General features: G+C 35.1%; 51 protein-coding genes (2 of these 51 running past the window's edge). 18 read left to right on the top strand and 33 right to left on the bottom strand.

Annotated features, from left to right (window positions below):
• Positions 1–622: the 3' portion of a thiamine-phosphate kinase gene (thiL, locus tag B0A67_RS08210; RefSeq protein WP_072957015.1), read on the top strand. 425 nt of this gene lie to the left of the window's left edge; 622 of the gene's 1,047 nt are visible here — the last part of the coding sequence; its start codon lies beyond the left edge, outside the window; it ends in the stop codon at positions 620–622.
• A gap of 88 nt (positions 623–710) precedes the next feature.
• Here the strand turns inward: thiL and B0A67_RS08205 are convergent, their stop codons facing one another.
• The 5 genes from B0A67_RS08205 to B0A67_RS08180 form a co-directional block, all read right to left on the bottom strand.
• Positions 711–1,409 (bottom strand): response regulator, encoded by a 699-nt coding sequence (locus tag B0A67_RS08205; protein ID WP_072957018.1) that lies wholly within the window; start codon positions 1,407–1,409, stop codon positions 711–713.
• Positions 1,406–3,457: a tetratricopeptide repeat-containing sensor histidine kinase gene (locus B0A67_RS08200; RefSeq protein ID WP_084074488.1), complete on the bottom strand. Its 2,052-nt coding sequence runs from the start codon at positions 3,455–3,457 to the stop codon at positions 1,406–1,408. The genes B0A67_RS08205 and B0A67_RS08200 overlap by 4 nt, the downstream gene beginning before the upstream one ends.
• 97 nt (positions 3,458–3,554) lie before the next feature.
• Entirely contained in the window at positions 3,555–3,842 is a 288-nt protein-coding gene (locus B0A67_RS08195; RefSeq protein WP_072957021.1) for a hypothetical protein, read from the bottom strand.
• A gap of 174 nt (positions 3,843–4,016) precedes the next feature.
• Entirely contained in the window at positions 4,017–4,850 is an 834-nt protein-coding gene (locus B0A67_RS08190; protein WP_242670943.1) for a LytR/AlgR family response regulator transcription factor, read from the bottom strand.
• A 246-nt stretch (positions 4,851–5,096) separates the two neighbouring features.
• Positions 5,097–6,635: a glycine--tRNA ligase gene (locus B0A67_RS08180; RefSeq protein ID WP_072957029.1), complete on the bottom strand. Its 1,539-nt coding sequence runs from the start codon at positions 6,633–6,635 to the stop codon at positions 5,097–5,099.
• Positions 6,636–6,733: 98 nt separating this feature from the next.
• Between B0A67_RS08180 and B0A67_RS08175 the strand changes: the two genes are divergently transcribed.
• Positions 6,734–7,417, top strand: coding sequence for a ComF family protein (locus tag B0A67_RS08175; RefSeq protein ID WP_072957032.1), 684 nt, complete (start codon positions 6,734–6,736; stop codon positions 7,415–7,417).
• Positions 7,418–7,504: 87 nt separating this feature from the next.
• Here the strand turns inward: B0A67_RS08175 and B0A67_RS08170 are convergent, their stop codons facing one another.
• Positions 7,505–10,048 (bottom strand): zinc-dependent metalloprotease, encoded by a 2,544-nt coding sequence (locus B0A67_RS08170; protein WP_242670942.1) that lies wholly within the window; start codon positions 10,046–10,048, stop codon positions 7,505–7,507.
• 354 nt (positions 10,049–10,402) lie between these two features.
• Here B0A67_RS08170 and B0A67_RS08165 point away from each other — a divergent pair, with 354 nt between their 5' ends.
• The 5 genes from B0A67_RS08165 to B0A67_RS08145 all read left to right on the top strand — a co-directional run bounded on the left by B0A67_RS08165 (position 10,403) and on the right by B0A67_RS08145 (position 15,112).
• Positions 10,403–11,332 carry a bifunctional riboflavin kinase/FAD synthetase gene (locus B0A67_RS08165; protein ID WP_072957922.1) on the top strand — a complete coding sequence of 310 codons (930 nt, stop codon included), beginning with the start codon at positions 10,403–10,405 and terminating at the stop codon, positions 11,330–11,332.
• Between the two features lie 434 nt (positions 11,333–11,766).
• On the top strand, positions 11,767–12,204 hold the full coding sequence (locus B0A67_RS08160) for a hypothetical protein (protein ID WP_072957039.1): 438 nt from the start codon (positions 11,767–11,769) through the stop codon (positions 12,202–12,204).
• Between the two features lie 171 nt (positions 12,205–12,375).
• Positions 12,376–13,464, top strand: coding sequence for a biotin synthase BioB (gene bioB / locus B0A67_RS08155; protein WP_072957041.1), 1,089 nt, complete (start codon positions 12,376–12,378; stop codon positions 13,462–13,464).
• An 80-nt stretch (positions 13,465–13,544) separates the two neighbouring features.
• On the top strand, positions 13,545–14,411 hold the full coding sequence (locus B0A67_RS08150; RefSeq protein ID WP_072957044.1) for a cupin-like domain-containing protein: 867 nt from the start codon (positions 13,545–13,547) through the stop codon (positions 14,409–14,411).
• Positions 14,412–14,632: 221 nt separating this feature from the next.
• Positions 14,633–15,112 (top strand): regulatory protein RecX, encoded by a 480-nt coding sequence (locus tag B0A67_RS08145; protein WP_072957048.1) that lies wholly within the window; start codon positions 14,633–14,635, stop codon positions 15,110–15,112.
• A 10-nt stretch (positions 15,113–15,122) separates the two neighbouring features.
• Here B0A67_RS08145 and B0A67_RS08140 read toward each other — a convergent pair whose 3' ends face one another.
• From B0A67_RS08140 to B0A67_RS08065, 16 genes are all read right to left on the bottom strand, one after another.
• Positions 15,123–16,289 (bottom strand): beta-ketoacyl synthase N-terminal-like domain-containing protein, encoded by a 1,167-nt coding sequence (locus B0A67_RS08140; protein WP_072957925.1) that lies wholly within the window; start codon positions 16,287–16,289, stop codon positions 15,123–15,125.
• Positions 16,290–16,428: 139 nt separating this feature from the next.
• Positions 16,429–17,700 (bottom strand): adenosylmethionine--8-amino-7-oxononanoate transaminase, encoded by a 1,272-nt coding sequence (bioA, locus tag B0A67_RS08135; protein WP_072957051.1) that lies wholly within the window; start codon positions 17,698–17,700, stop codon positions 16,429–16,431.
• A gap of 99 nt (positions 17,701–17,799) precedes the next feature.
• Positions 17,800–18,417 (bottom strand): dethiobiotin synthase, encoded by a 618-nt coding sequence (bioD, locus tag B0A67_RS08130; protein ID WP_072957055.1) that lies wholly within the window; start codon positions 18,415–18,417, stop codon positions 17,800–17,802.
• A 168-nt stretch (positions 18,418–18,585) separates the two neighbouring features.
• Entirely contained in the window at positions 18,586–19,203 is a 618-nt protein-coding gene (locus B0A67_RS08125; protein ID WP_072957058.1) for a hypothetical protein, read from the bottom strand.
• Positions 19,193–19,696, bottom strand: coding sequence for an RNA polymerase sigma factor (locus B0A67_RS08120; RefSeq protein WP_072957061.1), 504 nt, complete (start codon positions 19,694–19,696; stop codon positions 19,193–19,195). The genes B0A67_RS08125 and B0A67_RS08120 overlap by 11 nt, the downstream gene beginning before the upstream one ends.
• A gap of 5 nt (positions 19,697–19,701) precedes the next feature.
• Entirely contained in the window at positions 19,702–20,565 is an 864-nt protein-coding gene (locus B0A67_RS08115; RefSeq protein ID WP_072957928.1) for a TraB/GumN family protein, read from the bottom strand.
• A gap of 56 nt (positions 20,566–20,621) precedes the next feature.
• A complete protein-coding gene (locus B0A67_RS08110) occupies positions 20,622–20,801 on the bottom strand; it encodes a hypothetical protein (protein WP_072957064.1) in 180 nt (59 codons plus the stop codon).
• 190 nt (positions 20,802–20,991) lie between these two features.
• Positions 20,992–22,128, bottom strand: coding sequence for an aminotransferase class I/II-fold pyridoxal phosphate-dependent enzyme (locus tag B0A67_RS08105; RefSeq protein WP_072957068.1), 1,137 nt, complete (start codon positions 22,126–22,128; stop codon positions 20,992–20,994).
• 78 nt (positions 22,129–22,206) lie between these two features.
• The gene (locus B0A67_RS08100; RefSeq protein ID WP_072957931.1) at positions 22,207–22,845 is read right to left on the bottom strand and encodes an NAD(P)-dependent oxidoreductase; all 639 of its coding nucleotides are present in this window, start codon (positions 22,843–22,845) and stop codon (positions 22,207–22,209) included.
• 201 nt (positions 22,846–23,046) lie between these two features.
• Positions 23,047–23,328, bottom strand: a complete 282-nt coding sequence (locus B0A67_RS08095) for a F0F1 ATP synthase subunit epsilon (protein ID WP_072957072.1) — start codon at positions 23,326–23,328, stop codon at positions 23,047–23,049.
• A gap of 91 nt (positions 23,329–23,419) precedes the next feature.
• The gene (gene atpD, locus B0A67_RS08090) at positions 23,420–24,931 is read right to left on the bottom strand and encodes a F0F1 ATP synthase subunit beta (protein ID WP_072957076.1); all 1,512 of its coding nucleotides are present in this window, start codon (positions 24,929–24,931) and stop codon (positions 23,420–23,422) included.
• A gap of 232 nt (positions 24,932–25,163) precedes the next feature.
• On the bottom strand, positions 25,164–26,633 hold the full coding sequence (locus tag B0A67_RS08085; protein WP_072957079.1) for an SGNH/GDSL hydrolase family protein: 1,470 nt from the start codon (positions 26,631–26,633) through the stop codon (positions 25,164–25,166).
• Between the two features lie 75 nt (positions 26,634–26,708).
• On the bottom strand, positions 26,709–29,501 hold the full coding sequence (locus B0A67_RS08080) for a TonB-dependent receptor (protein ID WP_072957082.1): 2,793 nt from the start codon (positions 29,499–29,501) through the stop codon (positions 26,709–26,711).
• Between the two features lie 303 nt (positions 29,502–29,804).
• Positions 29,805–31,655 carry a glutamine--fructose-6-phosphate transaminase (isomerizing) gene (glmS, locus tag B0A67_RS08075; RefSeq protein ID WP_072957085.1) on the bottom strand — a complete coding sequence of 617 codons (1,851 nt, stop codon included), beginning with the start codon at positions 31,653–31,655 and terminating at the stop codon, positions 29,805–29,807.
• A 10-nt stretch (positions 31,656–31,665) separates the two neighbouring features.
• A complete protein-coding gene (locus B0A67_RS08070) occupies positions 31,666–33,285 on the bottom strand; it encodes a DUF4270 domain-containing protein (protein ID WP_072957088.1) in 1,620 nt (539 codons plus the stop codon).
• 21 nt (positions 33,286–33,306) lie between these two features.
• Entirely contained in the window at positions 33,307–34,113 is an 807-nt protein-coding gene (locus B0A67_RS08065; RefSeq protein ID WP_072957091.1) for a glycogen/starch synthase, read from the bottom strand.
• A 78-nt stretch (positions 34,114–34,191) separates the two neighbouring features.
• Here B0A67_RS08065 and panC point away from each other — a divergent pair, with 78 nt between their 5' ends.
• The 5 genes from panC (at position 34,192) to B0A67_RS08040 (ending at position 40,295) form a co-directional block, all read left to right on the top strand.
• The gene (gene panC / locus B0A67_RS08060) at positions 34,192–35,070 is read left to right on the top strand and encodes a pantoate--beta-alanine ligase (RefSeq protein ID WP_072957094.1); all 879 of its coding nucleotides are present in this window, start codon (positions 34,192–34,194) and stop codon (positions 35,068–35,070) included.
• A 14-nt stretch (positions 35,071–35,084) separates the two neighbouring features.
• Entirely contained in the window at positions 35,085–35,435 is a 351-nt protein-coding gene (panD, locus tag B0A67_RS08055) for an aspartate 1-decarboxylase (protein WP_072957097.1), read from the top strand.
• A 203-nt stretch (positions 35,436–35,638) separates the two neighbouring features.
• Positions 35,639–36,796 (top strand): alpha/beta hydrolase, encoded by a 1,158-nt coding sequence (locus tag B0A67_RS08050; RefSeq protein WP_072957100.1) that lies wholly within the window; start codon positions 35,639–35,641, stop codon positions 36,794–36,796.
• Positions 36,796–38,157, top strand: coding sequence for a DNA repair protein RadA (gene radA / locus B0A67_RS08045; RefSeq protein WP_072957104.1), 1,362 nt, complete (start codon positions 36,796–36,798; stop codon positions 38,155–38,157). Before B0A67_RS08050 ends, radA begins: the two co-directional genes overlap by 1 nt.
• 173 nt (positions 38,158–38,330) lie before the next feature.
• Positions 38,331–40,295, top strand: a complete 1,965-nt coding sequence (locus B0A67_RS08040) for a transglycosylase domain-containing protein (protein ID WP_072957107.1) — start codon at positions 38,331–38,333, stop codon at positions 40,293–40,295.
• 121 nt (positions 40,296–40,416) lie between these two features.
• Here B0A67_RS08040 and B0A67_RS08035 read toward each other — a convergent pair whose 3' ends face one another.
• Positions 40,417–41,166: a LytR/AlgR family response regulator transcription factor gene (locus B0A67_RS08035; RefSeq protein WP_072957110.1), complete on the bottom strand. Its 750-nt coding sequence runs from the start codon at positions 41,164–41,166 to the stop codon at positions 40,417–40,419.
• Entirely contained in the window at positions 41,163–42,983 is a 1,821-nt protein-coding gene (locus tag B0A67_RS08030; RefSeq protein ID WP_072957113.1) for a tetratricopeptide repeat-containing sensor histidine kinase, read from the bottom strand. Before B0A67_RS08030 ends, B0A67_RS08035 begins: the two co-directional genes overlap by 4 nt.
• A 147-nt stretch (positions 42,984–43,130) precedes the next feature.
• On the opposite strand from B0A67_RS08030, the gene B0A67_RS08025 reads away from it, so the two are divergent.
• The 4 genes from B0A67_RS08025 (at position 43,131) to B0A67_RS08010 (ending at position 47,718) form a co-directional block, all read left to right on the top strand.
• Positions 43,131–44,093: an SIMPL domain-containing protein gene (locus B0A67_RS08025; RefSeq protein WP_072957117.1), complete on the top strand. Its 963-nt coding sequence runs from the start codon at positions 43,131–43,133 to the stop codon at positions 44,091–44,093.
• A 112-nt stretch (positions 44,094–44,205) separates the two neighbouring features.
• On the top strand, positions 44,206–45,366 hold the full coding sequence (locus B0A67_RS08020; protein WP_072957120.1) for a vWA domain-containing protein: 1,161 nt from the start codon (positions 44,206–44,208) through the stop codon (positions 45,364–45,366).
• A gap of 14 nt (positions 45,367–45,380) precedes the next feature.
• Positions 45,381–46,004 (top strand): murein L,D-transpeptidase catalytic domain-containing protein, encoded by a 624-nt coding sequence (locus tag B0A67_RS08015; protein WP_072957124.1) that lies wholly within the window; start codon positions 45,381–45,383, stop codon positions 46,002–46,004.
• Positions 46,005–46,071: 67 nt separating this feature from the next.
• On the top strand, positions 46,072–47,718 hold the full coding sequence (locus tag B0A67_RS08010) for a DUF4139 domain-containing protein (protein WP_072957127.1): 1,647 nt from the start codon (positions 46,072–46,074) through the stop codon (positions 47,716–47,718).
• A 197-nt stretch (positions 47,719–47,915) separates the two neighbouring features.
• Here the strand turns inward: B0A67_RS08010 and B0A67_RS08005 are convergent, their stop codons facing one another.
• From B0A67_RS08005 to B0A67_RS07985, 5 genes are all read right to left on the bottom strand, one after another.
• Positions 47,916–48,953, bottom strand: coding sequence for an aldo/keto reductase (locus B0A67_RS08005; protein WP_072957129.1), 1,038 nt, complete (start codon positions 48,951–48,953; stop codon positions 47,916–47,918).
• A 227-nt stretch (positions 48,954–49,180) separates the two neighbouring features.
• On the bottom strand, positions 49,181–49,480 hold the full coding sequence (locus B0A67_RS25400; protein ID WP_072957133.1) for a type II toxin-antitoxin system RelE/ParE family toxin: 300 nt from the start codon (positions 49,478–49,480) through the stop codon (positions 49,181–49,183).
• Positions 49,473–49,724 (bottom strand): hypothetical protein, encoded by a 252-nt coding sequence (locus B0A67_RS07995; RefSeq protein ID WP_072957136.1) that lies wholly within the window; start codon positions 49,722–49,724, stop codon positions 49,473–49,475. The genes B0A67_RS25400 and B0A67_RS07995 overlap by 8 nt, the downstream gene beginning before the upstream one ends.
• A 111-nt stretch (positions 49,725–49,835) precedes the next feature.
• Positions 49,836–50,780: an OmpA/MotB family protein gene (locus tag B0A67_RS07990; RefSeq protein WP_072957139.1), complete on the bottom strand. Its 945-nt coding sequence runs from the start codon at positions 50,778–50,780 to the stop codon at positions 49,836–49,838.
• Positions 50,781–50,900: 120 nt separating this feature from the next.
• Positions 50,901–51,662 (bottom strand): exodeoxyribonuclease III, encoded by a 762-nt coding sequence (locus tag B0A67_RS07985; protein ID WP_072957143.1) that lies wholly within the window; start codon positions 51,660–51,662, stop codon positions 50,901–50,903.
• 118 nt (positions 51,663–51,780) lie between these two features.
• On the opposite strand from B0A67_RS07985, the gene B0A67_RS07980 reads away from it, so the two are divergent.
• On the top strand, positions 51,781–53,583 hold the full coding sequence (locus B0A67_RS07980; RefSeq protein ID WP_072957146.1) for a GNAT family N-acyltransferase: 1,803 nt from the start codon (positions 51,781–51,783) through the stop codon (positions 53,581–53,583).
• A 59-nt stretch (positions 53,584–53,642) separates the two neighbouring features.
• Here B0A67_RS07980 and B0A67_RS07975 read toward each other — a convergent pair whose 3' ends face one another.
• The 4 genes from B0A67_RS07975 to B0A67_RS07960 all read right to left on the bottom strand — a co-directional run bounded on the left by B0A67_RS07975 (position 53,643) and on the right by B0A67_RS07960 (position 57,406).
• Positions 53,643–54,107: a DUF2752 domain-containing protein gene (locus tag B0A67_RS07975; protein WP_072957149.1), complete on the bottom strand. Its 465-nt coding sequence runs from the start codon at positions 54,105–54,107 to the stop codon at positions 53,643–53,645.
• Positions 54,082–54,465 carry a DUF4234 domain-containing protein gene (locus B0A67_RS07970; RefSeq protein WP_072957152.1) on the bottom strand — a complete coding sequence of 128 codons (384 nt, stop codon included), beginning with the start codon at positions 54,463–54,465 and terminating at the stop codon, positions 54,082–54,084. Before B0A67_RS07970 ends, B0A67_RS07975 begins: the two co-directional genes overlap by 26 nt.
• Positions 54,466–54,795: 330 nt before the next feature.
• On the bottom strand, positions 54,796–55,743 hold the full coding sequence (locus B0A67_RS07965) for a 2-hydroxyacid dehydrogenase (protein WP_072957155.1): 948 nt from the start codon (positions 55,741–55,743) through the stop codon (positions 54,796–54,798).
• A 109-nt stretch (positions 55,744–55,852) separates the two neighbouring features.
• On the bottom strand, positions 55,853–57,406 hold the full coding sequence (locus B0A67_RS07960; RefSeq protein WP_072957158.1) for a hypothetical protein: 1,554 nt from the start codon (positions 57,404–57,406) through the stop codon (positions 55,853–55,855).
• Positions 57,407–57,656: 250 nt separating this feature from the next.
• Here B0A67_RS07960 and nhaA point away from each other — a divergent pair, with 250 nt between their 5' ends.
• Positions 57,657–57,671: the start of a Na+/H+ antiporter NhaA gene (gene nhaA / locus B0A67_RS07955; RefSeq protein WP_072957161.1), read on the top strand. The gene runs 1,131 nt beyond the window's last position; only the first 15 of its 1,146 coding nucleotides appear in the window; it begins with the start codon at positions 57,657–57,659; its stop codon lies off the right edge, out of view.

Below are 57,671 nucleotides of genomic sequence, written 5' to 3'. Positions count from 1 at the left end.
ATTAATTATTAGCATTACAGCAATTGGTGAAGCTGATGAAGATGAACTGGTCTATAGAAATGGTGCCAAACAAACAGATTTACTTGTGGTAACCGGTGATATTGGCGCTGCATATATGGGCTTACAAGTCTTAGAACGCGAAAAACAGGTTTTCCAGGTGAACCCAAACAGTCAGCCTGATCTTGATATGTACAGTTATCTTATCGAACGCCAGCTGAAACCTGAAGCACGCAAAGATGTTCGTACTTTATTGCACGCTCTTGAAATCAAGCCCACTTCGATGATCGATATTTCAGACGGTTTATCTTCTGAGATTATTCATTTATGTAAACAGTCAAAAGTAGGCTGTAATTTATATGAAGATAAACTTCCGTTAGATCCACAATTTATTTCGACTTGCGAAGAGTTTAATATCGACAGTACAACCGTTGCGATTAATGGCGGTGAAGATTATGAATTGCTTTTTACAATTGACATTAATGATTTTGACAAGATAAAGGGAAATCCAAATTTCTCTGTAATTGGTCATATGGCAGACGAAAGCGAAGGCATACATTTAGTGACCCGGGCCAACACCCAAATTGCTTTGAAAGCGCGTGGCTGGGATGCTTTGACGGAATAGTCGACTTAAAATTTCAAATAAAAAAAATTCCAAATTCCAATGATCTTGTATTATTGGAATTTGGAATTTTTTGTTTAGAATTTCATTCTTAAAAAAGTCCTTTACTCTTGGCTTCTTTCAGTAATTCTTCATCAGAACCTGATTTTACTTTGAGCAATTCTTTGAGGCTTAATTTACGTTTTTCAATCGCATTCAAAGAAATCGGAATGTATTGCGGCATATCTTCTACTGGCGTTCCTTTTGAGAGATGAAATAAAATTTGTTTATCAAACTCATCAATTTCGATTAAATTATGAGGCGACTGGTTGAGTATTTTCTGAACCGACTGACTGTAATATTTGTCATTTTTCATGACTTTGTCCAGTGCAAAAAGCAATTCATCAAACGTCAGATCATTTTTTATAACCAAACCATTCGGCTGAATGGTTCTGATAATGGTTTTTATTTTTAGCAATTCTGTATACATTGTCAGTAAAATGACTTTACAGCTTGGCATTTTCTTTAAGATTAGCCTTGCAAGATCTTCACCTGAAAAAATATCTTTTTCTTCATAAGAAGGCATACTAATATCTAAAAAAGCAATATCAAACTCCGGACTTTGCCCGTCCTGAATCAAATCATATCCGGATTTACAATCGTGGGCCTGCGAAATTATAAATTCGTACTGATCCGGATGATAACGTGTTATTGCATTTTTATACCCTTCAATAATAAAGGGGTGATCGTCAACAATTAATATGTTTTTTTTAATTAATTTGGGATCGGGGGCATTTAAGTCAATTGTCATGTATTCTGTAGGTTAATTTTCTGATCTATGGGGATTTTAATTTCAAGAAGTGTTCCTTCGCCTTTGGCTGATTTCAAAGAGGCTGTCCCTTTGCATTCCGCCGCTCTGTATTGGATATTATGTAATCCTATGCCATTCTTAATTCTTTTGACATTAAATCCAATTCCGTCATCAGAAATAGACAAAACCAAATGATCTATTTCACTTTTAAATTCAACTGTAATAGTGTCTGCATTTGCATACTTATTACAATTCTGCAATGCTTCCTGAATGATTCTGTATAAATTAATTTTAACGGTATTACTTACCAGTTCCCATTTAATATTAGAATCAAATGAGGTAATTAATTTTGAATCGTAGGTATTTTGCTGGTCTTCGAATAATTTATTTAAAATCGCGATAAAATTATTAATTAATTCGGATTTCTCTCTATTTAAGTCATGTGAAATTTCGCGTATGTCTTCTTCGATATGTTTTAGTTCGGTCAGATATTTTTTTCTTTTGGGAGCGGCTTCTGCCTCATCAATTTTATCCAGACTGTCTAAGCTTATCCTCACGCCAAACATTCTTCCTAAAACGCCATCGTGCAAATCCTGAGCTACTTTTTTCTTTTCTTTAATACGCGTCTGTTCAATATCATTTTGCTGCGAGATCATCAGATTATAAATGTCTTCGTTGGCAATCTGCTGTTGCTGCTTAAAAAGTAACTCCCGGTTTTTAGCCTGCTGCGTTTTGTACACATAAAAGAATAAACCTATCAGGGTACAAATACTAAAAACATATATCAGGGTTTTATTTTTCTCCTGAAGATTTGAGTTTTGATCTTTTATTTCGTTGGTTTCGTATTGTATACGGGAGAATTTTTCGCCCATTTTACGTTCTGCCCTTAACATTTGGTCGTTTAATTTGATATACTCTTTCGTATAATCTGAAGCATTTTTAGGATCAACAACTGCAATTTGTTTCAGAGCTCCTAATGTACTATTTAACTTGCCCAATGTACGGGATAAAATGAGTGCCTGTTTTGAATATTGAACAGCCCTAAAAGTATCTTTGTTATAAGCGTAATACTCTGACAGATGTATTTTACTTGATACTATTGCCGATTTAAGCATGAGACTGTCCCTAATTTTTAAAGACTTATAAAACAAATCCGGCAATTCATTCGGTTCATTTAATTTAAACTTCGAATAAGCCAGGTTATCCAGAAGCATCGCATATAATATTGGTTTTTCCTCAAATAATTTTTTCTCTTCTAACCCTCTTTTATAATAGACAATTGCCTCTTTATAATTGTGCATACTCATATAAATAAAACCTATATTATTTAAAGAAGTAGCTTTAAACTGATATTCTAACGGTATTGATTTATCTTCTAAAACACTTAGAGCTTTCTTTTGATATTCTAATGCCTTAGGATATTCCTCTCTCTCGTTATACAATATTCCGAGAAGATTATAACTTTCATAAAATTGGTCATTGACTTTTTTTTGCTTCTTTAAGCTGCTTAAAGCTTTAAAAACTGCAATTTCACTTTCAAAATAGTCCCCTTGATTATATTGAAGACTTGCCTTACTTAAAAATGTTTTCGCTAAATTATATTCATCGTTGATTCGCAAATAAACTTTTTCGGCCTTAAAATAACTCATAAACGCACTATCTACAACAGATTGAGATACATAATAGTCTCCTAGATAGGTATAGGCTTTGGCCATGTTTACAGAATCTTTAGAGTTTTTTGCCCGCTCTAAAATTAACTTTGTAGTTTTAAGATAAGCTTTCCAGTCGCTCATGTTATAGTAGCGATTAGCAACTTTAAAAAGATTAACTCTATTAATAGAATCATCTTTCTGATTAATAATAATAGCTAATGCTTTTTGATTGTATTTTTGTTTGAAGTGTAAAGGCAAATCAAAATCATTTGCCAATTTAAGATAAACAGGAAGACTGTCTTCTGGAGATATGATGTCGTTATCTGACTTGTTTTTTTTGGAACAACTCAACAAAACAAAGAAAATAAACAATATTATCTGATATTTTTTTTTCAATTGTAGATTTGGATTTCATCAAAAATACTAAATCTATAAACACAAAAAAAGGCCATCAAGAAATTGATGGCCCAAATAAAATCGTAATGAATTAGTTTTAATCTAATTTTATATTTCTTCCTAATGACTGATTAACATTATTTAATTGATCATTACTTGTTCCCTGAAAATCAAGTTTCTTTTTACCTCCTGTCATAGCACCATCATCTATTCCATTTGTTACTTGAAAATCAAGTTTCTTTTTCCCTCCTGTCATAGCGCCATCATCTATTCCACGAAAATTACCATTATCTAAAGTTAATGAAGAATTTGTTTGTGGGGTTGCAAATGAAGTTGCTACCATTACTAAAGAAAATAATCCGAATGTTAAAGCTGCTTTTTTCATGATTTGAGGTATTTAATTTTTGATATATTATTTTTGGAGAATCATCGCTCTGTGCGAATCATGGTGTAAAACTAACTCCGGATTCAAAAAAAATTTATACGAAAAAACAGGTTTATGGTAGAACATACCCAATTGATAGTCAATGGGCATCAAATTGATGTAATCACCTAGTTTTTAGACTTCTAAGTAATTTCCTATAGAAAAATCAGCAATAATTCTATCTACATTTGATTTGTAGGTTTTGGAAAAAGGGATCTTTTTGGGAGAGTTTTTTATGTAACAAACTGAGCTTCCGTTATGAATTCTCGAAATATAATTTCTATTGATTATATAACTGTTGTGAATTCGAACAAAAGGATAGGACAAAATGCCTTCAAAATGCTTTAAAGTTTTAAAAGCTGTTATCATCTCTCCGGAATTCAGATAAATATCTGTCGAATTATTATCTGCCTGAAAATAACAAATATCGAGTGAGTTGATATACCGATAATCTCCATACGATTTAATGCAAATAATAAGGGGTTTCTCAACAATTTGCGGCATTTGTACAACTGGAAGTATTGCTGAAGCAGCTTCACTTCGTATTTCAACTGAATTATTTTCTAAAACATTCTTTTTCAGTTTCAGAACTAGCATTACCAGATCTATTGACTGCACAGGTTTTAATAAATAATCAAAAACACTGTACTGAATGGCATCAAAAGCCAATTCCTTTTTTGTGGTGGTAATAATTATCTTGGGAATAAGGGAGAAAAACCGATAAAGCTCGTTTATAAATGAGAGCGAAAGATTACTGATTGTGTCTTTTGGATCAATTTCTAAAAAAACAATCGAAGGCTGATGTTCTAAAACCAGATACAAACCGTCCTGGTAGTTCACAGCCGAAGCCAAAAAAGTCAACTCCGGAAAACTCGCTGCAACTGTTTTTGTTTTTAGAATACTTTCTGCATCATCGTCAATAATAATATACGAATACTTTTTCAATGTTAGTTTTTGTTGAATTTTCATGAATCCCAGACAACTATTCCTTTAGCCTCATCAATACTTTTGAAAAAATTTATTTTTAGTGGTTTATTCGCAATTAAAAATACAAATTTCAGCTATTCTACTATTTCATTGTTAATACATTGCACACAAATGTTAACACATAAGGACGAAATGCAAAAAAAACCGATGAAATGCATTGATAAAATTAAAAAAATCCCAAATTCCGATATGGAATTTGGGATTTTTATGGTGTTATTTTTAAAAAACTTACATTTTCATTAACCAGTTTTTCATCGAAACTTCGTTTTCAATAATATCTTTCAATTCAGATATTTTTACACGGTCTTGTTTCATTGTATCTCTGTGACGAATCGTTACTGTTTGATCTTCGATTGTCTGATGATCTACTGTAACGCAAAACGGAGTTCCAAGAGCATCTTGTCTTCTGTAACGACGGCCTACTGCATCTTTTTCATCATATGCCACAGTGAAATCCCATTTTAAATCATCGATGATTTTTTTAGCGATATCCGGCAATCCATCTTTTTTAATCAATGGTAAAATAGCCACTTTTGTTGGTGCTAGAACAGACGGTAATTTTAAAACTGTTCTTGTTGAACCGTCTTCTAAAACCTCTTCTTTTAGTGAAGTGGCAAAAACAGCCAGGAACATACGATCTAAACCAACTGACGTTTCTACTACGTATGGTACATAGTTTTCATTTAGTTCAGGGTCAAAATATTGTAGTTTTCTACCAGAATACTCTTCGTGCGCTTTTAAATCGAAATCTGTACGAGAGTGAATTCCTTCTAATTCTTTGAATCCGAACGGGAAATTAAACTCAATATCAGCAGCAGCATTTGCATAGTGCGCTAATTTTTCGTGATCGTGAAAACGGTAATTTTCTTTTCCTAATCCTAAAGATAAGTGCCAGTTCAAACGGGTTTCTTTCCAGTGGTGGTACCATTTCATTTCTTCACCAGGACGAACGAAAAATTGCATTTCCATTTGTTCGAATTCACGCATACGGAAAATAAATTGTCTTGCAACAATCTCGTTTCTAAACGCTTTACCCGTTTGAGCAATTCCAAAAGGAATTTTCATACGGCCTGATTTCTGAACATTCAGGAAATTCACAAAAATACCCTGAGCTGTTTCCGGACGTAAATATAAATCCATTGCAGAATCTGCAGAAGCTCCAAGTTTAGTTCCAAACATTAAGTTGAATTGCTTTACATCTGTCCAGTTTTTAGAACCTGTTTCAGGATCAGCAATTTCTAATTCTTCGATTAAAGCTTTTACATCCTGAAGATCGTCGCTCATACCTTTTGCAAGCCTTGACAGAATTTCTTTGTATTTTGAAAGATATTCTATAACACGGGCATTTGTTGTCACAAATTCCTGCTCATTAAAAGCATCACCAAAACGAGCTCTTGCTTTTTCAATTTCTTTCTGAGCCTTTTGATTCAGCTTTTCAGCATAATCTTCAACTAAAACGTCAGCTCTATATCTCTTTTTTGAATCTTTATTATCAATTAACGGATCATTGAAAGCATCTACGTGGCCTGAAGCTTTCCAAGTCGTTGGATGCATTAATATTGCAGCATCAAGGCCTACAATATTCTCGTTCATCTGAACCATTGATTTCCACCAATATTCACGGATATTCTTTTTTAACTCGACACCATTTTGTGCATAATCATACACTGCACTCAATCCATCGTATACTTCGCTTGACGGAAAAATAAATCCGTACTCTTTTGCGTGCGAAACCACATTCTTAAATATATCTTCTTGTTTTGCCATAGTGATGCAAAAATATAAAAAGTACGTTGAAAAAAAAGAAAAATTATAAAGATTGAAGCATTCATTTCGTTATTTTTGTAACTAAATTCTTTCTATTTGTGTTTAATTATCTTATTAACCTGTTTTTCCCTAAAGTTTGTGCCGGATGTCACACAATTTTAATCAGTAACGAAACTGTTTTGTGTACCACTTGTCGTCACGAAATGCCCCTGACACAATATCATTTAGATCCTAAAAATGAAGCTGTCAAAAAATTCTATGGCAAGATTGCTATCGAACACGCATCAGCACTTTTGTATTTCAACAAAAAAGGAATTGTTCAGGAACTCATTCACAATCTAAAATACAGAGGGCATGAAGAAATTGGAACCGTTTTAGGCAATTGGTATGTCGAAGATTTAAAAGAATTAGTTCTCGAGACTCCTTTCGACATGGTAATTCCCGTTCCGCTACATCCCAAAAAATTCAGGGAACGAGGCTATAATCAGGTTACTACTTTTGGAAAAGCGGTAGCGCAGGGTTTAAATATTGACTATGACGGGACTGTTTTATATCGAAAGAAATATTCTAAAACACAATCAAAAAAGAATCTCGCCGGAAGATCTGATAATATCGAAAATATTTTTGATGTTATTACCGCTGAAGAAAATCAAAACAAACACTTTTTAATTGTAGACGATGTTCTGACCACCGGAGCAACTCTAGAAGCCTGTGCGCGTGCTTTATTAAAAATTCCGGGAGCAAAAATCAGCATTGTCTGTATGGCAATAGCGAATTCATAAAATACAAGAAACTCCAAAAAATAAATTCCAAATTCCAATGGTTACAAAAGTTTGGAATTTGGAATTTGGAATTTATTTTTTGGAATTTTATTTATTTACGATTATTTTCTTAACCGTTCTTCGATCTCCTTCCAGAACTGTAACGAAGTAAATTCCTGAAGAGAAATTTGACAATTGAATGTTCTGATTGAAATAGGAAGTTTTAGCAAAGGAATCAGAATAGACTTTTTTACCTAAAACATCATATACATCAACGTGAATTGTGCTGAGAGAATCGCTTTTGAACTGAATCGTAAAATTTCCTCTATTGGGATTTGGATATAGCGTAAAGTCAGGATTCTGAACATCAGGGATGCCTGCGGTAAAAGTTTGATTACAGATATTTATCGAAGCCGAATTTATTTTTCCCAAATTGCCTGTAACTGCATCACGAACTCTTAAAGTCCAGTTTCCTTTAGGATCCTTGCCGTTGAAAACGCTTAACAAATCGATCGGAACTACAATCTGACTTGTTGTTTTAGAACAATCTAATGCAATTCCATTATCATCATATTCAAGTGCCAAAGTAGACTTTATTCCTCCACAACTTGCATTATTATAAAGATTGACAACTGTTCCTTGCGGATTTACGATCTGAATTTCGACATCAGAAAGTCTGTCATGTGTAAAGTTTACCAAAACATTTACATCAGAAACGGTTCCTGTTGAAGCAGGTACATTTACAGTTTTGCTAATAAAAGTTGTTGCAAAAGGAATATCAAAAGCATTTCCGAAACTATATGCATCACAAGTTGTTGTCGATGTATACCCCACTGCAAATGATTTGCTGTTTAAAGCGTAATAAATATTAGCCGTTGGCTGAACCAAAATTCTGCAATTTGTTGAACTTTCTATAGTCGTTGGGATCTGAATCACTTCTGAACCATCATTTGCAGTATTTGAGGCGAGCATTATCGGAAAGGTTACGCCACCATCCAGAGATAATTTGATATTTACGGTTGAAGACCCCTGTAATGTATTGGTATTATTTACGCTCCAGATTATGGTTTGAAATGATCCTTTTTGCCAGCTCACATCATTCGCATTCTGAGAAGTAACTGTAAATGGTCCTGCATTGGCCATTACATTTACAATCATCGTATCTGTATTTGTTTGCGCCGTTCCCTGAGCTGCATTATCTCTTCCGGTCAGACTAAAATGCAACGTTCTGGCAATAGACGAAACAGACTCCCAGGTAGTGGTTAATTTATTCTGAAGAACAGCATTAAAATCTGGCATATAGCGAATTAGAGAACTTCCCGGAGCTACAGATCTGAATAATGGACCATCCGGTTTTGTTGGATACGCAATACTATTGCTGTTCGCTGTAGAAGATGAGACTGCACTATCATATTGTTCCCAGGTATAAGTAATGGTATCACCTTCAGGATCTGAACCGGTACCCGTTAAAATAAATGCTGTGCCAATAGGAATCGAATAATCTAAACCGGCATTGATTGTTGGAGGATTATTTGTTATCGGGGTATTTACCGGACAACTTTTTGCAGCAAGATTACTTTGAATTTGCGCAATGCTTACGTAGGCAAAATAATCGTCTGAGTTCTCCTGAACATTATATTTTGTTATTCCTGCATATCCCATAATTGTAGAACCGCTTCCGGGCTCCACATTGACACCTGTTCTTTCAGCTCCATCAAAAGAAAAAGTATGATTAGCACCAAGCTGATGTCCCATTTCGTGAGCCACAAAATCAATATCAAATGCATCTCCCTGAGGTCTTCCATTTGATGGCGAAGTGTAGCCGCTACCTTTACCAATAACATTTGAGGCTGTCGGACTATCGCAAACACAACCAATACAGGCCGCATTACCGCCGCCTCCTGTAGCTCCAAATAAATGCCCGATATCATAATTTCCTTCACCAATGACACTTGTCAATGTACTTTGTACTTCTTTACTCCAATAATCATTACCGTCTGAGTTATCTACTGACGTTCCTTTACTGGCGTCTGAGTAAGGATCTGTTGCCGCATTTGTGTAAATTACGGCATCTGTATTGGCGATCAGTTCTAACTTTACAGCAAGATCTTTATTAAAAATACCATTTACTCTTGTCAAAGAAGCATTCATACCTGCCAGTGCACCGGCTTTTGTCCCGCCAAAATAAGCTGTATACTCTCCTGTGCAAGAAAGTGCCAATCGCAACGTTTTAAAAATTTTATTGCTTGCCGCTGATTTAGATGTTTTTGAGGAAGTATTGTTGTTCGAAATTATATCCGTCGTTTTACATTCTAATTGGCTTGTTGATGTTCCGTCATTTTTAGTAAACAAAACATATTCAGCCTTATTATCCTCATTTTGTTCTATATACTCAGATGGTTTATTAGCACGAAGTACCATTGTCTGTACACCGATCGGCGCTACGCTAAAATGAATCTTAGCTGTTGTATCATCCAGACCACTTCCTTCATAAGCTCTTATTTCAGGATATTTTGCCTGTAATTCCGGTTCGAAATTAGAAGATTCCCAAACTGTAAATCGCTCTAAAACGCCATTAGAATTTGGAATTGTAATTTCTGCAGTAGTACTTTTTGGGGTTTTATTTGTTACTCCTGAAAGTTTCGACTTCAAAAAATCAGTATTAAGCTTATAGTAATTCCTTTGTGAATCAGATAAATTTACTCTTTTGCCCGTAGAACCGGAGGTTACTTTTTGCCACAAATCATCACTTTGAGCGTAAATATTTGCACAACAAAAAATAAAAAATAAAAAAAGTAGCTTTTTTTTCATATTCAGGTGGAAATTGAAAAATCAAAATTAAGCGAATTAAATCAAATTCTTACACTTATACGACAATTAATGATTTTTAGAAGACGACTTGATCTTTTTTTACAAAAAGAAATAGATTGTCATCAAAAATCAATTGAGCTTAGCATTAAATTTGAAATAGATAGTATAAATTTGCACCATCTTAAATTATTTGTTTTGAAGCTCTTTCATTCTATAAACGATTTTCAGTCTACCAAGAAGACGATTTTAACTCTTGGTACCTTTGACGGCGTACATATTGGTCACAAAAAAATTCTGGAAAGAATTACTCAAAATACTGAAAATGGAAAATACGAAAGTCTAGTACTTACTTTTTTTCCGCACCCGAGAATGGTTTTGCAGGAAAAATCAGAAATAAAACTTTTGAACACTATTTCTGAAAAAACAAAACTTCTGGAAGCAACAGGAATCGAGAACCTTGTCATTCATCCGTTTAACGAAAGTTTTTCACGATTGACTGCCGAAGAATTTGTGCGTACTATTTTAGTGGATCAGTTTCATATTCAAAAAATAATTATAGGCCACGACCATCGTTTCGGAAGAAACAGAACGGCTAATATTGATGATTTAATCGCTTTTGGAGCTGAATATGGTTTTGAAGTCGAACAAATCTCAGCACAGGAAATCCAGGATGTATCTGTAAGTTCAACCAAAATCAGAAAAGCTTTGAACGAAGGAAATATGACTTTAGCCAATGAATATTTGGGTTATGCATATTTTTTATCCGGCGAGGTTGTAAAAGGAAAACAATTAGGCAGAACAATTGGTTTTCCTACAGCAAACATCAAAATTGAGGAAGAATACAAATTAATTCCAAAAATTGGAGTTTATGTAGTGAAAGTTTTAATTGGTGATCAGGAATTTTTCGGAATGATGAATATTGGTTTCAACCCAACTGTAAACGGACAAAACCAAACAATTGAAGTCAATATATTTGATTTTGATGCTACTATTTATGGTCAAAAAATCGAAGTTTCGCTATTGCATTATCTTCGTGAAGAACAAAAATTTGGTTCACTGGATTTGCTTAAAGCCCAATTAAATCAGGACGAAAAAGATGCTTTGGCATTTGTGAGTCAGCTTTAAGAAGCTTTTTTGTTCAGACTGTAATTGTAATAATATGTAGTCCCGATAGGACAAAACATCAACTTCAACAAACTTTTCTACCAAAATATAATCTCTACGAGATAGGTGGTCAAATTTTTCACAATCTTGTCATTTCGACCTAAGAAAGAAATCACATTAGTTGGTCAACAAACTTAACCTCTTTATGACTTTACGAGATATTCCGTCAGGAATTAAATATTGCCAGAAAAATTAATTTCACCATACACAATGTCCCATATTGACTGGACTTTTCATACATTGTAATCCATAAACAACTTCCTTAAAACTTGTTGCAGTTTCATTTCATCACACTTTTTACCATTTTTAAATCATCGTAGTTATTTTTTTAGTAAATTTGATATAGAACTCTGTTTATCAAATATTTACTATTAACTTCTTTAAAATTAACCACTATGAAATTACCTAAAGAAATAACCAATGGTTTCCTTATATTCCTTGGAATAGGAATTTACTTTTTATTGATGAACGTATTAGGTTTGGCCCATTTGTTCTATTTGCGTACACTTAACGTCTTTTTTATATTTTATGGCGTAAACAGAACGATGAAAATGAACCTTCAGGAAGGAGAAACCAATTTTGTATCTAATGCTGTTTCTGCTATGGCAACTTCTGTGGTTGGTGTGGCGATGAGTGTTTTCGGATTACTGGTGTACAGTTATGCAAGAGGTGGTGATGCTTATGTAAAAACATTATCAGAAACTTTTATGTTTGGAGGAAATCCATCAGTACCAACTTACTGTATTTGCTTGTTATTTGAAGGAGTCGCTTCTTCGGTAATTGTCACATTAATGATGATGCTGTATTGGAACAATAAGTATGTAGCCGATTAACATTTCAAAATAAAATAATCATTTAAGCATTCTAAAATCATATTTTTTTACAATTATATGATTTTAGAATGCTTCTTTTTTGAAATTTCATGCAAAATATTCATTTAAAGCGGTGGGCATCATTGATAAGAACAATTTAATTACTTTTGAAGCTCCAAAAACAATAAACCAATGAACATTACCAAACACGACTGGACAAAAGACGAGATAATCGCGATATACAATAAACCTATGATGGACCTGCTGTATGAAGCAGCAACGATACACAGGCAAAAACACGATCCGAACGTAGTTCAGGTATCTACATTATTATCTATCAAAACCGGGGGCTGCCCCGAAGATTGTGGGTATTGCCCGCAAGCTGCCCGCTATAATACAGGTGTTGAAGGAAATGATTTAATGAGTGTTAGTCAGGTAAAAGCACAGGCTTTACGTGCCAAATCCAGCGGATCATCCCGCGTTTGCATGGGAGCTGCCTGGAGAAACGTAAAAGATGGCGAAGAGTTTGATCAGGTTCTGGAAATGGTTCGTACCATCAACAAACTCGACATGGAGGTTTGTTGTACTTTGGGTATGATTACTGAAAACCAGGCACAACGTCTGGCAGAAGCCGGTTTATATGCTTACAACCACAATTTAGATACTTCTGAAGAATATTATAAAGATGTCATTTCGACCCGTGGTTTCGAAGACCGTCTGCAAACTATCGAGAACGTTCGTAAAACCAATGTTACCGTTTGTAGCGGAGGAATTATCGGAATGGGCGAAAGCATCGAAGACAGAGCCGGAATGCTCGTAGCGCTTTCTACTCTGAATCCGCAACCGGAGTCTGTGCCTATTAACGCTTTAGTTGCTGTTGAAGGAACACCGATGGAAGAAGAAAAGCCGGTAGAAATCTGGGAAATGATTCGTATGGTAGCAACCACAAGAATTGTAATGCCGGATACACAGGTGCGCTTGTCTGCAGGAAGGACCAATATGAGCCGCGAAGGACAGGCAATGTGCTTTTTTGCCGGTGCCAATTCTATTTTTGCCGGAGATAAATTGCTGACAACACCAAATCCTGATGTACAGGAAGACATGAAAATGTTTGACTTATTAGGACTGATTCCTCAAAAACCATTTGTTAAAGTTTCGCAGCCACAAACCGTTGAAGCAGCTGACTCTCAGTTCGCTCCATTGGGCGAAAAACCTAAATGGTCAAGACCCGGACATACGATTGAACGAAACATGGAAGCTTCGATCAAATCAAAAAATTAATTAAATGAGTTAATAAATCTCGAGAAATATTTTTAAATTGCTTATGACACAGAGTTATAAGCAATTTTTTTATTTAAGAGATGAAGTTAAAACAAATCGAAAGGGTAAAAAAGATCTCAAAAGCCGATTTTATTTCCCAATATGTAAAAAATCAAATTCCAGTTGTTATTGAAGAGCTCACCGAAGATTGGCCTGCTTATCAGAAATGGAAATTGTCCTATATCAAAGAAATCGCCGGCGAAACTATCGTTCCTTTATACGATAACAGACCCGTTAATCATGAAGATGGCTTTAACGAAGCGCATACCAAAATGAAAATGAGCGATTATATCGATTTATTAGAGTCACAACCTACTAACTACCGCATTTTTCTTTACAACTTAATGAAAGAGGTGCCAACGCTAAAAGAGGACTTCTTATGGCCTGAAATTGGCTTAAGATTAGTCAAACAAATGCCTATGTTGTTTTTTGGCGGAGAAAACTCAAAAGTCTTTATGCATTATGATATCGATTACTCGAATATTCTGCATTTTCATTTTCATGGCGAAAAACAATGTATGCTTTTTGCTCCGGATCAGTCGAAATACTTATACAAAGTCCCTCATGCATTAATTTCAAGGGAAGACATTGATTTTGACAATCCCGATTATGAAAAATTCCCTGCCCTTAAAAATGCTGAAGGCTACATCACCAACCTAAAACACGGCGAGGTTTTATATATGCCGGAAGGTTATTGGCATTATATGAAATATTTAACCCCGGGATTTTCGATGAGTTTGCGCGCGTTTCCTAAAAGTATTACCAATTTATCAAAAGCAGTTTATAATGTTTTCATTATGCGTCATTTTGATATTTTGATGCGAAAATTTAAAGGCCAGAAATGGATTGATTATAAAAATGAAAAGGCGATCGAAAATACACATCAGAACTTAAGAAAGAGTGCTTAAAAATAACCCTGAATAAAAAAAACAGCTGCAGTTTTATAGAACTGCAGCTGTTTTTTTATTTTACCTTCGTGCTATTTATATTTAAATTTGTTTTTTGAATTATACAAAGAAAATCCCAATTGTAGAAACATGACCTCGCAGTTACAATTCTAACTCAAAAACTTGTTCAATACGCTAGATTAAAATGATTATTTTTAGCAATTAGCATAAAAAAGAAAAACATGAATTCAATTTTCACAATAAAAGACGCCATCCTAAAACTGGAGCACTTTTGCGCCTATCAGGAACGCTGTCACAGTGAGGTAGTTTCGAAACTATACAGTTTAAAAATGTCTCCTGATGAAATTGATGTCGTTGTTGTTCAGCTTATTGAAAATAACTTTTTAAACGAAACCCGTTTTGCCTGCAGCTTTGCCAGAGGCAAACATAGAATTAAACATTGGGGCAGAATAAGAATTACCAATGAGCTTAAAATGAAGCAGGTTTCCTCGACTAATATTACGATTGCCTTAAAAGAAATCCCTGCCGAGGAATATGAAGCCACTTTCGAACAGCTTGCAGAAAGATGCTGGGGAAATCTAAACGAAAAAAACACATTGAAAAAACGAAAAAAATTCTGTGATTATATGCTCCGAAGAGGATATGAAAGCTTTTTAGTTTACGACAAAGTAACCCAATTAGAAAAGAATTTAGAAACCTGAAAAAGTGAATTTAGACTCTCTCTATTAAAACGCTTACCGCATTACCACCAAAACCAACGGCATTGATGAGAACTCTTTTTATCGATTTTGTCTGATTTTGCTGTATCCCAAACGGAACTCCAATAAAAGTATCATGTTGCAGCATTAAAAGTGCCAATTCCAGACTTAATATACCGGATGCACCAAATGTATGTCCAACCTTCCATTTATTAGTCGTTAGCAAAGGCAATTGAGACCCAAAAACTTTTTCTATAGCCAGTAATTCCGTTATATCTCCTTTTATGGTTCCGGGAGCATGCATAACAATTGCATCAACAGTTTCTAAAGCAACATCCTTCAAAGCCATTTTCATCGATTTCTGAAAACAGGTTGCTTCGGCAGAAATAGAAATATTATGCTCTAAAATCTCTGTTGCATACCCAACACCCGTTACGTAAGCAATTGCATTTTCCTTCTCTCCGGATTCCAGACAACAAACAGCAGCTCCTTCACCCAGAATCATAGTGTTCTGACTTTTCTCAAAATCAAAAGCCAGATTCGGCCACGGGTCTTCCTCCTGATTGATTCGGGAATATATTTTAAGAGCCCGCATCTGGGCAATTGTAAAATCAGTTAAAGGAGCTTCGCTTCCTCCTGCCAAAAACTTATCTGCCATTCCTGATCTTAACCATGCTACACCATTTAACAATGCATGAAGCGCTGTTGAACAGGTTATTGAATGCGAAATTTCAGGCCCCGTACTTTGCAAATCATGGGCAATCCACGAAGATATGTTTCCTAAAGTAGTCGTTGGCGAGGCCAAAGTCTGAGCTTTACCCGTATCAAGATATTCTTTGTAATGTTTTTCGAATAAATCCGTTGCGCCACGTGAAGACCCAATATTGATTCCGAAAACAGCATCCGAATTCCATCCTGCCTGTTCAACCGCCTTTCGCGAAGCTGCTATGGCAAATAAAACCGAATCATCTAAAAACTTGTATTTACTATCTGATTCCCGTATTTGCACAACAATCTCTTTCGATTCGGCATCAAGTGCAGCTACTGATGTTTCCTGCTGATCTAAGAATTGTTTCGAAAAACAATGTTGATTGTCGAGGTATCTTTCCCAGATTACTTCAGCGTTATTTCCTAACGAAGAAATCGAAGAAAAGGCTGTTATGGCGATTTTAGTATTCAATTTTGGCGTTTTTTTATCGCAAAGTTCGCGAAGTTTTATGAAAGATGGCACGCGGATGACACAGATTAAACTGATTTACAAAGATTATTTTAAATTAGAACAGCGAAAATCCGTTTAATCTATTTAAATCCGTGGCAAATTATACCATTTCTATAGCTTCTTCAATAATAGCATACACTTTTTCAAGTTGTTCATCAGTCATAATATACGGAGGAAGAATATAAACAATATTCCCAACCGGACGCAAAATAACACCTTTATCGATAAAGAAATTATAGAGTTTCGTTCGCATCGAACCGTAATAACTTTCCGCTGAATCTGATTTTATTTCAACCGCAAAAATGATACCTAATGTTCTGGCTGTTGTCACTTTTGGGTGGTTCTCTATTTTCTTCTGAAACACTAAATGGCTGGCGTTGATTCTTTTGATGTTATCCTGCATTTCATCCGTCTGCAGTAAATCCATACTGGCTAAAGCTGCCGCGCAACCCGTTGGATTCGCCGTAAAAGTGTGTCCGTGAAAAAGCGCTTTATTAATATCATCATCATAAAAGGCATCAAAAACTTCCTGAGTAAAAGTTGTGATTGCCATCGGGATTGTTCCTCCGGTTAACGCTTTAGAAAGACAAATCATGTCCGGTTCTTCAGTAACATAATCCATTGCAAAGGTTTTTCCCGTTTTTCCAAAACCCGTCATTACTTCATCAGCAATAGTTAATACGCTGTTCTCTTTACAAATCTGTATCAGTTTTGCTAATGTTTCCGGTTCGTACATGACCATTCCGGCAGCTCCCTGCACCAAAGGTTCGAAAATAAAACCCGCACAATTATAATTCTGAATTACATTTTGAAGCGCATCAAAACTTTCCTGTTCTTTTCCTTTTACCGGAACCGGAATTCGAACAACATCTATAAACATTCCCTGAAAAGCCTGCGTATAAAAAGAGATTCCGCTTGCTGCCATTGCCGCAAAAGTATCTCCATGAAATGCATTTTCGAATGCGATTATCGTAGTACGTTTTTCATTTTTATTAAAAAAATACTGCAGCGCCACTTTTATTGCTACTTCAACCGCGGTTGATCCGTTATCAGAAAAGAAGATTTTCTGTTGGTTTTTAGGCAGAATTTCAATTAGCCTTTCAGCTACTTTTATCGCTGGTTCGTGTGTAAAACCTCCAAATAAAACATGCTCTAAAGTGGTCAACTGTTTGTAAATCGCATCGGCAATAAATTTATTGCTATGGCCAAATGGGTTTACCCACCAAGAAGCAATGGCATCAATATATTCTTTGTCGTTTTCATCCCAAAGCAAAGCGCCTTCGCCTCTGGAAATCGCAATTGCAGCTTGTGCCGTTTTATGTTGTGTATAAGGATGCCAAAGGTATTGGCTGTCTTTTTCTGTTAAAGTCATAGTATATAAAATAGAGCATAGCGTATAGAAAAAAGACTCGACTACTATAATTTTGACAAAGATAGGAAAGTCTATTTTCTTTGTTCTATATTCTTTACTCTACAAATTAAGTAAGTTATCTCTAAACAAATCGGCATATTCCTTAATAACATTTTGATCGAAATAAGGTTCTTCATCAATTCTTCCGATACATTTTATTCCGGTTTTATTGAGAATCATGCTTTCGGTTGCTTTGTTTTCGCTTCCGCTGAAGATAATTCCTGCAACTTCGAAACCATGATTCCTGATTGCTTCTACCGTCAATAAAGTATGATTGATACTTCCCAGATAATGTCTTGAAACTACAATTATTTTATAATCGGGCTGAATTAAATCTATAATTAAGTCTTTATCATTCAACGGAACAAAAATCCCTCCGGCTCCTTCAATAACCAAATGATTTTTAGTTTCGGGTTCTTTGATTTGCTTTAAATCAATTTTGATCCCGTCAATTTCAGCAGCCAAATGAGGACTTGCCGGTGTATTTAATTTATAACTATTTTCAAAAATTTTAGATTTTAGATTGGAGATTTTAGATTTGATTTTATGACTGTCAGAATTGTCTAAATCTCCTGCCTGAATCGGTTTCCAATAATCCGCTTCTAAGGATTCAACAATAATAGAAGAGGCAATTGTTTTACCTACATCAGTTGAAATTCCTGTTACAAATATTTTCATAGCTTGTTTGTTTCACAAAGATTTACAAAGAAAAAACGCAAAGATTCGCCAAAAAGGCTTTTTTGCTTTGTGTCACTTTGTGTTTTTTCTTTGTGTATCTCTGTGTAATGACTTTGGCAAAAATACCTAAAAAACAAAACCCATCCATTACGATGGGTTTGTTGTTTTTTATTTTTCTTCTTTAAGTTCGTCAATTACTTTCTTGATTTCTTTTGCATATTTTCCATAATAAAAACTCACCCACCACTCTGTCAAAACACCAACAAGCAATATTGTTATCATAAAAACTACCACTTTTAAGACTAATTTTCCATTTTCAAAATTCCCATTCAAAATTTCGATTGAGTCAGGAGTTCTAAAAAACAAATAGACAGCCAGATAAATCATCAAAAAAGGAGCCAGTGCAAACGTAAAAGTTTTGTAAAGCTGCATGTTAAGCCTAATATCGTAATAGGTTTCGTACAAACTGTCTTTGGTTGTTAATGCTACTTTATCCAGTCTTTTATAAAACAGAAAAAGCTTTGCTAAATAGTAAATACTTATCGCCACTATTATTCCATATATAAAATAGTAAGGGCCTACAAATTTTGACGGAAATTCACTATGAAATGGCAAAAGACCTATAACAAACAAAACAAAAATTTGTCCTAAAAGTTCTGTGCGCAAATTTTTCCTAATTTTGTCCAAAGGCATATTTGCCGATTGTATTTTTTCTAAATTATCCGGAAGAACAACATTCTCTGTCTTTTCGTTATTCCATGCGTTTTGTATATCGTTAAAATCCATATCCTTGATTTTTAATTATTTCTTTTAATTTGTCTTTTGCCCTGTTTAATTTTACCCTGGCATTTCCTTCTGAAATTCCCAGATTCTCTCCAATTTCTCTATGGGAAAACCCTTCTAACTGATAGAAAATAATCGCTTTATCAATTTTTTCGAGTTTTTGAACCGCTTTATAAAAATGATCGATCTGACTTTCCTTTATATGCGAATCGCCTTCATCTTCTTTAATGTTTTCTGAAGCGATTTCATATTTATCAACTTTCCGCTTTTCCTTCTTCAGGAAAACGATAGCTGTATTTACGGCAACACGATACATCCAGGTCGAAAACTGACTTTCGTTTCTAAAAGAATCATACGATTTCCAAAGCTGACAAACAATCTCCTGAAAGAGATCTTGCTGATCATCATGATTATCCATATACATTTTAGAAACCTTGTACAGTATTCCTTTATGGCTTTCGATCCTGTTTAAAAATTCTTGCTCTTTCTTTTTCAAAACGATTATTTCGTTACCGGTTTTACTTTATATCCTGCTTTTCTCAATAAATTAATTACTCCGTCATTACCCGCGAGGTGTGCAGCTCCAACTGCCACGAATACACTTTCATTTTTCATCATTTCAGGCAAAAGTTTTACCCAATTTCCATTTCTTTCATCAAGCATATATTTTTTAGCCTTGGCATTCATTATATTTTCTGCAGTTGATTTTTCAAATAAACCTTCTAAATTTTCCTGCTTATAATCTTCAACCAACTTCTTTGTCTCTTCAACATCAGACTCTTCTAACATAGCAATCATTTCAGCATCAGAATAAGCATCTTCAAATGATTTAAACTGAGACTTTACAGTTTCTAAACCAACAACCGGCAAGTTTTGTTTCTTAGCACTTTCGATAAAATTCATTTCATAAAATCTCAAGTCATCGCAACCAAAGCTTTTCATCGAAATCAAACTCATCACAGTCATCAAACTAAAAGCATCAACTTGCTTTATAGTCATACCTGCTGATTTTTTCAGAATCGCATCTAATTTAGACAATTCCTCCAGATTTAATTTTTTACTTAAAGGTTCTTTACCCATCGCCATTTGCTGCATTTCAGACATCTCTTTTGGATCAGAAAAGTTGATTTCTAATACTAATTTATCGGATTTGTCAAATGCTTTTTTTGTTTTTTCAGAAAGAAAATAATCTCCAGAACAAATCATATGAATTGTTCCATACAAATAAGAAGGTTTTACTAATCCGTTTCCTGATACTTCCCATAAAAGGGAGTTTTCTAATTTTGGCGCTTTTGTCTGTGCCTGAATTGATACCGCAAAAAGAATTGCGATTGCAGTTACTGCTGATGTAAATAAATTTTTCATTTTGATTGATTGATTTTTATTTTGTGATTTGTTGACGATTGAAAACTCCTTTTTCACTATTTATTGTTTTCATTTCTGTTCCACCAAGCTGCTATCGCCACAACTAATAAGACTGTTAAAATGATGCTTAGGATTTTTATTAAAAAGTAACTTACTAATCCTAACAGGAATCCTATTGAAGCAAAAAGGACAACACTGAAAATATTTTTTTTTGACGAATTTGATTTTAATTTCATAATGGTTTTATTTTTTTGATTACGACTCGTAAGTAATCAAACATTCAAAACGTTACAAAAAAAAGTAAAATATTTAAAAAAACTATACAAAACAAGACATCACAGCATAAGAAAGTGTCACCCTGAGCGAAGTCGAAGGCTTGCTAATTGGAATGGGCTTCGACTCCGCTCAGCCTGACAACATTAAAATTTAAAAGATAAAATCTCTAAGCAATTCTAAGATTTGATTAATTTCTTCTTCAGAGTTGTAACTGTGAATGCAAAAACGCAAACGTTCCTGTCCTTCGGGAACGGTTGGCGAAAGAATTGGTTTTACATCAAAACCTTTGTCCTGTAATTGTTGGGCCAGTCGTTTTGCGTTTTCATTCCCGGGTACGATTGCAGATTGTATTGCGGATTTACTTCGAACAAACATTGGTTTTAAACCTAACAGGTTCTTTTGCTGATTGAATAATACGATGTTGTGACGTAATTTTTCGATTGTTTGTTTTTCAATCTCTAATTGCTGGTAAGCGACCAAAATTGTAGCAACAGAATGTGGGGACAATCCGGTTGTATAAATGAAACTTCGGGCGAAGTTTACCAAATATTCTTTAAGACCTGTACTTCCCAGAATCACTGCACCGTGACAACCCAGGCCTTTTCCAAAAGTCATGATTCGGGCAAAGATCCTGTGATGCAATTGTAGATATTGTATTAATCCTTCGCCTTTTTCTCCAAAAACACCCAAAGTATGCGCTTCGTCAACCACTAAAAGACAATTGTATTTTTCAGAAAGATCTGCAAGTTCCTCTAAGTTTGGACTATCGCCATCCATAGAGAAAACTGTTTCTGTAACAATGTAGATATTTGTATCAGGGAATTTGTGAATGAGGCGCTCTAAATCCTCGAAATCATTGTGATTGAATTTGTACGATTTAGCATTGGACATGACAATTCCGTCGCGAATAGAAGCGTGACTTAACTCGTCGTACAAAATAACATCATTTCGCTGCGGTACAGCACTAAAAAAACCAACATTGGCATCGTAACCCGAATTAAAGATTAAAGCCGATTCAGCGTCATGAAACTCTGCAATAAATGCTTCTGCTATCTGATACAAGGAATGGTTACCGGAAATTAAGCGTGAACCTGTCGCTCCGTTTTCAAAAATTTCATTTTCCAGTAAATAAGCATGGGTCAGCTTAAATATTGATTCTGATTTCGAAAAGCCAATATAATCATTAGAAGAAAAATCAACTAAATTATTGAACACAGGCAGTTTTCTAAGCGAATTATTCTGCTTGCGATTTTCGAGCTTCTGAATTAGATTTTCCGGTAATTTCATAACAGCAAAGTTATGAAATTGAAGTTGATATTAAATAAAACAGCGGGTTTCACATGCCCGCTGTTTGTAACTTACTATTTAAATCGCACTTATAAAAGGCGATTGTCTGCTGAATCCGGATGCTGTCATTTCCTGAATCATGAATTTTGCGATGTCAATTGCACTGATTTTATCTCCAAGGCAATCTTCTAAACTGACTGAAACCTCAGAACTTATATCATTGAATTCAATAAACGGAACCCGAACCTGAGTCCAATTTATATTGCTTTCAACCAAAAAATCATAAGCTTTTTGTCGGTCTTCCTGAATTATCGGAAAATTGGTTTTCATCCAAGCTGTAGCAGCTGTCGTTTTAGCACTTTTTTTATCAAATGGAGTATCGATGTTTAATCCCGTCAATAATACATAACGATCGATTTCGTACTCTTTCATTACTTTCAAAATATTTCTTGTTGCTGCACTGGCCACGAGAGGCTCACCTTGTCGTTGTCCGATTGTACTAATGACAGCCTGACAATCTTTGAGTACCAACTGTATGGTTTCTAAATCAAGGGCATCGCCTTGGATAATTTCGATTCTAGAATTTTGAATGGTCAGTTTTTCAGGATTTCTCAGCAAAAGTTTTACGCTAAATCCTTCTTGCAGTAACTGGCTTACAAGATAGTTTCCAGTTCTTCCGCCACCGCCTAAAACGGCAACCTTATTTATAGTATTCATAATATATTCTTTATAAAAATTTGACATAGTTATTTATGCTTCATCAAATTGACGAAGCTTACTAATAAAAGCTTACTGAGCTTTTATACAACAATCTATATTTTATAAAGAGATTAGAATAGTTCAAAAGTAGACCATTTATGGCAATAAAAAAAGCCATTCGCTGAGGCGAATGGCTTTATACTTTATCTTAAAATTGTCTTAGTCAACTAGAACAATAATTTTATTGTCTTTCATTTCGATAGTACCTGACGTGATCTCTAATGTATAGGTCTGGTCATTTACTTTTGTGAATTTACTCGCTACATCTTTAGAAAAATTGAAACTTGGCGCTGCAATTTTAATCGTTCCTTTTTCTAGAATAGAAACAATAGGAGCATGATGATTCAATATTTGAAAGCTTCCGTCAACTCCAGGTAATGTAACTGCTGTTACTTCTCCTGAAAATATTTTAGCTTCTGGTGATACTATTTCTAAAATCATAATTTTTGAGTTATGAGTTATGAGTCATGAGTTATAAGTTCGGTAAAGCTTTGCTAAACTCATAACTCATAACTCATAACTTAAAACTATATTAAGCTTCAGCTAACATTTTTTCTCCAGCTTCGATAGCATCCTGAATAGAACCTTTCAAGTTGAAAGCTGCTTCAGGAAGATGATCTAATTCACCGTCGATAATCATGTTGAATCCTTTGATAGTATCTTTAATATCAACCAAAACTCCAGGAATACCTGTAAATTGCTCCGCTACGTGGAAAGGTTGAGACAAGAAACGTTGAACACGACGTGCTCTTGATACTGATAATTTATCTTCTTCAGATAATTCTTCCATACCAAGGATCGCAATAATATCTTGCAATTGTTTGTATTTTTGAAGAATTTCTTTTACTCTTTGTGCACAGTCATAATGCTCATTTCCTAAGATTTGAGGAGTCAAAATTCTTGAAGTAGAATCTAACGGGTCAACCGCCGGATAAATACCTAGCTCAGCAATTTTACGAGACAATACTGTTGTAGCATCTAAGTGAGCAAACGTTGTTGCCGGCGCCGGGTCAGTTAAATCATCCGCAGGAACGTAAACCGCCTGTACAGATGTAATAGATCCTTTGTTTGTAGATGTAATACGCTCTTGCATCGCTCCCATCTCTGTTGCCAAAGTTGGTTGGTATCCTACTGCAGAAGGCATACGTCCTAAAAGTGCTGATACCTCAGAACCTGCTTGTGTAAAACGGAAGATGTTATCAACGAAAAACAACACGTCTTTACCCTGATCAGTTCCAGCTCCATCACGGAAATACTCAGCGATAGATAATCCTGAAAGTGCTACACGTGCACGAGCTCCAGGAGGTTCATTCATTTGTCCGAAAACGAAAGTAGCTTTAGACTCTCTCATTCCTGGCATATCTACTTTAGATAAATCCCATCCTCCATTTTCCATAGAGTGCATGAAATCATCACCATATTTAATAATTCCTGACTCAAGCATCTCACGAAGCAAGTCATTTCCTTCACGTGTTCTTTCTCCTACTCCTGCGAATACTGAAAGTCCACCGTGTCCTTTTGCGATATTGTTGATCAACTCCTGAATCAATACCGTTTTACCAACACCTGCACCACCGAACAATCCAATTTTACCCCCTTTTGAGTAAGGCTCGATCAAATCGATTACTTTGATACCTGTAAATAAAACTTCTGATGAAGTAGACAGATCTTCAAATCTAGGAGCTTGTCTGTGAATAGACAAACCGTTTTCTCCTGTTTTTGGCAAGTTTCCTAAACCATCAATTGCATCTCCAATTACATTAAATAATCTTCCGTATACATCCGGACCGATTGGCATTTGGATTGGATTTCCTGTTCCAACTACTTCATATCCTCTTGACAAACCGTCTGTAGAGTCCATAGAAATGGTACGAACTGTGTTTTCTCCAATGTGAGATTGTACTTCTAGAACTAATAATGTTCCGTCTTTTTTAGTGATTTCTAGTGAATCATAAATTTTTGGAAGTTCAACATCCTTACCGTTGAAAACTACGTCAACTACTGGTCCAATGATTTGAGCAACTTTTCCTATTACTTTTGACATTACTTATGTATTTATTAAATAGCTATTTAGGTTTATCGAAAATACCTCTTTTTTCAGAGCGCAAAGATAATTTTTTAAAATATAAAATCAATATTTTTTTTATAAAAAATACTACGATTTTGTTTGATTCCTAAAACTCAGGCTTCAAATACAGAAAATAGCATTTTTTAATTAAAGAAAAAAAGCCACTACATTTTAGAAATGAGTGACTTTCGTACTAAAAAAATTGGCATTATTGTATCGTTGCCGGATATTGAATTGGATATAGACCCAAATCGACATGACGTAACGTTGAACCATATTTTGCATTTATGGCATCTATAAATATATTTGCAATTAAACCATACCCTCTTGCACTTGGATGTACTCCGTCTAAAGAAAAAGCACCTCCGGTTACATAAGTAGATGACATCGTAAAGTTTCCAAATCTATAACCACCACTTGACAGCTGTGTCATGACAGCTTTTGTATCAACAAAAGCCAAACCTTTTTCAGTTGCGATCGACTGAATCGCTACATTATAAGCATCTGTCGCTTTTTTTACTTCGGCAATTTCATCCTTTGTCAACACCCAATTATCAGCCAATGGCACCGAAAGCCCGTTTACTTTTGTTGCATCACCACCAACGGTTGTTCCTATAAATGTTCTGGCTGACAAGATTACTAAATCTTCTTTCGTTGCCTGTCTATACGATGGAAGCCCGTATGCTGAAAGATTTGTAAGATAACTATCCACAACAACCACTGCATTATTTCCCGCCACAAAATTGACTGTTCTTCTGGTCGCTTCATCCTGGGTTAATAATTTATTTGCAACCATTTGTTTCAAACCACCATTATAAACAGCGTAACCCGCATTTAATTGAGTTGCCAAAGCAGCCGTAAGCGGAGCCGGATTATAAGGAACGGTAGTGAAATAAGGCAGAGTAGTAATATAAGGCAAATTAGCTACTATTCCTTTTGCTCCGTTTGCAGTTAAAGCTGTAACTAAGCCTGAATAAACATTTTTAAAAACAGTTGGATCTGTAATATCATTACTTCCATAAGTAGCCGGATTCATATTTCCCGTCTGATCTTTTCCAATTCCTCCTGAAGTTGCATAGGCCAATACATCATTTCCCCCAATAAACAAGGAGAAGAAAGTTGGAGCCTGCGCTACTCCATCTGCCAAAATTGTAGTTGAAGGCGAACTGGCAAAACGAGCAAAATATGGATTCGCAGCACCGCTTGCAACTCCCGCAACATTTCCATACCCAGGCGCTATCAAATGAAAACTTTTAGCACCAGGAACACCTAAATTACTGAACACACCTGTAAGACGCGTCGTTACCTCTGTTGTTGGCTTACCCGCTACATTAACCGGAGCCTGACCATTAAAATACAAACGAGTTGCAGCTATAACATTCCCTCCCAACAACAACCCTCCCAGATTATCATTCATAAATGGAGTTGTAAAAGCTCCTCCTCCGGCAGCCACAAACTGTTGCGCCAGAATATTAGTATACGCACCTTCCTGTCCCTTTTTAAAAAGGGCATTATCACTGTAACCCGCGGCAAAAGAATCTCCAAGGGCTATATATTTAGTAAAAACCGCTGACCCCGGAACAACAGGCACTTCTGCCGGAGTATCACTGCTATCGTCATTATTACACGCCATAAAGGTTAAAGAAACCAACAACAGCCATTTTATATTTTTTATCATGTTATTTAAGTTTAAAATTATTACCTCTTTCTCATTATAAAGAAAGAAACCTGCTTCATCTCGCTACTTTTATAATTACGGATTAATTGTCCAGGAAACAAACCATTGCTGACCGATAGATCCTGCTCCGATTACCTGAATATAATCTGACCCGAAAAGATTTGTTGCCCCTACTTTAATAACTGATTTTAATTTTGTAAAAGCATAATTAATCTGAGCATCAAGAACTGTATTTTCCGGAACTATTCCGTCTCCAAAAGATGATTGCCATAAGTACTCGGTATTCCATCTTACATTCACATTAAATCCTAAATTTTTAACGACTTTAGCATTTCCAAGTGAGGCTTTAATTCTGTGTTTTGGCGTATTAAAACCTGCTATAAAACTTGGATCATCTGCCTGGTTAAAATCAAATTGAGCGTAGTTATAATTTACACCTAATTCAAAATCTTTGTATACTTTTTTAGACAAACCAACCCCAAAACCTAATGAAGAAACCTGAGCTGTAGTATTGGTATAAACCTGATACACTCTTCTGTCACCAAATGCCAAAGCCTGATACGTTTGTTGCACCGCAGGATTTGAAGAATCTGTTCCTACTGTTCCGTAATACGGAGATATTACTCTCGCTGTATTCATGAAATCATTATAAATATTATAATAAGCATTCAAATCTACTGACAGATCATTCTGAACCACTGAACGATATCCAACCTCAAAAGCATGAACCTGCTCCGGTTTTACCAACCCAATATTAGCTATCTTAAGATCTCCCGGATTTGCAGAAGCACCAAACGCCTGAACTGAAGCTACCGTGTAAGCATTGTGATACGCATTTTGACCAGACATTCCTATTGTTGCCGGCTGACCTGCTATCGCTTGTCCCGCAGCACTTACATTTACAGTTTCCTGAAAACGATCTAAATTGTCAGGAGCAGAACCTATTAAAGCAAATGGCCCTAAATCTAAACCTATATACTGATCTTGTGTTGTTGGATTACGAAATCCTGTCTGATAAGACAATCTGAAATTATGTCTTTTTGATTCTCCTGCTGAATACACAAATGAAACTCTTGGCGAGATATTACCATCAAAATTCTGGCTTTTATCATAACGTAAAGATCCTGTAAATTTTAATCTGTCGTCCATAAACTTTTTAGTCAATTGCCCGTAAGCACCATATTCTCTATAACTAATAGGACCATCATAATCAGTAAAAATAGTTCCTTCAGAATCCATTATATATTGTCTCCAAGAACCACCAACCTGGATTTCTGCCCACTTAATCATATCCCTGAAATTGTAATTCACATCAGAGTGATACAATTTTGAATGATCAATAAATTTTGCTCCCTGTGTCAAATCAGGATTTGAAGTAACTGTCGCAAGTGCACTATTAAACTGAGCTGAACCCGGCTCAAATCTCGCTGAACCTTTTGGCGCAGGAATAAAAGAAATTGGCGCAGGAAGTATATTATAATCCGCAAAGTTTCTTGCGATTGCCGCAGATTCATTTGCATTTGTTCCCATAACAGCCCCAGATAATTGATATGCCGTAGCATAATTGGTAAACCACTCCTGATCAGATTTTGCAGCTCTGTTTACGTTCCAGCCTGCGAATCTCATATCATAAGAATTTCCGGCATCTTCATCAGTAGCATAGACTCTGGCAAAAAAGTTTTTTCCTTTTACTTCAATTTTTCCTTGCTGCATCATGAAATCTTTCAAAGAATACCTGTTGGCTCCCTGATAAATCGTACTTCCTAAACCTATTTTATATTGTAGGATCACTTCTGTATCATCCTTAAAAGGTTTGATATGAGCAGAAAAATCTGCTTTTACGTTTTTCACTTTATTATCTGTCAAATCCTGCTCACGATATCCCGTTCTGCTCACCTGACCAACATTTGGAATAAAAGTAGTGATCTCATCCCCATAAATATTCAATCCATCATAATTTTGATTGTTCGCGTGCCCAACAGAACCTCCGGTCATACTTCTTGTATCGGCAGCAATCCATTCTGTTGCTTCCATATAAGTAAAGTTAGCCTTAAGCGCAAAACGTTTTGTAAAAGCTTTTGCAGCTCTTATTCCAAAATCATTATAATCATTAGTTCCGGCTGCTTTTTGAGTAGTTTGCCCGTATTTATAATAAACACTAATACCTTCATCAACAAAAGGACTTTTACTATTCATAAACAAAATACCATTAAAGGCATTTGCACCATATAACGCAGACGAAGCGCCCGGCAAAAGCTCTACACTTGCTACATCTAAATCAGAAATCCCAATTAAATTTCCTAACACAAAGTTTAATGCCGGAGAAGAATTATCCATTCCGTCAACCAACTGCATAAAACGCGTATTGGCCACAGAAGCAAAACCACGTGTATTTATCGATTTGAATGAAATACTGCTGGTATTAAAATTGACCTCTTTCAAATTTTCTAAACCATCATAGAAAGTGGGTGCAGTGGTATTTTTAATTTCCTGAATCCCCATTCTTTCTATAGTAACAGGCGATTCAATTACCCTTTCCGGAGTTCTTGATGCCGAAACAACGATTTCATTCAACTTGGTTTCTTCGTCTTTTAATACCGCATTTACTTTTTGACTGGCTGAAGTAATAGCAAAAGTCTTAGCTTCAAATCCCACTGCCGATACCTTAATAGTAAAAGGTAATTTAACCGGGGTTGTCAACTTAAATGTACCATCAAAGTCGGTTGAAGTACCGCTTCGATCTCCTACAACACTAATGTTAGCACCAGGAATAGATTGTTTGTTACTATCAGTAACAGAACCAGTAATTGTATTCTGAGCGAAGGCTATCCCGCTGAAACACAACATAATTAGTAGATATACTCTCATTTAGGTTTGTTTTTGGTTAGTTAATATAGCCAAAATACAAATAATTTTGATATTAATAAAAAAATGTTAAAAAAAATAAATATTCTATATAAAATTCGTTACAATTTTAACTATTCATCAATTAGTTTTCTTAAATTAAAATCAAAGAACAAGTCCCAAAAACCAAAATACTATGCATACATATAAATTATAGCAAAAAAAATGAGGATTTAATAAAAATACAGCAGGAAGAAAAAAAATTTGGCAATAAAAAAAAGCGAGACCTAAATCTCGCTTTTTTAACATTTATATAATTTAATATAATTATTCTACAGTAACTGATTTTGCTAAGTTACGCGGCTGATCAACATTACAACCTCTCATAACTGCAATATAATAAGAAAGCAACTGCAAAGGTATCGTTGTGATCAACGGAGACAATGCATCTGAAGTTTCAGGAATCTCAATAACATAGTCAGCCAACTCACGAACCTGAGTATCACCTTTAGTTACTACAGCGATAATTTTACCGCTTCTTGATTTTATTTCCTGAATATTACTTACAATCTTATCATAATGACCTTGTTTAGGCGCAATTACAATAACCGGCATATGCTCATCAATTAACGCGATTGGTCCGTGTTTCATTTCTGCAGCAGGATACCCTTCAGCGTGAATATAAGAGATCTCTTTAAGCTTCAAAGCTCCTTCTAATGCTACCGGGAAATTATAACCACGACCTAAATACAAACAGTTTGGCGCATCTTTAAAAGCTGCAGCAATTTCTTTTGCTCTGTCGTTTGTTTCTAATGCCTCAGCTACTTTTTCCGGAATCAATTCTAATTCCTGTAAATAAGCATGAAAATCAGGATTTGACAACGTACCTTTTGCTTTCCCTAATCGCAATGCAATCATTGTTAAAACAGTAATTTGCGTTGTAAATGCTTTTGTTGAAGCTACTCCAATTTCCGGACCTGCGTGTGTATAAGCACCTGCATGACTTTCTCTTGAAATAGAAGAACCAACCACATTACAAACTCCAAAAACAAAAGCACCATTTTCTTTTGCTAATTTAATAGCTGCCATCGTATCTGCAGTTTCTCCTGATTGAGAAATCGCGATAACAACGTCGTCTTTGTTTATAATTGGGTTTCTGTATCTAAATTCAGAAGCATATTCTACTTCAACCGGAATACGGGTAAACTCTTCAAAAATATACTCTGCTACTAAACCAGCGTGCCATGATGTACCACAAGCAACGATCAAAATACGCTTTGCGTTTAAGAATTTTTCAAGATTATCCTCAACACCAGCCATCTGAACAATTCCTTCATTAGCATGAAGCCTTCCTCTGTACGTATCTTTTATAACACTTGGCTGCTCATAGATTTCTTTAAGCATGAAATGATCATAACCTCCTTTTTCTATTTGCTCCAGGTTCATCTGAAGTTCCTGAATATAAGGATCTACTAAAGAGTCATCTTTAATTTTTCTAACTTTAAGAGGTTTGTGCAATCTAATGTTTGCCATTTCACCATCTTCAAGATAAATTGCATTCGAAGTATACTCAATAAAAGGCGAAGCATCAGAAGCAATAAAATATTCTCCTTCTCCAACACCAATTGCTAACGGACTACCTAATCTGGCAGCCACAATTTCGTTTGGGTTCTTTTTATCAAAAACAGCAATTGCATAAGCTCCTACTACCTGATTCAAAGCAATCTGCACTGCTTTACCCAATTTTAAACCTTCTTTTTTCTGAACCTCTTCAATAAGGTTCACTAAAACTTCAGTATCTGTATCTGATTTAAAAGTATAACCTCTTTTGATTAATTCTTCTTTAAGCGGTGCGTAATTCTCAATGATTCCATTGTGAATAATTACCAACTCGCCTGAATTCGAAAGATGCGGGTGTGAGTTTACATCATTTGGCACCCCGTGAGTTGCCCAACGTGTATGCCCAATTCCAATCTTTCCGTTTGTATTAAAAGCATCTTTAGCCTTAGCTTCAAGATCTAGTACTTTACCTTTGGTCTTACAAACCTTTACACCAGTTTCATCATCATACAACATGACTCCGGCACTATCATAACCTCTGTATTCGAGCCGCTTTAATCCCTTGATAACAATAGGATAAGCCTCTCGATGGCCGATATATCCAACAATTCCACACATATATTATTTATTAATTTGGTTTCGTGTAATAAATCTCAAGTTGCAGTTTTTTCCCGGCAGGAACATTTGAACTTGAAGTTCCTCCATATAATACCGTTCCTAACGGACTCATAATTGAGGCTCTTGGTACATTTGAAAAAATGTCGTTTTTAAGTTTCAATTGACCAAAAGTTATTGTACCAATATCTCCTGTTACCACTAAACCTAATTTTACATTTTTTACAGTTGCATTTTTTATAATATTACGGATATGATTCGTTAGCCTGATTTTGTATGTTGTACCTCTTTTTGAAGTAGGATCGATATTAATGATACCACTGTAAACAACTTTACCTGGCGGATTAGTTGTAGCAGTTGTAGCATCTGAACTATAATCTAAAATTGGCAAACTATTATCCAAATCATACAAATAAACACGTTTTGGCTCATAAGTCCCTGCCATCTTATCAGTATCTATAGAAAAAACCAGATTAGCCTCATTCACTAACCAATTCTTAGTCCTTATATCCGCTAATTTAGCACCAAATCCGGTAAGATCCAGTACAGCAAGCGACCCCTGGCCTCCTTTTAGGTAAAGCCTGTCATCTCCTACTGTTTTATTCGGATTCGTTACTGCATTATAGTATGTTGGATTCTTATTGTCCTGATACAAGCTAGCCTGCGCTCCTGATAAATTAATAACCAATGTCTTATCTTCCATTGTTTCATCAGGATCAGTTGTTATAGCCGTTTTTGCTTTGTACTTGATCGTAATTTTAGCATTCCCTGATTTTGCAATATCTAATAATGCTAAATTAGAAGGACTACCTTCTGATCTTTCTGCTTTAAAATACAACCCTCTAAAGTATTCCTGAAAAATAGTTGCAGAAGAAAGTTTTGAAGCCGGGGCTTTTAGAATTTTCTCTAAAAAGAACGCTTTATTCAGGTTCAAATGCATTTCCGGAGCTATATAAGTATAGGTATATGTTTTTACAGCTGCATTAGCATCAACTACTGTTGAATCTTTTCTTTGTGCCGCACTAAAAAAGAATGCATCATTTTGTGCCGGATCCGGATCATCATTCAGTCTTGCACCAATTTTACTTGTATCAAAATTTATAGCATCTGCACCTGAATCCTGATTCGTATAATACAACTGATTAAACTGTGAACCTCCCTCAAAGTAAGAAGAACGCATCTGAACTCCAGACTCGTAAACACTCAGTTTAATTTTTCCTTTAGGGTCGCCATAAATAGAATCCAATTTATAAATATTACCGCCTTTAGGATCAGCAGTAGTAGCACTTGAATTAATAAAATAAGGAATACTCAATACCACACTTTCTATTACCGGTGCCTCACCAATGGTTGGTGCATCTGTAGCTAAAGTAACCTGGCTCACAAAATTTGAGGTATTAGTCCCAAAAACAGCATTATCATAAATCCCTAAACCAGTAAGCGTTAATCCGTTTGACTGAACAGGAGTTACTTCCTGATTATAAGCTAAAACATCATATTTTTCAGATTCAAGACCAAAATGATCGTCTCCGATCAAACCTTCACCAATCGCATTAAAATCTTTATCGCAAGAATATAAAAGGACAACTGTTGCTATTAATAGAATTTTCTTAATAAAAGAAGTATTGTACATGTTTAATAATAAAGTTAAAATTTAAAGACCCATCGTTTTATAGAAATTTGTATACGCTTCAGCGAATGCATCTTTCGTGGCGAAAGGTAAAAAAGGTTTTCCTGAAGATTCTATAAATTTTGTTAAACTTGGAGATACGTTTTCCGAAGCAATAATCACAGCATCTGAATGTAATATACTCGCTTTTAAGACATTTTCGTAATTCGGTATTTCTAAATCAGAGATCGCCTCGTGCGGCACACCATCAAATTTTACCTTGTTTATCATTTCTAAGTCTAAATTTTCATCGAAAGATTGCCCATAAACAGAGGTAACAATTTTTGTTTCAGAAAATAAAGCTTCATTTTTATAATAGTGCTTCATATAAATTGGCAACATTGCAGCCAGCCAGCCATGAACGTGAATGATATCCGGAACCCAGTTTAGTTTTTTTACCGTTTCAACAACTCCTTTAGCAAAAAATATTGCTCTTTCGTCGTTGTCAGGATATAGAACTCCCTCTTCGTCAGCAAAAGTTGCTTTACGTTTAAAATATTCATCATTATCAATAAAATAAACCTGAATTCTTTCTTTCGGAATCGAAGCTACCTTGATAATCAACGGCATATCTAAATCATTCACTACCAAATTCATTCCTGAAAGTCTAATAACTTCATGTAATTGGTGTCTTCTTTCGTTGATATTTCCATATCTTGGCATGAAAATTCTTATTTGTCCGCCCTGATCATTGATCATTTTTGGAACGTCATATGACATTAAAGAAACTTCATTTTCAGCCAAATAAGGCACGACTTCAGATGATACATATAATATCCTCTTATCTTTCATAATAGTATTTTACTTAATTTTTGGTAATAAAAACGTTGCAAAATTACAAAAATTTATGCAGTTTATAACTAATATATTATGTTTGCACTAAATTTTAATAATACTGCCATGCATATTTTCTACGGTAAAGTAGCTTTGATAGCCTATTTGAAAACTATCAAAACCGCAAATTCAACCATCGGATTTGTACCAACAATGGGCGCTTTACACCAAGGTCATCTGGCGTTAATGCAAAGATCAATCAAAGAAAACGACGACACTGTTGTGAGTATTTTTGTTAACCCAACTCAATTCAACAACCCTGAAGATCTAGATAAATATCCACGAACTCTTGAAGAAGATGTAAAAAAAATGCGCGGTTTGAGTGACAAAATGATTTTGTATGCTCCGTCTGTAGAAGATATTTACGAAGGAAACACTGTCTCTCAGGATTTTGATTTTGATGGATTAGAATATCAAATGGAGGGAAAATTCAGACCTGGACATTTTAACGGTGTTGGAACTATCGTAAAACGTTTGTTCGAAATTGTTACTCCAACGAATGCTTATTTTGGCGAGAAAGATTTCCAGCAATTGCAGATCGTAAAAAAAATGGTCGAGAAAACGAATTTACCGGTTAATGTCGTAGGCTGCCCCATTTTCAGAGAAGACAATCAGCTTGCCATGAGTTCGCGAAACGAACGATTAACTCCCGAAGAACGAAAAGAAGCCGCTATCATCTATAAAACTTTGACAGAAGCAAAAGAAATATTTCAAAACGGCAGTCCTGAAGATACTATTCAATTTGTAGAGGATGCTTTTAAAGACAACGAGAGATTTGACCTCGAATATTTTGTAATTGCTGACGAATCTACATTATTACCTATCGATCATAAAAGTAAAGACAAAAACTACCGTGCATTTATAGCGGTATTTGTTAATAATATAAGGTTGATCGACACCATTTCATTAAATTAATTTACCTTTGCAAAATGCAAATTCAAGTTATAAAATCAAAAATTCATCGTGTAAAAGTAACTGGAGCTGATCTTAATTATATTGGCAGTATTACTATTGACGAAACATTACTGGAAGCCTCAAATATTATTGAAGGTGAAAAGGTATCTATTGTAAACATCAATAATGGCGAACGTTTTGAGACTTACGCTATCAAAGGACAAAAAAATTCAGGAGAAATCACCCTGAACGGACCTGCCGCGAGAAAAGTTCAAAAAGACGACATCATTATCATTATATCCTATGCAACCCTGGAGTTTGAAGAAGCTAAAACCTTCAAACCATGGATCATTTTCCCTAATGAAAACGATAATTCGCTAACCTAAGCCTCCCTTTTTACACCTTTCTATTTTTTCTGTTTGTCAATTTATTTTGAACAAACAGGATTTCTTTTGCCTAAATTCAAAAAATAGGTTTAATCGTATAATTTCATTGCTTTTTTAAATTTCCACACCAACAAAAAAGCAAATAAAGTATTATATTGCCACACTATTTCAATACTTTTAAATTCACTGAAATACCCCAAATCATGAAAAAAGTTTACCTACTATTTTTTGCATTAATTTCAATTTCTGCTTTTTCCCAGAAAAAATTTGACAACATTAAATCTGTCAAACTCGGAGAAGAAAGAAGAATAACCATTGGACTTCCCGCATCTTACGAAGCTAATCCTGAAAAAAAATACCCGGTCTTATACTTATTAGACGGAGATTATCTATTTGATCCTTTCTCAGGAGCCGTTAGTTACGGTGTTTATTGGGACGATTTGCCTGAAATGATTATCATTGGTGTTCATCAAAATAAAGACGGAGAACGTTTTGATGACTCGACAATTGACCAGTCTAACGGATTACCTTTTGAAAAAGGCGCTCAGTTTTTTGAATTTATTGGAGCTGAACTGGTTCCTTATATCGAAAAAAAGTACCGCACAACACCTTTCAGGATTATTGCCGGTCACGATATCACTGCAAGTTTTATCAACTTCTATTTATACAAAGAAACTCCTCTATTTAACGCTTATATTTGCCTGAGTCCGGAGCTTGCCCCAAAAATGGAAATTCGTATTCCGGAGAAATTTGCTAAAATCAAAGAGCCTTTCTTTTACTATCTTTCGGCAGCGGATGGCGATATTAAGAGAATAAAAGAACCTATAGAAAAACTGGACAGTAATATTAAAATCGCAAATAATCCGTTAGTAAACTATAAATACGATTTATTTAAAGGTACAACACATTATACAGAGGTTTTACATTCGATACCAAGCGCACTATATCAGATTTTTGAAGTTTATAAACCTATTAATTCTGCTGAATACAACGACAAGATTGCGGTACTTCAAACAGGTTATGCTGATTATCTCGAAAACAAATACGCCACTATGTCTAAAGTGATGGGCGTTAAGATTCCTGTGAGAATGAGTGATTTTAAAGTAATTGAAAACATTATTTTAAAAAATAAAGCATACGATGAATTGGGTAAAATGGCTGAAATTGGAAACGTAAATTATCCAAAAGCGATGTTGGGAGAATATGAATTAGGATTAATGTATGAGAAATTGGGAGACCCGAAAAGGGCTTCGAAAAAATACCAAAATGCTTCGCAAATGGAGGCAATTGGTGATTTGAACAAAGATTTGATGTACGAAAAAATGGATCAGATGAATACACTTGCAAAAACCGGTAAATAATGTCTAAAGTTAAAACGTCTTTTTTTTGTCAGAACTGCGGAACGCAATATGCCAAATGGCAAGGTCAGTGTAATGCCTGCAAGGAATGGAATACTATTGCGGAAGAAATCATTCAGAAACAGGAAAAAGTCGCCTGGAAAAGCGAACCTACTTCAAATGGCAAAGCACCCCGCCCTTTAAAAATTAATGAAATCGACTCGACTCTGGAAATCCGTATGGATACGACTGACGGCGAATTGAATCGTGTTTTGGGTGGCGGAATAGTTCCCGGATCCCTGACTCTTTTGGGTGGTGAACCCGGAATTGGAAAGAGTACGCTTTTACTTCAGATATCATTAAAACTACCTTATAAAACTTTATATGTTTCCGGCGAGGAAAGTCAGAAGCAAATAAAAATGCGTGCTGAAAGAATTACGCCGGACAGCGAAAATTGTTATATCCTGACGGAAACAAAAACTCAAAATATTTTCAAGCAAATTGAAGCCATTCAGCCTGAAATCGTCATTATTGACTCGATTCAGACTTTACATACAGATTATATCGAATCTACGGCAGGAAGTATTTCTCAGATCAGAGAGACGACTGCTGAACTGATCAAGTTTGCCAAAGAAACCAATATTCCGGTTATTTTAATCGGCCATATTACAAAAGACGGAAACATTGCCGGACCAAAGATCCTGGAACATATGGTCGATACTGTTTTGCAGTTTGAAGGCGATCGAAATCACGTCTACCGAATTTTACGCTCGCTAAAAAACCGTTTTGGTTCTACTGCCGAACTTGGTATTTATGAAATGTTAGGAAGCGGTTTGCGGGAAGTAAGCAACCCGTCAGAAATATTGATTTCGCACAAAGACGAAGAAATGTCAGGAACGGCGATTGCCACCACTATGGAAGGCATGCGTCCGCTAATGATCGAGATACAATCTTTGGTAAGTACCGCTGTTTACGGAACTCCGCAACGAAGTACAACGGGTTATAACGCCAAAAGACTTAACATGATTCTGGCCGTTTTAGAAAAAAGAGCCGGATTTCGTTTAGGAGCAAAAGATGTCTTTTTGAACGTAACCGGAGGAATTTCTGTTGATGATCCCGCAATCGACCTTGCTGTTGTTGCTGCAATCTTATCTTCTAACGAAGATATTCCCGTCACAAAAGGTTTCTGTTTTGCCGGTGAAGTTGGTCTTTCCGGAGAAATACGCCCTGTAAATAGGGTCGATCAGCGTATTCAGGAAGCCGAGAAACTAGGATTTACCACTATCTTTGTTTCTAAGTACAACAAAATTGCTTTAAAGAATACCGGAATCAAAATTGAGCTTGTTGCCAAAATTGAAGATGTAGCAGGTATTCTTTTTGGGTAATTCGATTTTTTGCCACGACTCGAGCGATAGTGAACAGGCGAAGCAATTGCACAAATTAAATACGAATTTTTATTTAAATTTATTGCAAATTCAAATTTATTCACACGAAGCAAATTCGTGGCAAAAAAACTTTTCATTTTGCGAATAATCGCAAATTTTATGAAATTAACTTTATGAAATTTCCAAAACAAAAAATATACAAAGCACTGCTGATACTCGTAATAGTATTGGTAGTGCTTTTTTTAGGCTTTTACTTTTTTCGTGATGCACTTTTAAAGCAAGCTATTGCGAAAGTAAAAACCAAAATGAATACCGAATACAACAGCACTTTTTCTGTAAAATCGGCTTCGTTTGATGGTTTTTCCGGCATTAAACTAACTGACATTATTCTGGTTCCAAAAAATGCCGATACACTTTGCCACATTCAAAAAATAGAAACCAGCATCAGCTTGTCTAATTTACTAATTGGTGATGTTCAGGTTGGCACTTTAAAAGTCAATAACGGTTATATCCAGTTAGTCAAAAAGGGGAATGTCCGCAATTTTGATGCTTTCCTGAAAAAAGACAAAGCGGATTCTGATAAAAATGAAAAACGGAAATACGGTACTTTCGCTTATAGAATTATTTCAAAATTACTGAATCTGGTTCCGACCGACATGAAACTGGAAAACCTGAATTTCAGAATCGATGATAACGGCAAAAAAACCTCTGTCGCTGTCAATAAACTTGTTTTAGACAACAAACAGCTCGAAACCAATCTTCATGTACAAAGCAAAGATTTTGATCAGCGCTGGAACATAAAAGGTTTTGCTGACCCGAGAAATAAAAAAGCGGATATCCGTTTCTTTAATCTGGATACCGGAGCCATTCGTGTTCCGTATTTAGACGAGCGTTACAACCTGAAAGCTAGTTTTGATTCTATTCGCCTGAATGTTCAAAATATAGAAAAGGACGGAAGCGAATTGCACATTGACGGCTATACTTCTATCACCAATTTAAAAATCAACCACCCTAAAATCGCCAGTAAAGACGTAATCATCAAAAACGCACGTTTTGATTATCGTTTTCTATTGGGAGACAGTTTTATTTCGATTGACAGCACCTCAACAATGCAGCTGAACAAAATAAAAGTAAAACCTTATATCTCGTACAGTACAGAAAAAGATACGATTTATACCTTAAAAGTCGATATTCCGAAAATGAAAGCGCAGGACTTTATCGTTTCATTGCCTGACGGATTGTTTACTCATTTTCAGGGAATGGAAGCAACAGGAAATTTCGATTATAAACTGGATTTCAAGTTCAATAAAAACAAACCCAATACGTTAGTTTTTGATAGCAAACTGAACAAAGAAGATCTAAGAATCACCAAATACGGAGAAGCTGATCTAAACAAATTAAACGGCGAATTTGTGTATCGCGCCATTATCCAGAATGTATTGCAAAGACCTGTTTTAGTTGGAAATGCAAATCCTAATTATACGCCTTTAGACCAGATTTCTCCTTATTTACGAAAATCTGTTTTGACGACCGAAGATCCTTCTTTCTTCCAACATCGTGGTTTTATCAACGAAGCGTTCAAACAATCTATTTTAAAGAATATCAAAACCAAAAAATTCTCGCGCGGTGCCAGCACTATTAGCATGCAGCTGATTAAAAACGTTTTCCTGACGAGAGAAAAAACACTTTCGCGTAAGCTGGAGGAAATTTTGTTGGTTTATATTCTGGAAAACAATCGTGTGGTAAGCAAAGAAAGAATGCTTGAAGTGTATTTCAATATTATAGAATGGGGGCCAAACGTATATGGAATTGGAGAAGCAAGTCATTTCTATTTCCAAAAAAGCCCGTCGGCATTAAATGTTGATGAATGTTTGTATTTGGCTACTATTATACCCAAACCAAGAAAATTCATGTATCAGTTTAATGATCAGGGAAATCTGAGAGACTTTGCAGTACAAAACCAGAAGTTTTTAAAGAATTTAATGTTTCGTCGTGGTCTTTTAGTACCTGAAGATACAATAGGCCAACTACCCGTTTATATTTCCGGTAATGCACGATCTTTAATCAGAATAAAAGCTCCCGATTCAACTGCGGTTAAAAATGATTCGCTTTCGATTGACGGGGAATTTGACTTGTAATACTTATTTAACCGCAAAGTCCGCAAGGTTTTACGCAGAGTTCGCAAAGGTTTTTATTTCACAACTTAAAGAAATCTTAGCGCGCCTTGCGCAGAACCTTGCGAACTTTGCGGTTAGAAAACTACTTAAAGTTCTTCAGAAACTCTTCTTTATAAGTCGATGAAACTTCGATTTCAGCGCCATCATTCAGCGTGATGATTCCGCCTTTATTATACGATTTTACGCAATTCATATTAATAATATGCGATTTATGAACGCGGATAAAAGGCAATGGCAAAATCTCCGAAAAATGTTTTAAAAATCGGCAGACCATTTTTTTGTTTCCGTTATTTAGAAAGAGATCTGTAAAATTTCCATTTCCACGTAAGCGAACTATCTCTTCCATTTTTACTACTTCAAAACCTTCTAATGTTGGCAAGATGACCTGCTGTTTTTCGGGTTTGGTTTCATGAAAATTCTCTACAATAATCTTGTTTCTGTTAAAGATCTCATAGTTCATAATCTGGTGATGCACTTTATTTACAGCAACGATCAGCTCTTCGATACTAATGGGTTTCAAAAGATAATAAGCAGCACTTTGATTTAAGGCTTTTAGTGAATACTCGGAAAACGCAGTGACAAAAATCGTTTCAAAATGCAGATCCTTACACGCCTCGAGAACATCAAAAGCGTTTCCGAACGGCATTTCTACATCCAGAAAAACCAATTGCGGCCGAATTTCATGCAGTAACGGCACAGCTTCTTTTATGTTCTGCGCCTCGCCCACAACTTCAACCTGCGGACAGTATTTACTCAAATAATTTTTGAGGACTTCGCGCGCTGCCAGTTCATCTTCGACAATTACACTTTTTATCTTTTGAAAAGTCATCATAATTTATCTATTAACGGAAAAACAATTCGGACAATTGTTCCTGTTTCCGGCATTTCTTTTTCGGTAATTTCAAAAGAGATATTCTTTTTATACAATTCATTCAGCAAACCAATACGCTCTTTTGTATTACTCAAGCCACGGGATTCATGCGCTTTCTGATTACTTGTTTTCAATTCACGGCTTTTGGTCAGACCAATCCCGTTATCTTCAATAATCACCACAACTTTCTCTGCCGCAAACTGAAAACTAAGATGCAAAAATCCCTTTTTATCCAGATAACGCAATCCGTGCCAAATGGCATTTTCGAGATGTGGCTGAATAATCATGTTCGGTATCAAAACCGTTTCGGTATCCAGGGCTTCATCAACGCTAATTTTAAAATCAAATTTATCCTCAAAGCGCAAATGTTCTAAATCCAAATATTTTTTCAGCTGTTCAATTTCTTTATCCAATGAGATGAAATCCTTATTAGAGTTCTCCATCATATTCCGCATCAAATTCGAATACGAAGTCAGGTATTTATTGGCTTCCAGTTCTTTATTTTCTGAAATAAACTGATTCACACTATTCAGACTGTTAAATATAAAATGCGGATTCATTTCGCGTCGCAGCGATTGTAACGCAATTTCTTTGTTCTTCGTTTTTATCGAATACAATGCTTTTACAATAAAGGCAAACAAGAGCAAAAGCAATAATATTGATCCTAACAGAAAATAGTTAAAGGTGTTTTTCTTGGTAATCAATTCATCTTTTAATGATTTTTCTTTCTCAAGCTGACGTATCTTTCCTTCTGTAACCTGAAAAGTTTTCGCATTAATCAAAGTAGTATCAGACTGAATTAACTGATCAAAATTTTGAAAGAATTGCTCGTAAAGCGCCATACTTTCTTTCTCATTTCCTTTCGATTTATAATATTCTGCTAAGGCTGATAAAGTATTTTTCGCTTCCGCCGAATTTCCTTTTTTAGAGGCCAGATCATACGCTTCTTTCAATGATACTAATGCTTTCTTTGGTTCTTCTTTTTTAAAATAAAGTGTTGCCAGCGATTGCAGTTGCTTGATTTGGGTATTAAAATCTTGTTTGGTTACGGCTTCTGCCAATAGCTTTTCGTTGATGACGATTGCTTTTTCAAACTGATTGTCTGAGGCATATACATTGGCAATTTCATTTTTAATTTTAATTACAGACTCCGGTTTGTCTTTTGCGTAAGCGAGTGCATTTTTATAACTTTCTATTGCAACGCTTTTATCTTTTAAGTCTAATGAATTTTGGGCTTTCTGGACATACGCTTCTGTAACTTCCTGGCTTTTCTTTTCCTTTTTCAGCAATTCAATATTCGAATCTACATAATTGGTCTGACTGGCAGGATTGGATTGGTTTTTAAGTCGGTTGGCATCGTTTAAATTTATTTTTTCTTCAGCAACATCTTTGGATAATGCGCCCGCGACTTCGTAATTTTTAATCGCCGAATTAAAGTTTTTTTGATTTTCCTGTACTTTGGCCAAACTGCGCGTTACCCGGGTTTTATCTTCAGTCCGTTTTAATTTGGTATAGCTGTTTAGCGCTCTTTTAAAATATTCCTCCGCTTTGGCATTATCACCATTATTTAAAAATTCATTGGCCAATTTTTCATAATTCACGGCAATTTTTGATTCATCGTTTTCATCCAATGAAACCGATAAATCTTCAGCCACTTTACTCATTTTTACCTGTTTGCTTTTTTCTGCTTTGGGCACAGGAATTGCCTGCGCTATTGTTCGTTGCGGAAATAATAGCACTAAAAGCAAACTAAAAGTAATTAACCAATGACGTTTCACAAATACCTTATTTTGAAAGTGTAAAGTAACCTAATTTCAAATTTCTATCCTATATTTTTCACCAAGTCAAATGACCTGTTGACCCATTCTGTCAAAAATACGTTTTTTCGATCAATACATTTGAATCTTAATTTAAAAACCATAATCATGAAAAAACTATTTTTTACATTCTTAACACTATCATTTTCTACTTGCATAATGGCACAGGTTTCCGGAAATGTCAATTATCGCGATCAGCAATCTTATAACAACAACGCTATTGATATAAATTTTCCTTCAGATAATACTATCGTTGTAAGCGTAAAAGGGCTTGCAAACATTAAGGCGGACGCCTATACCGCCATTTTCAGCATCACTCAAAACGGTAAAACCACTAAAGAAGTGAATGAACTAATGGATCAAAGAATTACACCGTCTCTAACCGAAATCAAACTTAAAAAAAGTGCTGAAACTTTTGTTGATATGATATCATTTGTTCCCGTTTATGAATACGAAGCAGAAAAAAAGGTTTTTAATCGCAAGACTTACAATGAAATTCCGGCAGGATTTGAATTGAAGAAAAACATTCATATCAAATTCACTGATCCCAATCAGTTGAATGAATTTATTGCGATTTTATCCAATTACGAAATATACGATCTGGTGAGGGTTGATTATTTTTCTACTACATTAGAAACTATTAAAAAAGAAATGATGACGAAAGCAAAACTTCTTATTCAGGAAAAACTAAAAAACTATCAGGAATTGCTTGGAGAGACCTTTATAAACGCTGAGAAAAAAATTACTGATGGTTTCATTATCAACTTACCCGTCGAAATGTATAAATCGTATGAAGTGTACAATAGCTCTTCTTTAAACTTAAAAAAAGCGGCAAACATTAATCAAGTTAATAAATCGGTTACACTTTATTACCAGCCGGTATTCAATAAGGATTTTGATTTTGTAATTAACTCAACGGTTTCAGAACCTGTTATTCAAATACAATATGAAATTAAAATAGCGATTAACAGAGAAAAGAAACCGGTTTCAAAAAACGATAAAGAATTTATTCTGGTGACTCCAAACGGTGATTTAAAGACCCTGAATATGAATACAACGAAACAAAATTAATCTGTCAGAATCATTTCACCAAGTCAAAATACTGTTTCACCATTTGTCTGAAAAACATGCTTTTTAAGTTTTTAAGTTTGATCTGTAATCAAACAATTAAAAACTCGAAATCATGAAAACAACTCTTCTTATCCCCGCACTTTTAGCTACAGCAATTTCTTTTGCCAGCTGCAATTCTTCGAATGCAAATTCTAAAAAGAATACTGCAATCGAAAAACCAATAGTAACAGAAAAAACCAAAATACAGGTTGCATTATTATTAGATACTTCCAGCAGCATGGATGGATTAATTGATCAGGCTAAATCGAGACTTTGGAATATCGTAAATACGTTGACAACCTTAAAATACGACGGAAAAGCGCCTGATATCGAAATTGCATTATACGAATATGGAAACGACGGATTATCTCAAAAATCGAATTATATAAGACAAATAGCTCCGCTTTCGACAGATTTGGATTTGATTTCCGAGAAATTGTTTTCCTTAAGTACGAATGGCGGAAGTGAATATTGCGGAGCTGTAATTCAGGATGCAACCAGGCAGTTAAAATGGGCAAAGGACAACAACAATATGAAGCTGATTTATATTGCCGGAAATGAAGAGTTTAATCAGGGCGGTATTAATTATAAAGAAGCCATTAGTAATGCTTTGAAAAATGATATTTATGTAAATACGATTTACTGCGGAGATAAAACACAGGGCATAAATGAACTGTGGAAAAACGGTGCCGATTATGGAAAAGGCAAGTATTTTAATATTGACTCTAACGAAACCGTACGTTATATCGCCACTCCATATGATGATGAAATCACGAAATGCAATGAAAAAATCAACAAAACTTATATTAGTTATGGTGCCAAAGGTTCTGCAAAAAAAATGAACCAGGAAACGCAGGATAAAAATGCACAAAAAGTTTCTGCATCCAATTATGCGGAGCGAGCTGTGAGCAAATCAAAAGCGGTTTATAAAAATGAAAGCTGGGATTTGGTTGACAAAGTAAAAGATGATAAAACGGCTATTTCGAAAATAAAAAAAGAGGAGCTGCCTAAAGAACTTCAAAATAAATCAGAAGCAGAAATAAAAACAATCGTTGCTCAAAAGACCAAAGAAAGAGAAACCATTCAGAAAGAGATTGGCGAACTGGGCAAAAAACGCCAGCAGTATATTGATACCGAAACCAAGAAAACCAAGAAACAAGATGATTTGGGAAATGCTATCAGTACATCGATAATAGGCTTCGCAAAAGTAAAAGGTTATACGGTTGAGAAATAAAACGAATCCGTAACATGAAAAAGAAAATTTGCTTTTTGCTATCGTTTGCAATTTTTGGCGTGAGTTTTGCCTGTAGGAATAATGAAGAAAAACCAGAAATAAATAAAAATTCAAAACCGGTTTATTCCTATGAAGAGAAGTTAAAAAGTGAGGCAGCTGAAATCAGGAGATTTTTGGGGAAATCTACTAAATACAATTCAAATATTGCCTTCTTTTTAGACATGAAGATTGAATCTGGAAAAAACCGGTTTTTTATTTACGATTTAAAACACAACAAACTACTAGATAAAGGTTTAGTCGGACATGGTTCCGGATCTGAAACTGGAACTTACGGAAAGCTAAAATTCAGCAATGTCAAAAATTCGAATTGCAGTTCTTTAGGAAAATATGCCATTGGCGGTTCATACTCCGGAAGATTTGGAAAAGCTTACAAGTTATACGGTTTGGGCATCACAAACAGTAATGCCTTTGACCGCAATATAGTACTTCATAAATATAAAGACGTTCCGTTTGAAGAACAGCTAAATCCTATTTGTAACAGCCTTGGATGCCCAATGGTCAACGAAAAGTTTTTTGAGGTAATCGAGAAAAAGATTGACAATTCTAAAAAGAAAATTATTCTTGTAATGTATTATTAAAAACCCATTTCAATTTCCGTTATTTGCAATCCAAATAATTCAGAAAAATAATACAAATAATAAAACCATGATAAAAACAATAACAACATCCGTTTTGTTCCTGATTGGCACAATTGCATTGGCACAAAAACCAATCTTTACCACTGCCAAAGTAAAATCAGCAACCGTATATTTTAATGCCGCCGAACTATCTCAAACTGCAACTGCAACATTACCTGCCGGTGCGAGTGAAATAGTAATCAAAAACGTAGCGGTAAATTTAAATGAAAATTCTGTGCAAATTGGTGCACCATCTGGCGTGACAGTTCTCTCTGTTCAATTTACCAATAACTATATCTCAGAATACGAAACCGATTCTAAATCGCCTGCACTAAAAATAGTAAGAGACAGTATTGTTTTGGTTCAGAAGGAAATTCAGAAAGTGAATAATACGATTAATTCAGAAAACAAAACGATACAGCTTTTAGATAAAAACCAGCAGATTTCGGGAATAAATTCAGGCTTGAACGTAACTGAATTAATGAAAATGGTGGATTATTATAAAAATAAGCAAATCGAGATTGCTAATACTATTAATACGCTTTCTGAGAAACAGCAAAAGCTGAATGAAACGCTTCGAAAACTCAACAATAAGCTCGAAGTAAACGCTAATAAAGAAGAAAAAACATCATCAGGAAAACTAATAGTGCAAGTGATGAATCAAACCGCTGGAGTAATTCCGTTTGACATTTCTTATCTAACTGATAATGCAACCTGGACACCATTTTATGATTTACGTGCCGAAAGTGTTACATCGCCAATTAACATGATGTACAAAGCACAAGTTATTCAGAACACCGGTATCGACTGGAAAAAAGTAAAACTAACTTTATCAAGCGGATTGCCTAATCAAAATAATCAGGCACCAATATTGAGTTCGTGGTTTTTAGCCAATCAAACCTACTTGGAAGAAGTTGTAGTTAACGGTTACGCATCCAGAAATAAAAGGAATCAAATTCAGGGAAGTGTTGCCAAAATTTCAAAAGAACAATTAAGCGAATCTATGGATATGCCTTCACCTGTACTGGAAAAATCATCCGTTTCAAATTATACTACTGTTGCAGAAAACCAGCTGAATGTTTCGTTTGATATTGATATTCCTTATGATATTTTATCTAACGGAAAAATACACAGTGTTTCATTAAAAGAAATTAAACTTCCTGCGACTTATAAATATTATGCCGTTCCGCGAGTAGAAAATGAAGCATTTCTGTTAGCTGAAATTGCAGATTACAGTAAATACAATTTATTGCGAGGTGAAGCCAATATTATTTTTGAAGGCATGTATGTTGGGAAAACTTTTATAGAACCAAATCAAACGAGCGACACTTTGAATCTAAGCATGGGACGCGACAAAAAGGTTTCGATAAAACGAGAAAAAGTGGCTGATAAATCAGGAACTAAATTTTTATCTACTAAAAAAGAACAGACTTTTACGTTTGATATTACTGTGAGAAACAATAAAAAAGAAGCGGTTGAATTGTTATTGAAAGATCAATATCCGTTAAGTACCAATAAAGAAATTGAGGTAGAATTATTGCAAAGCGACGGTGCAAAAGTGAATATAGAAACCGGAATACTTACCTGGCAATTGCAGTTGAAACCAAATGAAAACAAGAAATTCAGAATTAGTTATAAAGTCAGATATCCTAAAGATCAGAATTTGAATCTTTAAACATAAAATCCCGATACAGAAAAATGTATCGGGATTTTTTATTTCATGTATTTCGGTTCGTCAAGGCCGGATTTAATAGCCACTTTTACTAACAAGCCTTCGACTCCGCTCAGGGTGACATTCGTTTTTCAATATAAAAAACCTGACAAGTTTCATTTGACGGTGTCAGGCTGAGCGGAGTCGAAGCCATTATTCATTTACGGAGCCGGATCAGGAATTATCGCCTGAACTCCGGCTATTTCAGTTAAGATTTCTTTTGACAAAAACACATCAATGGTGTCGATATTTTCTTTTAATTGTTCCATTGTAGTTGCACCAATAATCGCGCTCGTTAAAAAAGGTTGCCGTAATACAAATCCCATTGCCAATTCTGTCAAAGTTAAACCGTGTTTATGAGCGATTTCCTGATACAATCTTGTGGCTTGTGTGCATTGTTCGCTGTTGTAACGTGTGTATTGCGGGAAAAGCTTAATTCTCGCATTTGGATGTGCCTCGCCGGTTAAAAATTTCCCCGTTAAGACTCCAAACGCTAAAGGAGAATAAGCCAATAAACCTACGTTTTCATATTTTGCCACTTCGGCAGAACCAACTTCAAACAGACGGTTCAGCAAATTATAAGGATTTTGAACGGTCTTGATTCTTGGCAGGTTTTGATATTTACTTTCTTCAAGCAAACGCATCATTCCCCATGCATTTTCATTAGAAACACCAATGTGTTTTATTTTACCCTCTTTTATTAGTCCATCAAATGTTTCGAGAATCTCTCTGAAATTATCTTCCCATTCAGCATCGTGATCTTTAAAACCTCGTTCTCCGAAATAATTGGTTGGTCGTTCCGGCCAATGCATCTGATACAAATCGATGTAATCTGTCTGAAGGCGTTTTAAGCTGTTTTCTAAAGCATATTTAATACTTGCAGGAGAGAAATCTCCTTTTTCACGCATATAAGTAAAATTCGGGTTCGGACCTGCGATTTTAGATGCCAAAACCACTTTGTCACGATTCCCGGATTTCCTGAACCAGGTTCCTATAATTTTTTCAGTACTTCCGTAAGTTTCTTCGCGGGCAGGAACAGAGTACATTTCGGCTGTATCAAAAAAGTTTACGCCTCGTTCGAGTGCATAATCCATTTGTTGATGCCCTTCAGCTTCTGTGTTTTGCTGTCCGAAAGTCATCGTTCCGAGGTTTATTTTACTAACTTTTATATCGGTATTGGGTAGTGTCGTGTATTTCATTTTTTTCTTGAGGCTCTAAGGTGCTGAGTTGCTAAGGTTCTAAGATAATCCATTTTTTGAATAATCTTATAATTCAAAGATACGACGGGATTTTTCAAATGAAAATTGTACAAAAGTTAAAAAAAGAATAAGTTTTTTTTTAAGGTTCTGAGTTACTAAGATTCTAAGTCACTAAGTTTTAATTTTGATAAACAAAAAAGGTTCAAAGTAAAACTTTGCACCTTCTGTTATTTTAAGCTTTTCAAAGGATTTTGAAACGAATTAAAAACCCTAATTACAAAAATTGAGTTTTCTTTAATCTGATATAATATTTTATAATTTCTAATGATAATTCGTCGGCAATCAAATCTATATTCATCCACCTGAAATTGTTCAGCAAATACAATACTATTTGTACAATTAAACAATTCATCTCTAATTTGGATTGCTTTTTCTTTAGAGACCACTTTCTTCAATGAAATATAAATATCTTTTAAATCTTCTTTCGCAATCTTAGTCCAAAAAACTACAAGTTTACTATTACTCATTATCCCAATCTTGCATTTCTTTCGATAAATCTTCTTTTGAAATTATTCGATTGTATTTTACATCATTCAATCCTTCCTCAACTTTATTATTATATTCAGATAAAGTTAAAGGATTCCCCTGCGCATCATATGAAACCACTTCATTTAAATAGTTATCAAACACAGAAGAAACAATTCTTAATACTCTTTCATCAGCGAGATCTAATTGATGACGTATTTTATCTTTTAATTCTGGAAGTCCCATAATTATAGCTTTTTTAGAGTTTCAAAGTTACAAAAATATAAAATCAAAAAAGGCCCAAAGTTCAAAACTCTGAGCCCTTATAAAATCTTAGCAACTTAGTCCCTTAGAATCTTAATTAATACTATTCAGCATTTCAGCGATTTCATCTAATCTTGGTGTTAAGATGATTTCGATTCTACGGTTTTTAGCTTTTCCTTCCGGAGTTCCATTGCTGGCAAGCGGAGAAAATTCGCTGCGACCTGCTGCCGTTAATTTTTGCTTGTTGATTTTTGTGTTTTCACTCAAAATATTTACAATTGCTGTAGCTCTTTTGGTCGATAAATCCCAGTTGTTGGCAATTGGTCCTGAACCAGCATACGGATCATCATCTGTATGACCTTCGATAAGAACTGAAAGGTCCGGATTATCACCCAATACTTTTCCTAATTCCACAACCGCTCTTCTGCCTTCGGTTCCAACAGCCCAGCTTCCTGAGTTAAAAAGCAATTTATTTTCCATCGAAACATATACTTTTCCGTTTTTTTGTTCCACAGTCAAACCTTTACCTTCAAAACCGTTTAAAGCTTTAGACAACGTTTCTTTTAGTTTTCTCATTGCTGCTTCTTTGGCTGCAATCATCGCTTCAAGTTCATTCAAACGGCTAGCTGTTTTATCAAGACTCGCTTGTTCTTCGGCTAATTTTTTAGATTTTGCTTCTAATTGTGCTAACAAATCGCGGTTTTTAGCCATATTTTTTTCCAATGCATCATTGCTGTTTTTCTCCAATGCATTGTATGAATCCTGCAAAACTTTGAACTTATTTTGCGCTGCAGCTAAATCGGCTTTTTGTTTCGCCAGTTCATCTTTTGTACTATTTAAGTCTTTCGTTAAAGCATCGCGATCTAATTCTAACTGATTTTTTGCTTTTTGCAAATCAGCATTTTGATCTGCAATCGAACGGTTTTCTTTTTTAAGATCTGAATATTTTGTTTCAAGATCGTTGTAAATTTTCTTAGATACACAAGAAGTCATAGACATAGCTACAACTAGTAATCCGATGGAGGCCTTTTTAATCATTTTACTTTATTTTATTATGGGGCGCATTAATAATCAAACAATGTCAAAATTCAATATCAATAACAATATTAATTTTGACATTTTAATCCGCTATTCTCTCAACAAGAACAATACCAAACTTTACTCGATTTCGACTAAAACCGGGCAATGATCAGAATGTACAGCATCCGGAAGAATTACAGCACGCTTCAGACGATGTTGCAAAGAGTCACTTACCAAATTATAATCGATACGCCAGCCTTTGTTATTTCCTCTGGCTCCGGCGCGGTAACTCCACCATGAATAATGATGCGGATCTTTATTGAAATGACGGAAACTGTCGACAAAACCAGATTTCATAAATCCGTCAAGCCACGCGCGTTCTGCCGGCAAAAATCCTGAAACGGTTTTGTTGCGAACCGGATCATGAATATCGATGGCTTCGTGGCAAATGTTGTAATCACCACAAATAATCAGATTGGGAATGGTTAGTTTCAGCTCGTTTACATACATTTGAAAGTCATCCATAAACATAAATTTATGATCTAATCTCTCAATATTAGTTCCTGACGGAAGGTATAAACTCATTACAGAACAGTCACCAAAATCAGCACGCAGGTTACGACCTTCAAAATCCATGTGCTGAATTCCGGTTCCATAAACCACATTATTAGGTTTTATTTTGGATAAGATAGCCACACCACTGTAGCCTTTTTTTGTTGCAGGATAATAATATTGATACGGATAACCCGCGGCAGTAATAGCGTCAACCGGAATTTGCTCTTCTGTTGCTTTTATTTCCTGAAGGCAAATAACATCAGGATTAGCGTGTTGCAGCCATTCGATAAAGCCTTTGGCTATTGCGGCTCTTATTCCGTTTACATTATAAGAAATAATTTTCATCAGTGTTTTTTTAAGGATTCCAAATGTAATAAAAAAGTGGAAAGTTTGTGTTTGAAACAGCGAAAAGTAGAGTTTTTTGTTATCTTTGTTCGCTGCTCTAATAAATTAAAAATAGTACATGGGTTTAGTTACCGCGAAAGAAGTTGCAAAGGCAATAAATGTTGAGAAGTACGGAGTTCTTGGTACTTTTTCAGGCTGGATTCTTATGAAGGTCCTTAAAATTTCTACCCTTAATAAAATTTACGATCATAATAAACATTTAGAAGATGTTGCGTTTTTAAACGGAGTATTAGACGAACTGCAAATTAAGTTTGAAATTCCGGAAGAAGATTTAAAACGTTTGCCGAAAGATGGCGCATACATTACCATTTCAAATCATCCGCTTGGAGGAATTGATGGTATTTTGCTATTGAAATTAATGCTCGAAAGAGAACCAAATTTCAAAATTATCGCCAACTTTTTATTACACCGAATTGTTCCGCTTAAAAAATACATCATGCCGGTAAATCCTTTTGAAAATCATAAGGATGCTAAATCGAGCGTGGTTGGAATCAAAGAAACTTTGCGTCATTTGAGTGACGGAAAACCGTTGGGTATTTTCCCTGCCGGGGAAGTTTCTACGTATAGAGACGGAAAATTAGTTGTTGACAAACCTTGGGAAGAAGGCGCTCTGAAACTGATCAGAAAAGCCAAAGTTCCGGTTGTTCCAATTTATTTTCATGCTAAAAACAGCAGATTATTTTATTGGCTTTCTAAAATTGATGATACTCTGCGAACCGCAAAATTACCATCAGAATTGCTTACACAGAAAGACCGCGTAATTAAAGTACGTATTGGAAAACCTATTTCTGTAAACGAACAAAACGAAATTGAATCGTTTGAAGAATACTCGGAATTCCTAAGAAAGAAAACTTATATGCTGGCAAATCCTTTCGAAAAGGACAGTAAATTATTGGACACAGCAAGTTTAAAAATACCAAAAGCACCTAAAAAAATCGTAACGCCTGCAAGTGAATCAAAAATGATTGACGAGGTAAATATGTTAAGAAATAGCGATTGCCGATTATTGCAGAGTAAAAATTACGAAGTATTTTTTGCAAGAGCGAAATCTATCCCGAATATCCTGCACGAAATTGGCCGTTTGCGCGAAATCACTTTCCGTGAAGTAGACGAAGGAACGAATGAATCTATTGACTTAGATAAATTTGACCAATATTATCATCATATGTTTTTATGGGATGATGAAAGCAAAAAAATTGCCGGTGCATACCGCATGGGATTGGGCTCTGAGATTTATCCAAAATACGGAATTGAAGGATTTTACCTGAATGACTTATTCAGATTTGAACCTGAATTGCACGATATGATGCATAAATCAATCGAAATGGGCCGTGCTTTTATCATCAAGGAATACCAGCAAAAACCAATGCCTTTGTTCTTGTTATGGAAAGGTATTATTCATACCACATTACGTTATCCGGAACACAAGTATTTATTAGGCGGCGTGAGCATCAGCAATCAATTCTCTGACTTTTCGAAATCATTGATGATTGAGTTCATGAAGTCAAATTATTACGATCCTTATATCGCACAATACATCCATCCGAAGAAAGCCTATAAAGTAAAACTGAAAGATGCTGATAAAGATTTTATCTTTGACGAAGCAGAATCTGACCTGAATAAATTCGATAAAATCATTGACGAACTAGAGCCTGGAAATTTACGTTTGCCGGTTTTAATCAAAAAATACATCAAGCAAAATGCGCGTGTTGTAGCTTTTAACGTCGATCCGTTGTTCAACAATGCCGTAGATGGTTTAATGTACATCAGAATCGCAGATATTCCTGAAAGCACTATGAAACCTGTTATAGAAGAGTTTCAAATAGAATTGGAGCGCAAATTATCTGAGAAAGAAGATTAATCAAATTCGAAATAAAATAAAAAAACTCATAAGCCACAGCTTATGAGTTTTTTTATGTCTTAAAACCAGATGGACTGATGTAATATATCATCAAAAGAATTATTCCTGACAAACAGCACCAATCGTATCAAATGATAAAAAGCTAAAAAGTAAGCCATATTATAGGCCAGTTTTCTATTATATAAAAGGCCTGTAAAATATTCTTTTTTGGTAATGATTTCTGTCGTTAGTATAATGATGGTTAACCAGCAAAATATAATGACAAAAGGCCCCAGAATATGATAACTAACCGATTTGTAGATATCACCCTGATAGAAGTACACCAAAGATTTGGTTATACCACAACCGGGACAAGGAAAACCGGTAACCATTTTGAAAGGACAAAACGACTGATCTGTCTCTAAATGATCGTTGTGATTATTGAGCATCAAAAAAAACGGAATTATCAGTGTAATTGCTGCACCGATAATTCCGTAAATTTTACGTTTTACTCTGTTATTATTTGTATAATCTGTTGATATCACCTTGTACAATCATTGCTGCTGCCATAGGAAAGAAAAGCCCTAAAACAATTAATAAAGTAGATTGATCTTTTTGAAGTTCACCAGTTTTCTCGTAAACCTTTGGTAAAGCATCTTTACCGGCCAGGTAATAAAAATAAATATTTACCGGCATACAACATCCTGCAAAAATAGCAATTGGCTGAGAAATAACTTCTCTTTTGGCAACGGCATTAAAAACCTCTGCAACTTTAATATTCCAATAAATCAAATATAATCCGCATGTTAAAAATCCAAAAAGCAACACCATTATAGGGTCTACCTTAAATACCGGAATTTGTTCATCAAAATTGTTTGACGTTTCTTTAAAATTGTTCTCCATTTTTTATTAATTAAGTTTTGGTTAATGTGTTTCTAATTTCTAAGCATTAGACAAGCTTCTTTTAAAAGTCTGCAAAACTAAGCCACTATAAATAAGCGGCAGTCTCCTATAAATTATTATTGTATCAAAAAAAGTTTTTTTTATCAGACAATCAGAGTCCTGTTTTAAAACCTGCAACTATTTACAATCAGATTATTCATCTAAAAATGTGTGGCAATATTATTAAAAATTAACATTAAAAGCTAATTATGTTTTAAATAATTATACAGAAAAAACCCGTTATTAAAATTCTAAAAGGCAAACAGTATCTGTTTTTGTATGCCATTAACCTTACTTTGTGTATACTGCTTTTATTTTATCAACAATAACCTGCGCCAGACGCTCATGACTTTCAAAAGTCCAACCGGCAATATGAGGTGTTAAGAGAACATTTTTAGCCCCGAGCAAATACTGAAAAGCTTCCGGCGTATTTTTATCCTGAAAAAGTGTTTCGAAAGATAATTTCTCATATTCCAAAACATCCAGGCCGGCACCAAGGATCTTTTTAGACTTCATAGCTTCAACTAGATCCGCCGTTACGATATTTTTACCACGTGAAGTATTTATAATCCAGAATGGCTTTGCAAATGCGTTTATAAAATTTGCATTGACCATCTTATCCGTTTCCGGAGTCCACGGAAGATGAAGACTCAAAACGTCTGCTTTTTGCTGTAATTCCTGCAGCGACACCTGCCTGGCATTTTCATCGCCAATGTTTTCCAGGATATCATAAAAGACAACATCAACTTCGAAACCGCGGAGTTTTTTAGCAAATGCTTTTCCCATATTTCCGTAACCAATAATCCCAACCGTTTTTCCGTCTAATTCATGTCCGCGATTGCTTTCACGGTTCCAGTGTCCCGCTTTTATTTCGGCATCAGCCTGATTCAAATTATTGAATAAGGATAAAATTACGCCCAATGAATGTTCTGCAACAGCGTTGCGATTACCTTCCGGAGCCGCAATCAGATGAATTTCTTTTGATGCTGCATACTCACAATCAATACTTTCCAGACCTGCACCAACTCTGGCAATAAATTGTAAATTAACTGCTTTGTCTAAAAAAGTTGTATCGATTTTAAAACGGCTTCGAATTACGATTCCGTTATAATCCTGAATTTTAGCTTCGATTTCTTCTTTAGAAGATTTAAAATCTGCATGATTTTCAAAACCGGCATCTTCTAGTTGTTGCCAGAGAATTGGATTATTGCTATCGATATGTAGAATTTTTATGCTCATTGTAGTATGTTTTATAAAGCAAAAATACGGCTTATTATATTGGGATGATTTACAAAATGGGTTTGTTTTTCTTTGTTTCAGCTCAGCTACTTCATCACTGTCTTTACGATTATTCTAAAGAATATAATATCGAACGAAAAGTGTGCGGATACTGCCATTCCTTATTGACATAATTGGCATCATAAGAAACAAAAGCTGTAATTAATTTTCCTTCTGACTCCTTCATTTCAAAATCGGTTATTTCAAAATAACCCGATGTCTCGAACTGACGTTTTAAACGTCCTTCTTTATTAAACACATAAACCACAGCGCTTGATCTGTCTTGTTCGCCAGATGTATCGCGGATATATAAATAAAAAACAAAATCTCCATTAGCCCGCTTAAAGCCTTTGGTACTATTAGTAAAAGGCACTTCATAATGCCCAGGAAATACAAGTTTGATCTTCCATAAAGCAGTACTATCCTTACTGCGGCTTTTTTCAAATACTACTTCACTTGAATTTATTGCTTTTTCCTTTAGGCTAAAATAGGTTTTATCTGCTTTGTCTGTATAAAAAATAACGCTGCTCCCCTTTTCAACAGTCGGCTCTGTTGTTTCCTCTTTCGTGCTTTCTTCAGCAGTACTTGCGGTTTCGTCTTCAGTCTCTTCTTCGACATCCGGCGCTGACGGACCACGATAGAAAGAATAATACGGTTCTTTATCTGATGTATCAGAGAGCAACTCTAAATTAGCATTCAGCATAAATCTTTTATGTGTCGAGTAGTAGGATCCGTCTGCAGCAGAATTTTCTGTTCCTTCTACATAAAAATTTCCATTGGCTGTCAGACTTATGGCGTCAATTTCTGTTTCCGGATATCCATCAAAAAAATTCATTTTTAGCAAATTCAGATTGTGATCTAAAATTGCAACAAAAGGAATTTCATCCTGATTTGGCTTTGAAGCTTTACCGCTGATCACTATTTTATCCTGTATATACTGCAATAAAAAATCTCCTTTAGAAATATTCGAAAAACCCTTTTCCAACAAAGGTTTAAGAAAAATATCCGCCATCGATTTACTTTCGGTTTTATAACCCGAATATTTACTGTCGAATTTCATTTTATCGAGTTGAAATCTTATCAGTACAGCTCGCATTCTTGCTTCATCTGTATTGTCTTTTTCTGAATTACCATATGACTTGCTTTCTTTTTTGGCATATATAGTAAATCCGCCCTGATTATCAGGAAGTACTAATGTGTTGAACAAATTATATTTTGATTTCGAATCAATTAATTTCTGTTTTGCTACCTGAACACCTTGCTTGTTTAGTATCAGCAAAACAGGAGTATAATTATATTTTTCATCTCCTTCTTCTATCAAATACAGTATGTTTCCATTCTGAAGTTCATTAATCACCCTAAGACCTTCTTTTTTCATATCGAGATCGAACTGCCATATTGAAGGCGAATTGTATTTCTTAGAGAACTTAATCACTGATTTTACTTCAAGTCTCTCGTTTCCGTCTTGTTTTTCATCTATTTGATATGTTTTATCCACAACAACCGGAATTGTTTCCTCTATAGTAGTTGCTGCTGTATTTTGAGCATTTTCTTTTTTACAGGAAATTTGAATTAGAAAAAAAGAGAGTAGTAAAGGTCTAAACAGAATGGTCTTATAATTCATTGGTCTTTTTTTTGGTAACGGTTTTAAAAGTTGGTTAGATTATTATTTTCGCATGAAAGCGATATTACAACTCAGAATGCTTCTGGTAAGAAACATCAAAACGTTAAATAATAAAGATTAATACGACAAATTAATAAAACAAAAGTACAGTGAATTTTTTATTGATAAGATTTTTTTTAACTTTGAAAATCTAAGATTCATGGATTTTCCCTGAATTTCTCTCTTTCTAAATCATTAGAACCTCTCTAAAATGAAACTAACCAAG

Source organism: Flavobacterium aquidurense (assembly GCF_002217195.1).
In the GTDB taxonomy this organism is placed as follows: Bacteria; Bacteroidota; Bacteroidia; order Flavobacteriales; family Flavobacteriaceae; genus Flavobacterium; species Flavobacterium frigidimaris.
This window is presented reverse-complemented; position numbering and strand designations above follow the sequence as displayed.

Coding starts and splice junctions, on each gene's coding strand:
- B0A67_RS07990 (WP_072957139.1), bottom strand. CDS start 50,780: ATGATTAAAAAGGCCTCCATCGGATTACTAGTTGTAGCTATGTCTATG.
- B0A67_RS08145 (WP_072957048.1), top strand. CDS start 14,633: ATGAATTCAATTTTCACAATAAAAGACGCCATCCTAAAACTGGAGCAC.
- B0A67_RS08150 (WP_072957044.1), top strand. CDS start 13,545: ATGAAGTTAAAACAAATCGAAAGGGTAAAAAAGATCTCAAAAGCCGAT.
- B0A67_RS08070 (WP_072957088.1), bottom strand. CDS start 33,285: ATGTACAATACTTCTTTTATTAAGAAAATTCTATTAATAGCAACAGTT.
- B0A67_RS08080 (WP_072957082.1), bottom strand. CDS start 29,501: ATGAGAGTATATCTACTAATTATGTTGTGTTTCAGCGGGATAGCCTTC.
- B0A67_RS08015 (WP_072957124.1), top strand. CDS start 45,381: ATGAAAAAGAAAATTTGCTTTTTGCTATCGTTTGCAATTTTTGGCGTG.
- B0A67_RS08180 (WP_072957029.1), bottom strand. CDS start 6,635: ATGGCAAAACAAGAAGATATATTTAAGAATGTGGTTTCGCACGCAAAA.
- B0A67_RS08065 (WP_072957091.1), bottom strand. CDS start 34,113: ATGAAAGATAAGAGGATATTATATGTATCATCTGAAGTCGTGCCTTAT.
- bioD (WP_072957055.1), bottom strand. CDS start 18,417: ATGAAAATATTTGTAACAGGAATTTCAACTGATGTAGGTAAAACAATT.
- B0A67_RS07980 (WP_072957146.1), top strand. CDS start 51,781: ATGGGTTTAGTTACCGCGAAAGAAGTTGCAAAGGCAATAAATGTTGAG.
- B0A67_RS25400 (WP_072957133.1), bottom strand. CDS start 49,480: ATGAGTAATAGTAAACTTGTAGTTTTTTGGACTAAGATTGCGAAAGAA.
- B0A67_RS08025 (WP_072957117.1), top strand. CDS start 43,131: ATGAAAAAACTATTTTTTACATTCTTAACACTATCATTTTCTACTTGC.
- B0A67_RS08205 (WP_072957018.1), bottom strand. CDS start 1,409: ATGACAATTGACTTAAATGCCCCCGATCCCAAATTAATTAAAAAAAAC.
- B0A67_RS08085 (WP_072957079.1), bottom strand. CDS start 26,633: ATGATAAAAAATATAAAATGGCTGTTGTTGGTTTCTTTAACCTTTATG.
- B0A67_RS07995 (WP_072957136.1), bottom strand. CDS start 49,724: ATGGGACTTCCAGAATTAAAAGATAAAATACGTCATCAATTAGATCTC.
- B0A67_RS07965 (WP_072957155.1), bottom strand. CDS start 55,743: ATGAGCATAAAAATTCTACATATCGATAGCAATAATCCAATTCTCTGG.
- B0A67_RS08100 (WP_072957931.1), bottom strand. CDS start 22,845: ATGAATACTATAAATAAGGTTGCCGTTTTAGGCGGTGGCGGAAGAACT.
- bioA (WP_072957051.1), bottom strand. CDS start 17,700: ATGACTTTAACAGAAAAAGACAGCCAATACCTTTGGCATCCTTATACA.
- B0A67_RS08050 (WP_072957100.1), top strand. CDS start 35,639: ATGAAAAAAGTTTACCTACTATTTTTTGCATTAATTTCAATTTCTGCT.
- B0A67_RS07985 (WP_072957143.1), bottom strand. CDS start 51,662: ATGAAAATTATTTCTTATAATGTAAACGGAATAAGAGCCGCAATAGCC.
- panD (WP_072957097.1), top strand. CDS start 35,085: ATGCAAATTCAAGTTATAAAATCAAAAATTCATCGTGTAAAAGTAACT.
- B0A67_RS08010 (WP_072957127.1), top strand. CDS start 46,072: ATGATAAAAACAATAACAACATCCGTTTTGTTCCTGATTGGCACAATT.
- bioB (WP_072957041.1), top strand. CDS start 12,376: ATGAACATTACCAAACACGACTGGACAAAAGACGAGATAATCGCGATA.
- B0A67_RS08110 (WP_072957064.1), bottom strand. CDS start 20,801: ATGAAATTAAAATCAAATTCGTCAAAAAAAAATATTTTCAGTGTTGTC.
- B0A67_RS08095 (WP_072957072.1), bottom strand. CDS start 23,328: ATGATTTTAGAAATAGTATCACCAGAAGCTAAAATATTTTCAGGAGAA.
- radA (WP_072957104.1), top strand. CDS start 36,796: ATGTCTAAAGTTAAAACGTCTTTTTTTTGTCAGAACTGCGGAACGCAA.
- B0A67_RS08005 (WP_072957129.1), bottom strand. CDS start 48,953: ATGAAATACACGACACTACCCAATACCGATATAAAAGTTAGTAAAATA.
- B0A67_RS08115 (WP_072957928.1), bottom strand. CDS start 20,565: ATGAAAAATTTATTTACATCAGCAGTAACTGCAATCGCAATTCTTTTT.
- B0A67_RS08125 (WP_072957058.1), bottom strand. CDS start 19,203: ATGGATTTTAACGATATACAAAACGCATGGAATAACGAAAAGACAGAG.
- glmS (WP_072957085.1), bottom strand. CDS start 31,655: ATGTGTGGAATTGTTGGATATATCGGCCATCGAGAGGCTTATCCTATT.
- B0A67_RS08020 (WP_072957120.1), top strand. CDS start 44,206: ATGAAAACAACTCTTCTTATCCCCGCACTTTTAGCTACAGCAATTTCT.
- B0A67_RS08190 (WP_242670943.1), bottom strand. CDS start 4,850: ATGAAAATTCAACAAAAACTAACATTGAAAAAGTATTCGTATATTATT.
- B0A67_RS07970 (WP_072957152.1), bottom strand. CDS start 54,465: ATGGAGAACAATTTTAAAGAAACGTCAAACAATTTTGATGAACAAATT.
- B0A67_RS08105 (WP_072957068.1), bottom strand. CDS start 22,128: ATGAAATTACCGGAAAATCTAATTCAGAAGCTCGAAAATCGCAAGCAG.
- B0A67_RS08035 (WP_072957110.1), bottom strand. CDS start 41,166: ATGATGACTTTTCAAAAGATAAAAAGTGTAATTGTCGAAGATGAACTG.
- B0A67_RS08195 (WP_072957021.1), bottom strand. CDS start 3,842: ATGAAAAAAGCAGCTTTAACATTCGGATTATTTTCTTTAGTAATGGTA.
- B0A67_RS08160 (WP_072957039.1), top strand. CDS start 11,767: ATGAAATTACCTAAAGAAATAACCAATGGTTTCCTTATATTCCTTGGA.
- B0A67_RS08040 (WP_072957107.1), top strand. CDS start 38,331: ATGAAATTTCCAAAACAAAAAATATACAAAGCACTGCTGATACTCGTA.
- B0A67_RS07960 (WP_072957158.1), bottom strand. CDS start 57,406: ATGAATTATAAGACCATTCTGTTTAGACCTTTACTACTCTCTTTTTTT.
- panC (WP_072957094.1), top strand. CDS start 34,192: ATGTTTGCACTAAATTTTAATAATACTGCCATGCATATTTTCTACGGT.
- atpD (WP_072957076.1), bottom strand. CDS start 24,931: ATGTCAAAAGTAATAGGAAAAGTTGCTCAAATCATTGGACCAGTAGTT.